Origin of the sequence: Amycolatopsis sp. w19, from assembly GCF_051373225.1 — a bacterium.
Lineage (GTDB): Bacteria > Actinomycetota > Actinomycetes > Mycobacteriales > Pseudonocardiaceae > Amycolatopsis > Amycolatopsis japonica.
In genome coordinates this window covers 1-57671 of the sequence record NZ_JBPQFM010000029.1, presented here as the reverse complement: position 1 = coordinate 57671, position 57671 = coordinate 1, and the positions used below count along the sequence as shown (strand labels likewise).

Annotated in this window: 25 protein-coding genes (1 of these 25 running past the window's edge); 16 read left to right on the top strand and 9 right to left on the bottom strand. The window is 70.6% G+C overall.

Going from position 1 to position 57671, the window contains the following annotated elements; genetic code table 11:
- The 5 genes from ACSMFO_RS35990 to ACSMFO_RS35970 all read right to left on the bottom strand — a co-directional run.
- Positions 1 to 2126: the 5' portion of an ATP-binding protein gene (locus ACSMFO_RS35990; RefSeq protein WP_436462068.1), read on the bottom strand. Its footprint begins 322 nt before the window's first position; only the first 2126 of its 2448 coding nucleotides appear in the window; the start codon lies at positions 2124 to 2126; its stop codon lies beyond the left edge, outside the window.
- Between the two features lie 84 nt (positions 2127 to 2210).
- The gene (locus ACSMFO_RS35985; RefSeq protein WP_436462067.1) at positions 2211 to 2549 is read right to left on the bottom strand and encodes a helix-turn-helix domain-containing protein; all 339 of its coding nucleotides are present in this window, start codon (positions 2547 to 2549) and stop codon (positions 2211 to 2213) included.
- Between the two features lie 193 nt (positions 2550 to 2742).
- Positions 2743 to 3573 (bottom strand): peptidase inhibitor family I36 protein, encoded by an 831-nt coding sequence (locus ACSMFO_RS35980; protein WP_436462066.1) that lies wholly within the window; start codon positions 3571 to 3573, stop codon positions 2743 to 2745.
- 158 nt (positions 3574 to 3731) lie between these two features.
- The gene (locus tag ACSMFO_RS35975) at positions 3732 to 5006 is read right to left on the bottom strand and encodes a threonine/serine exporter family protein (RefSeq protein ID WP_436462065.1); all 1275 of its coding nucleotides are present in this window, start codon (positions 5004 to 5006) and stop codon (positions 3732 to 3734) included.
- Between the two features lie 101 nt (positions 5007 to 5107).
- Complete coding sequence (locus ACSMFO_RS35970) at positions 5108 to 5578, bottom strand: hypothetical protein (RefSeq protein WP_436462064.1); 471 nt, start codon at positions 5576 to 5578, stop codon at positions 5108 to 5110.
- A 434-nt stretch (positions 5579 to 6012) separates the two neighbouring features.
- On the opposite strand from ACSMFO_RS35970, the gene ACSMFO_RS35965 reads away from it, so the two are divergent.
- From ACSMFO_RS35965 to ACSMFO_RS35950, 4 genes are all read left to right on the top strand, one after another.
- The gene (locus ACSMFO_RS35965) at positions 6013 to 6660 is read left to right on the top strand and encodes a hypothetical protein (RefSeq protein WP_436462063.1); all 648 of its coding nucleotides are present in this window, start codon (positions 6013 to 6015) and stop codon (positions 6658 to 6660) included.
- The gene (locus ACSMFO_RS35960; protein WP_436462062.1) at positions 6657 to 7766 is read left to right on the top strand and encodes an MAB_1171c family putative transporter; all 1110 of its coding nucleotides are present in this window, start codon (positions 6657 to 6659) and stop codon (positions 7764 to 7766) included. The genes ACSMFO_RS35965 and ACSMFO_RS35960 overlap by 4 nt, the downstream gene beginning before the upstream one ends.
- A gap of 165 nt (positions 7767 to 7931) precedes the next feature.
- The gene (locus ACSMFO_RS35955) at positions 7932 to 8393 is read left to right on the top strand and encodes a helix-turn-helix domain-containing protein (protein ID WP_037345104.1); all 462 of its coding nucleotides are present in this window, start codon (positions 7932 to 7934) and stop codon (positions 8391 to 8393) included.
- Between the two features lie 237 nt (positions 8394 to 8630).
- Positions 8631 to 11426: an ATP-binding protein gene (locus tag ACSMFO_RS35950; protein WP_436462061.1), complete on the top strand. Its 2796-nt coding sequence runs from the start codon at positions 8631 to 8633 to the stop codon at positions 11424 to 11426.
- A gap of 306 nt (positions 11427 to 11732) precedes the next feature.
- Here the strand turns inward: ACSMFO_RS35950 and ACSMFO_RS35945 are convergent, their stop codons facing one another.
- Positions 11733 to 12515: a class I SAM-dependent methyltransferase gene (locus tag ACSMFO_RS35945; protein ID WP_360121203.1), complete on the bottom strand. Its 783-nt coding sequence runs from the start codon at positions 12513 to 12515 to the stop codon at positions 11733 to 11735.
- 215 nt (positions 12516 to 12730) lie between these two features.
- On the opposite strand from ACSMFO_RS35945, the gene ACSMFO_RS35940 reads away from it, so the two are divergent.
- Positions 12731 to 13420: a VC0807 family protein gene (locus ACSMFO_RS35940; protein ID WP_436462060.1), complete on the top strand. Its 690-nt coding sequence runs from the start codon at positions 12731 to 12733 to the stop codon at positions 13418 to 13420.
- Between the two features lie 108 nt (positions 13421 to 13528).
- The gene (locus ACSMFO_RS35935) at positions 13529 to 15190 is read left to right on the top strand and encodes a flavin monoamine oxidase family protein (RefSeq protein ID WP_436462059.1); all 1662 of its coding nucleotides are present in this window, start codon (positions 13529 to 13531) and stop codon (positions 15188 to 15190) included.
- Positions 15191 to 15253: 63 nt separating this feature from the next.
- Here ACSMFO_RS35935 and ACSMFO_RS35930 read toward each other — a convergent pair whose 3' ends face one another.
- A complete protein-coding gene (locus ACSMFO_RS35930) occupies positions 15254 to 15793 on the bottom strand; it encodes a DUF1453 family protein (protein WP_038510786.1) in 540 nt (179 codons plus the stop codon).
- A 177-nt stretch (positions 15794 to 15970) separates the two neighbouring features.
- On the opposite strand from ACSMFO_RS35930, the gene ACSMFO_RS35925 reads away from it, so the two are divergent.
- Positions 15971 to 16639 (top strand): response regulator, encoded by a 669-nt coding sequence (locus ACSMFO_RS35925; RefSeq protein WP_436462058.1) that lies wholly within the window; start codon positions 15971 to 15973, stop codon positions 16637 to 16639.
- A gap of 75 nt (positions 16640 to 16714) precedes the next feature.
- Here ACSMFO_RS35925 and ACSMFO_RS35920 read toward each other — a convergent pair whose 3' ends face one another.
- Positions 16715 to 17854 (bottom strand): sensor histidine kinase, encoded by a 1140-nt coding sequence (locus ACSMFO_RS35920; RefSeq protein WP_051972420.1) that lies wholly within the window; start codon positions 17852 to 17854, stop codon positions 16715 to 16717.
- A 200-nt stretch (positions 17855 to 18054) separates the two neighbouring features.
- Between ACSMFO_RS35920 and ACSMFO_RS35915 the strand changes: the two genes are divergently transcribed.
- Complete coding sequence (locus ACSMFO_RS35915) at positions 18055 to 18810, top strand: thioesterase II family protein (RefSeq protein WP_436462057.1); 756 nt, start codon at positions 18055 to 18057, stop codon at positions 18808 to 18810.
- 314 nt (positions 18811 to 19124) lie between these two features.
- On the opposite strand, the gene ACSMFO_RS35910 is transcribed toward ACSMFO_RS35915, so the two are convergent.
- Positions 19125 to 19613: a DUF1453 family protein gene (locus tag ACSMFO_RS35910; RefSeq protein ID WP_037345115.1), complete on the bottom strand. Its 489-nt coding sequence runs from the start codon at positions 19611 to 19613 to the stop codon at positions 19125 to 19127.
- Between the two features lie 304 nt (positions 19614 to 19917).
- Here ACSMFO_RS35910 and ACSMFO_RS35905 point away from each other — a divergent pair, with 304 nt between their 5' ends.
- The 8 genes from ACSMFO_RS35905 to ACSMFO_RS35870 all read left to right on the top strand — a co-directional run.
- Positions 19918 to 21258, top strand: coding sequence for a UDP-glucose dehydrogenase family protein (locus tag ACSMFO_RS35905; protein WP_436462056.1), 1341 nt, complete (start codon positions 19918 to 19920; stop codon positions 21256 to 21258).
- 35 nt (positions 21259 to 21293) lie between these two features.
- Positions 21294 to 22517, top strand: coding sequence for a glycosyltransferase (locus ACSMFO_RS35900; protein WP_436462055.1), 1224 nt, complete (start codon positions 21294 to 21296; stop codon positions 22515 to 22517).
- 4 nt (positions 22518 to 22521) lie between these two features.
- Positions 22522 to 24087, top strand: coding sequence for an AMP-binding protein (locus tag ACSMFO_RS35895; RefSeq protein ID WP_436462054.1), 1566 nt, complete (start codon positions 22522 to 22524; stop codon positions 24085 to 24087).
- Positions 24084 to 25292, top strand: a complete 1209-nt coding sequence (hemA, locus tag ACSMFO_RS35890) for a 5-aminolevulinate synthase (protein ID WP_378426122.1) — start codon at positions 24084 to 24086, stop codon at positions 25290 to 25292. Before ACSMFO_RS35895 ends, hemA begins: the two co-directional genes overlap by 4 nt.
- Before the next feature lie 12 nt (positions 25293 to 25304).
- Positions 25305 to 26840, top strand: coding sequence for a long-chain-fatty-acid--CoA ligase (locus tag ACSMFO_RS35885; RefSeq protein ID WP_436462053.1), 1536 nt, complete (start codon positions 25305 to 25307; stop codon positions 26838 to 26840).
- Between the two features lie 400 nt (positions 26841 to 27240).
- Positions 27241 to 38712: an SDR family NAD(P)-dependent oxidoreductase gene (locus ACSMFO_RS35880; protein WP_436462074.1), complete on the top strand. Its 11472-nt coding sequence runs from the start codon at positions 27241 to 27243 to the stop codon at positions 38710 to 38712.
- Between the two features lie 22 nt (positions 38713 to 38734).
- A complete protein-coding gene (locus ACSMFO_RS35875; RefSeq protein WP_436462052.1) occupies positions 38735 to 55888 on the top strand; it encodes an SDR family NAD(P)-dependent oxidoreductase in 17154 nt (5717 codons plus the stop codon).
- A 3-nt stretch (positions 55889 to 55891) separates the two neighbouring features.
- Positions 55892 to 57671: type I polyketide synthase (locus tag ACSMFO_RS35870; protein WP_436462051.1), on the top strand; the 1780-nt coding region annotated here is incomplete at its 3' end.

Below are 57671 nucleotides of genomic sequence, written 5' to 3'. Positions count from 1 at the left end.
CCCTGCCGGAGGTGCACGAGCCCGAGATAGGCCAGTGCGTACCCTTCGGCCTCCCGATGACCCTCGGCCCTGCTGACCGTCAGCGATCGGCCGAGGTGGTCGTGAGCCTCCGGCCACCGGCCCAGCGCGCGGTACACGTCTCCGAGGTTGTGCAGCGCGATCGCTTCGCTCAGCCGGTCACCGATGCTCTGGGCGTTGGTCAGGCATTGCCGATAGCAGTCGAGAGCGGCGTCCAGTTCGCCCCGGCGTTCGTGGACGAAGCCGAGGTTGGACAGCGCGCGCCCCTCGTTGAGGCGGTCGCCGTTGTCCCGGGAAACCGTGACCGCCCTGCTCAAGTGGTCCGCCGCGTCGGCGTAGCGGCCCAGTTGCCCGTACACGGTGCCGAGGATGTTCAGGGCGCGACCGGTGACGACCGGGCTCGCGTCGACGTCGAGGCAGCGGGTCAGATGTGTCACCGCCTCGTCGAAATGGCCGAGCCTGGCGCAGATCGCGGCCAGGTCGACGAGCGCCTGCTGGATGCCGATGGCGTCGCCCGCCCGCTGTGCCTCGCTGAGCGCGAGACGGTGCAGTGTGCGCAGCGCGCCGTAATGACCGTGAACCCGCAACACCTGCCACAGCACGGTCGAGAGGTCGCGGGCGTAGGTGTCGCCGGTGGCCGACGACTGTTCCGCGATGGCGATCAAGGTGGGCATCTCCGCCGCCAGCCAGGTCGCCGCGTCATCGGCGCCGGTGAACCTGACGTTCTCGGCGATCGGGGTGAGCAAGGGTCTTCGGTTGGGGTCGCCCGCCCCCATCGACCCGGCCGCGTCGGCCGCCCCGGCCACACAGTGCTCGGCGAGACGACGCAGGGCCGCCGATCGCCGCCGCGCCGGTTCCTCGTCGGCGCGGCCGCGCGCGTAGTCACGCACCAGATCGTGGAATTCGAACCGGCCGTCCGCGCGGTGCGCGAGCAGCAGGTGGCTGTCGACCAGCGCGTCGAGGAGCCGGCGGGTCTCCGGCGGATCGGTGCCCAGCAGAGCCGCCGCGGCGGCGGTGTCCCAGTGCGGGCCGGGGTGGAGCCCGAGCAGACGCAGGCCCGAGGCGACGTCGCCGGGCAACGCGTCGTAGGACCAGGACAGCACGGAGGGCAGGGAGGTGGTCTTCTCTTCGGTGGTCAGTGCGGCGAGACGGCCGCCGGCCGAACGCATCGAGGACGCCACGTTCGCCAGGTTGCGGTGGTGCGCGAGCCGTTCACCGACGATGCGCAGGGCGAGTGGCAGGCCGCTGCACCCCGACACCATGTCGGCGAGCGCGGTGCGGTCGGTGAATCTTCGTCCGTCGCCCGCCAACCGGTCGAGCAAGGAGAACGACTCCCGCTCGGTCAGCAGCGGCACCGGCACCCGGTGCGCGTCGGCGCTGATCGACAGCCCGTGCAGGGTCGCGCGGCTCGTCACCACCACCGTGCAGCCCGCGTGTCCGGGCAGCAGCGGCCGGACCTGGTCCGCCGAGCGGGCGTTGTCCAGCACGATGAGCACCGAACGGCCGGCGAGCACACTGCGCAGCGACGCGGCCCGGTCGTCGAGGTCGGCGGGCACATCCGCCACGGGCACGCCGAGCGCCCGCAGGAACGACCGCAGCACCTCGGCCGGATCGGCGGGCGCACCGGGTCCGTACCCACGCAGGTTCGCGAACAACTGCCCGTCGGGGAAGTCCTGCTTGACGCGGTGTGCCCATTGCACGGCCAACGACGTCTTGCCGACCCCGGCCATGCCCTCCAGCACCGCCACGACGACCCCTGCGCCGGCCTTCTCGCCATGGAGGGCGTCGAGCGCGTCGATCTCCCGCCGCCGCCCGATGAACGACGTGATCCCCGAAGGCAGTTGCGCGGGCACCGCAACGACCGGCGTTCTCGCAGGTGACACCGCGTCCGGGCAGTAGTGCCGCACGAACCGGCTCGCCTGCTCGCCCTGGAGACCCAGCCCCAGCGCCAGCGCCTCCACCGAATGGCGCCGTGGCCGGGCGACCCGGCCGCGTTCGATGTTGCTGATGCTCCGCACCGTCAACCCGGTGCGTTCCGCCAGCTCCTCTTGCGTCAGCCCGGCATCCCGCCGTGCCTCACCCAGCAGCGAACTCGGCCCACGGTCCATTTCGCGGATGCTAGAGCGGGTGCGACACCGAAAAACGGTGGTTCGGTGAAGATTTTGATCGAAATTGGTCGAAAACGCCGGAGGTCAGGGGGTGAAGAGGCGGTGTGTTCCCGGCGCTGACGTGCCGGTGGGCGGTCGAGACGAGGCCGTGGCGGATCGCTCCGCCGCTCGTTCGAAGTCGGCGCGAGCCTGGCCGGACAGGCCGAGCCCGGCCGCGATGAGCCGGACGGTGTCGCGGCGGGGCCTGTCGACGCGGCCGTGTTCGAGATCCCTGATCGCTCGGACGCTGACCGTCGAGCGGGCGGCGAGAAGCCGCTGGGTCGCGCCGAGGCTGGTCCGGTGGCTGCGCAGCAACCTGCCGAAACGGGCCGGACCCTCGTCCGCCGGGTTCGTCGTTTCCGGCGCGGGGGCGGCGCCGGTCACTTGTCCGAGGTATCGGGGCAGGGCCGGTCCCGTGTGCACGACTTGAGTCACTGGCGTCCTCCGCTTCGCTCAGCGATGCCGCATCATGGTCGGCAGGCGGCAGGCGGAGGGACAACCGGAAACTTCACCGAAGAAGTGCCGGTCCACCGGGGAAGCCCGTTCGGCTCGGGTGAGCCGAACGGGCCCGACGGCGTTATCCGCAGCAGATGTTGTAGCCGTGGTTCCGCCAGAACAACGAGGGACTCGGGTTGTCGAGAACCGGATCGCCGGTGCTGTCCGACGCGCTCTCGTGCCTGCCCGGCCGGTACTCGACATGCGTGTGCGCGGAGCTCGCGCCGCGATACTCCTCGGTGCCGATCTGCCGGCCACGGCTGACGAATTCACCGACCGCGAGCCCGTTCGACGGGTTGAGATGCAGGTAGATGATGGTGAAGTCCTGATCCCGGTTGTAGATCGCCAACGTGGACAGGCCGCCGCTGCCGTTGCTGCCTTCGGTCTTCCTGATGACCTGGCCCTGGGTCATCGAATACACGGAAACGCCGAAGCCCCGGGCGAAGTCGATGCCCTCGTGCCTTCCCGACGTACTCACGTAGCCGTCGAAATAAGAGCTGATACGGCCGGATTCACTGTGGTAAAGCCCGGTCTCCAGCCATTCGTTTCCCGGTAGACCGAGCAGATGACCGACGTTTTCGTTGTACGTCGAGGTCAGGTTTCCTTTGGCGCCGTGCGGAAACGAGTCGATCGGGCCCGTCCAGCCGTTCTTGAAGAAAACGGTGACCACCGCGTCCCGCCGGTTCCACACCGAGGCCGCGTTGTTCCTCACGCACAGGCCCTTTCCCGCCCCCGCGCCGAGGAAGTGATAACAGTCGGCGCCCGTGCCGTAGTTGCCGACCGACGCGTCGAAATCGCTGACCGATCCCTGTTGGTTGCTGTTGTAGTACAAACAGAATTCGCCGTCTTCGCAGACGCCGTTCCGTGCCGTCGCGGCTTGCGCCGCCGGGGTGATCAGGAGAGTGCCACTCAACGCCAATACCATGCCGAACAGTGCGACCATCGCTCTTCTCAACGACGTTCCCTTTCCCTTTGAACGCGGCGAATCAGCCAATGCGCGACGGTACGTACGCGATGGGGGTCAGGGAAGTCGTGAAGGGAAAACTGCCGCTCATTCGGCGGTCTTGATCCTCAGTTCAGTTCGGGGGCACGGCTTTCGGTGCGACGTAGTGCCGCGAGTTGCAGGCCGAGCACGACACCGACGCCGATGGCCGCGGTGGACACGATCGCTTCGGCCACGGCGGTCCACGATCCGGGGACTTGGGCGAAGACCTGCGACAGGCTCAGGTACATCGCGGGTCCCGGCAGGACGGCGCCGGTCAGTCCGGGGATGGTGACGACGGCGGTGGGGACGCGCAGTGTCCTGGCCGCGGTGCCGGCGAGGATGCCGAGCACCGTGGTCGCGAGAAAGATCGCCAGCGGGGTGGCCAGACCGAGCGCCGAATGCCCCGCCCAGTTCACCAGGGAGGTGGCGACCCCGGCGCCGCAGGCGAGCGGCCACCACCGGGCGGGCGTGCCCATCAGGATCGCGTTCCCCAGCGACCCGACCAGCGCCGTCACCGGCACCAGGGCGAGCGGCAGCGCGGCGAGCTGGACCCGGCCTGCCTCGCCGAGGATGTCGAGACCGTTGGCCACCGACACCACGACCATGACCCCGGAGAGGATCGCGCCGGTGAGCAGCAGGACCGTGACCATGCGCGCGGCCGCCATCAGGTGGAAATCGCCGACGGCGTCTTCGACCAGCGACACCAGGGACAGGATCGGCAGGAGTAGCACGAGGTTGGCCGCGGAGAGGCTCGCGGCTTCGTGTCCGTCGAGCAAACCGAGTGACAGCAACGCAATCGCGGCCACGAGGACGGTGCCCGCCTTGGCGGCGACCTGAAAGAACTCCGCGATGCCGATCAGCCCCAGTGCCCAGCCGACGCGGTTGGCGAGCACGAACAACGCCGCCGCGGCCAGCGCGGCGAGGACGGTGCCGTTCGCCTGCAGGCAGATCATCGCCGCGAGCAGGCAGCCGCCGAGCAAGCTGACGTACCACGGCCAGGTCGGGCCCGCCGCGGAGAGTTTCTCGACCGACCGCTCGGCTTCCTCCGGTGAGATCTCGCCTGTGCCCGCGCGGACGGCGAGCGTTTCCAGATCTCCCATCCGGCCGATGTCGCGGGTGTCGTTCGCCTCGATGCTGCCCAGCAGCACCACCGGCTCGCCGCCGTCGCTCGGGCAGTACTGCACGTGGATGGCCCGTACCGCGACCGAGATCCGCGGATCCTCGATGCCGCCCGCGTTCGCCAGCCGTCGAACCGTGCGGACGACGACCGCGGTCTCGATGCCCTGACGGAACATCTGCATCGCCACGTCGAGAGCGAAGGTCAGCACACGTCGCGCCCGTGCGCGCTCGTCCTCCGGCATGGCCGGAACTGTAAAGGGCCGACCCGCTCAGACGAGTGATCGCGAGCGGGACGGCCACCCGGCTTGACCCGATCGTGGCACGATTCCGCGTGGCCGGTGTCTCACCGCGGAGGCTGCCGGTACTTCCGCGTGAACCGGACACCGTTGAAGGTGTGGGTGCAGCAAGGGCACGTCGGCTCCAGGTCGTCGACACCCAGTTCGGGGGCGACGACCTGCAACCGGTTGTCGTCGTCCACGTAGAGGCCGCTGTAGTAACTGGCCTCGCCGATCCGCACGCGGTCGCGTCGTTCGTGCGGCTGCCGGGCGACCAGCCAGTGGATCGGGTCGGGGGAGTCGAGCCGGGCGGCGGCCTCGTCGTACACCTCGTCCCACTCCGCGCCGATCTTGCCGAGCAGGAACCGGAACAGCGGCGTGTAGTCCAGGCCCCGGCGCGCCCGCGGCCCCATGGATCCGCGTGTCCGATCGGAGGCGAGTTCTCTCTTCGTGTTGCGCTGGTGCCGGTGATCCCCGCCGTGATCGTGGTGGACGAGTCTGGCGCGAGTGTTCACACGACGGTACAGCGGTTCCTTCATCGCACCTGCTTTCTTTGCCTCGGCCAGAGTTCCCCGGCGCCTTCGAGACTATCGTCAAGAAAGGGACTCCTGGCGAATTTTCGATTATCGAGGCCGACCCGAAGAATTGACGTCTCCATGCGATCGAGTGAAGCCGTGGTGTGATTGGCCCTTGTGTTCGGCTGGTGGGATCTCGACGTCAAAGGGTGGATCTGACGCTTCGCAATCGATCGATTACCTAGTGCCAATAGGGACAATGGTGTCCGGACAACGGACACCGAGTAAGGGGTGGCGGCCCTGTTCCCGCTTTGGAGACGGAGGCTCTTCCTCCTGTTCGCCGGGCGTTCGGCGGCGAATATTTTCCGGAGTTGATCCGTTCAGGTGATGCGCTGACGCGAACTGATCACTCGTGTTAGCCTGCCGCTGGTTGCTCGCGAGGGTCTGGCGTTTCGGATGTGAAGTCCGCGTCATCTGGGGATGCGAAACAACTGTGGTGCAGCATTTCCTTCTTCGCCACGGGTCTGTTCGGACCCGTGGGTTCGAGTGGTCCTGGGGGTCGGGTGAAAGCGATTCATGGTTTCGTCGAGACCATTGCCGCTGAGCGGAAACTTCGTCGTGGCCTGCGTAAAGAATTTGTCAAGTTCGGGATCGACGGGCCGGTCGAAATGTCCGAACTCTGCCGCCGTATCGGGGAAAGCCGAGGTCGGCCGATCAAACTCATCGCGTTCCCGATGGAGGTTCCCGGCCCGTGTGGAGCGTGGCTGAGCGCGTCTTCGAGCGACTACATCGTCTTCCAGTCGGAGACCACCCGAATTCACCAAGAGCACATCATCGCGCATGAGCTGGGTCATATCCTGGCCGGCCACCAGGCCGAACCGGATGAAGAGGAAATTTGGTCCCGGTTCATGCCCGACCTCGACCCTGGGGTAATTCGCAGGCTGTTGAAAAGAACGCGGTACGACTCGGCCAGGGAGCGGGAGGCCGAGACGATCGCCACCCTCCTGCTCGAACGGTCCGTGGTCGTCCGGCAGCTCGCCGGGCAGGGTTCGTCGCGGACGAGGCGGATGCGGCACGCCCTCGGCGAGGCGCGGGGCTGGCTGTGAGCCTGGCCAAGGAGTTCGTGATCGCGGCGCTGGCGTGGTTCTCCTTCCGGCTGGCGCGATCGCCGCGCGACCCGGCGATCTGGGCGCTGGTCGGCTGCCTGGTGCTGCGGTTGCTGACCGCGCCGTCGAGCATGGTGGCGCTGCACGAGTTCACCGGCGGGGCGCTCGACGTCGCCACCTTCCGCCTGGTCCAGACCGTCGCGCTCGACGCCAGCCTGTTCTGCCTGCTGGTCTTCTTCCTGCTCTCCGCCGGCGGCTCACGGCGGCGGGTGACCCTCGATGCCGGGCTGCTGATGCTGGTCTGCGCGGCCCTGGCGGTGGCGATGTTCGTGGTCCCGGCCGCGTCGCGCGAGCAGGCCTTCGGCGTCGGCGCGGCGTTGCCGTCGGTGGTGACGGAACCGGGGGTGGCGTTCTTCTACCTGGTCGACGCGGCCTACGGCACCTATACGACGGTGCAGGCGGCGAGCTGGGCCCTGCGTGACGCCGCCGAAACCCCGCTCCGTGTCCGCTGGGGACTGCGGATCGCCGCCTGCGGCCTGATCGTGCTCGCGCTGACCTCGGTCGCGCGGTTCGGCACGATTCTCGTGCGCTGGGCCGGCGGCGACGTGCCGTCGGCCGTCCCGGACGTGACGGCCGTGCTGGTCCACTTGGGAATCATCCTGTTCATGGCCGGGATCACCCTGGTCGGGCTGCTCGCCGTGCTCGCCGCGGTCCGGCTGTGGCTGCGGCACCGGCGGCGGTACGAGGATCTGCGTCCACTGTGGGGGCAGCTCCACGACGTCTTCCCTGGTGACGCGCTGTACGCCGGGCAGCGGCACGGATGGCTGGAGGAGCTCGCGTTCTGGCGGTTGCACCGCAGGTACTGGCGAAGAGTCGTCGAGATCCGCGACGGGCTGGTCCGGCTGAGCCCGTACCTGGCCGACAGTGGTTTCGTCGAAGGCCGGGAACGGGTGTCGCCCGAGGTCTTTCGTGAGGCGCTGACCCGGTTGCGTTCGGGGGAGCGGCCGACCTCGCGCACCGCGGTGGCGGTGGCGCGCCCGGAAGGGCCGGACATCGAGGCCGATGTCGGAGCGCTCGTCACGCTGTCGAAGACCCTGCGCGCCTGATCGTCCGTTTTTTCCTCAGTTGTACGGAACCGGGAGCGATTCATTCACGTCAGTTGATGAAAGGGAGGTGGCCGCCTATACTCCGGTACTCGGGGGGACCTGCACCGCCATACGGCAGCGCGGCACGGGTTCGTGAGGAACTCGGCGGTGTTCTTGGGAGGCAGCATGTCCCGGCAGGACGAACCAGGCCGGAGCCTGGCCGAAAAACTCGATCATCTGTTCGCGCACGTCACCCGGCGCAACGGCAGCGAATTCACCTACGAAGAGGTCGCGTCCGCGATCACCGCCGAGGGTGTGACGATCTCCCAGAGCTACGTTTGGCAGCTGCGCAAGGGAAAGAAGGACAACCCGACGCTCAAGCACCTGCAAGGGCTGGCGGATTTCTTCGGCGTGCCGGTCACGTACTTCTTCAACGAGGGCGTGAGCGATCGGGTGGACCGGCAGCTGGAGTACCTGCGCGCGGAGCAGGCACGGTTGCGTGAGCTGGCCGACACCGACGAGGTGCGGCTGATGGCCATGCGTGCGGGCGAGCTCACGACCGACCGCCGCGAGCTGGTGAAGAACCTGCTGGACGTCGTCTGGCGGGATCAGCAGGCCATGCGAGAGCGTGGGTCCAAACAGGACTGACGCGTCCGGCGTCGCCGGTTGTGCTTGTCGTGTCTGGGTTTTCCACTTCGTCCACAGTGGCCGTCCACTGAGAAAAACGGACGAACCTCTCATTTGTTCTCTTGGGTCGACACGATAGGGTGACGTCCTCTAGGCTCCTCGGCAAGAGTTCCTGTGTGGAACGGACGATGTCGGTTCGCCACCGGACTCCACATTGCGGGTTTGCCATGGGGGCGACGAAGAATGCACGTGAAATCAGTGAGCAGAGCGGACGGCGACGTCCGTGCGGGGGCGTACCCCCGTGCGGAGTTGCTGGTCCTGCGAGACTTCTTGAAGGAAACCGAACAGGGAAACGCCGTCGCGGCGGTGGTCACCGGAACCGCCGCGAGCGGGAAAAGTGAACTCCTGCACGCATTCGGGCAACAATGCGGTGAAGCGGAAGCAACGGTACTGAGCGCGCTTTGCGTGGAAGCGGAGAAGGATCTTCCGTTGACCGCGCTGTTCCAGCTTTTCCGCGGTCCGGCACTGTCCGAAGACCTGCGCGCGAAGGCCGCGGACCTGCTCACCCGAGCGGAGCGGACCGGGCTGACCGGGCGGCCCAGTACGCACCTGATGCTCGACCTGCTGGAGCTCGTACGCGAGCTCGCCGCGCACCGCCCGGTCGTGGTGCTGGTCGACGACTTCCACCATGTGGACACACCGTCGTTGCACTGGCTGATGTTCCTCATGCGCCGCATGCGCACGATGAACGTGCTCATAGTGTTGACGGAGTCGTTGTCCGCCAAGCAGACGTTGCCCTTGCTGGGCGCCGAGTACCTCCGGCTCCCGCACTGCCGCCGGATCCGGCTGAAGCCGCTGGGCCGCGACGAAGTGGCCCGGTTCGTCCCACCCGGACAGGACGACACCCTGGTACAGGGCCTGCACGAGCTCAGCGGCGGGAATCCGTTGCTGGCACAGGCACTCCTCGAAGATCTCCGTGCCTCGGGCGTACCCCTCGCGCCCGAGACCCGGCCGATCCCCGGGGATCACTACTGCCAGGCGGTGGCGGCGTGTCTCCAGCGCGGCGACCAGGACACCCGGACCCTCGCCGGGGTCCTCGCGGTGCTGGGCAAGGGAGAAACGGTCTGCCTCGCCGTCCGGGTGGCCGGGATGGACCAGCGCACCGCCGGCCGCGCGATCACCCTCCTGCACCAGGTCGGCCTGCTCGACGCCGGCCGGTTCCGGCATCCGATGACGGTGACCGCGGTACTGGCCGACGTCCCGGTCCCGGAACGCGCGCGGCTGCACGAACGTGCCGCCGTGCTCCTGCACCACGACGGCGCCAGTGCGCTCGAAGTCGCCCGCCACCTCGTCGCGGCCGACCGGGCCGAGCGGCCGTGGGCGGTGCCCGTGCTGCGCACCGCGGCCGAACTGGCCAAAGTGGACAACCAGACGTCGTTCGCGGTCCAATGCCTGAAACTGGCCTGCCGGTCGTGCGGGGACGAAGCGCTCGAGGTCGAGATGGTGACCCAGCTCGCCGGTCTGGAATGGCGGAACAACCCGGCCATCGGCGCCGTGCACACCGACCACCTCTACGAGATCTTCCTCGCCGGGCAGCTCCCGGTGCGGGCCGCCGCCATCCTGGTGCGGTTCCTGCTGTGGCACGGCCGCACCGGGGAAGCGGGCGAGGTGCTCGACAGACTCGCCACCATGGAGCCTTCGGCCGACGATCGCACCGAAGCGGAACTGCGCATCACCCGCCTGTTCATTCTCTGTTCGTATCCCGTCCTGCGCGACAAGCTGCCCGCCCCGGCCGCGAAGGACCGCGTTCCCGCGCAATCCTTCGACCCCAACGTCCAGGCCGCGATGGCGTTGAGCCGGATCGTCACCAACGGACCGGACGACGACGCCATCGCGTCGGCCGAGAACGTGCTGAAGAGCATCCAACTCGGCGACACGATGGTCGAATCCGTGCGCAGCGCGCTGTTCGCGCTCATCTATGCCGACCGTCTCGACAAGGCGGTGCCGTGGTGCGAGCTGCTGCAGCAGGAGGCTGCCGACTGCGACGCTCCGAGCTGGCAAGCCGTGTTCGCGGCCGCGAGGGCGGAAATGGCGCTGCGCCAGGGAGATCTGGTGACGGCGGAGAAGCAGGCCAAGGCGGCCTTGACGTTCATCACGCCGCAAAGCTGGGGTGTGGCCGTCGGAGTCCCGCTGGCGACGCTGTGCCTCGCCGCCGTCGGGATGGGCAAATTCGAGGAGGCGGCCGCGCATATCAACCAGCCGGTGCCCGCCTCGATGCTGCAGACCCGGTTCGGCCTGCACTACCTGCGCGCCCGCGGCAGGCTCTACCTGGAGACCGACCGGGTGCACGCGGCGCTCGGCGACTTCGTCCTCTGCGGGGAACTCAGCAAGAGCTGGGATTTCGACCTGCCGGTGCTGGTGCCCTGGCGCGGCGACACGGCCGAGGCGTACCTCCGGCTCGGCATGCCGGAGAAGGCCAAGTCCCTTTTGGACGAACAACTCGCGAAGCTCGCCGGGTCGACGTCGCATGTGCGGGGAATCTCGTTGCGGCTCAAGGCCAAGATCGCCGAACCGCAGAAGCGGCCTGAATTGCTGCGTGAAGCGGTGAAGATCTTCCAGGCGGGCGGTATCCGCCTGGAACTCGCCCGCGCGCTCGGCGATCTGAGCCGCGCGCACTACACCCTCGCCGAATCGGGCCGTGCGCGCACGGTGGCCCGCCAGGCGTGGCACATCGCGAAGGGCTGCCACGCCGAGGTGATCTGCCGCGATCTGCGTCTCGATGGAACGGCCGACGAGGGAAAGCCGGTCGCCACCACGGCGGACATCGCCGCGTCGGGCGTCGAACGCGAGCTCATCGAATCGTTGAGCGAGGCCGAACGACGGGTCGCCGGGCTGGCTTCACTCGGCCACACGAACCGGGCGATCGCGAGCAAGCTCTACATCACGGTGAGCACGGTCGAGCAACATCTGACCCGTGTCTATCGCAAGCTGGACGTCAACCGGCGCCGGGATCTCCCGTCTTGGCTCCAGGTCTCGGTCGTCAACAGCGCCTGAACGTAAGGAACCCGGCAAGCTGTGTCGTACCTGTCCAGTCACGCGTGTCGTCCATCGGATCACGCGCGCCGTCCGTTCGGTCACGTGACGAGATGGGGTGGCGTGGTTCCGGACCGGCTGTCGGCCTGGCCCGGCGCAAGGGGTCGTGAGTGGTAAAGAGGGTTAGAACGATCATTGCCACTCACGACCCCCGCAAAGTGCTCAAATCGGGCATTTGGCGAGAACGGCTCTGCAGGTCGACCTCTGGCTCGCGAAACGACGAAGGTCTCCTTACCCCGCAAGGTAAGGAGACCTTCGTCGTTTCGTCTACTTGACGGCGGTGACGGCCGCCATCGTGCCCGCCCACCAGTAGGTGCAGTCGGCCGGCGGCTTCAGGTCGCGGACGACCTCCACCCGGAACGAGCTGAAATGGTCGAGCAGGGCACGCTGGTGCGCCCGGCTCAGTGAGTCGATTTCGTTGGTGTAGTAGGAGAAGACGCCGCCGGGGCGAAGATGGGCGGCGGCGTGCTCGAAGAATTCGGCGGCCAGCACGATGGCCTTCGGGCCCAGGGTCCTGGCGAATTCCCGTTCATCGGTCGGATAGGTGTCGTAAAGGATCGCGTCGTACTGGCCGAGGCCGCCGAGGACGTCCTGCCAGGCGCCGAGTTCCAGCCGGATATCGCGATCCGGCCACTGGGAGCGCCATTTCTCGAACTCGGCCTTCACCTCGGAGTTGATTTCGATCAGGGTGTGCGACCGGACGCCCGCGTCCTGGACGTAGGTGGCCGAAATACCCATCCCGAAACCGACTTCGAGCAGATCGCCGCCGTTCGCCGCGGCGTTTTCCGCCAGCACCTTCATCAGCGGCCGCTCCCAGTTCTGCATCACCTGCTGGCCCTGGATGAGCAGCTGCGTCGGATCGCTGTAGTCCGCCGTGCTGTCCTGCCAGTTCCGGCGGATCAGCGGCCGGTGCGAGCCCTCGACGAATTCCTGCTGGATGGTGTCGAGGTGTTCCAGATCGCTCGCGAACTCGAACACCGCGCGGCCGAGAAGGAGGTTGCGCTGGCCGGGCCCCTTGGCCCGGAGGAAGTCGTCCCTGACCGGGTCCACCGTTATCTTGAATTCCTTGAAGTTCCGTTGCATTCTGGTATATCTCCTACGGTCACGCGAGTTCCTTTCCCCCTCACGGTATCGGTGATCTTGGTGTCGTGCCGAAATGCAGGGGGTGACTTGACCACTGAACGGCACTGACGTCGGGAATAGGGGTTCACGAATAGGGGGTGAACTTCTCCGCACGGGCGGTTTCCCCGTGATAGGAACTTCACATGCCGGGGGAAACGAAGAACCAGGAAACCGACGGACGCGGCGCGCGCACGCGCTCCCTCGTCTCGTTGATCGCCGACGTCACCGTGCCGGTCGTCGTCTACTACGTACTGCTCACCTTCGGGTGGAGCAGCGGCTCCGCCTTGGTGGCGGCCACGATCGCCATCGGCGTCCTCGTGCTCGCCGTCGCGGTGAAGGAACGCAAGGTCGACGGCTTCGGGGTGTTCGTCCTCGTCGTCTGCGGGGTGACCCTGCTGGTCTCCCTGGTGAGCGGGGACGAACGCCTGCTGCTGGCCAAGGATCCCTTCACCAGCGGCCTGGCCGGGATCGCCTTCCTCGGCAGCCTCGCCTTCGGGAAACCGGTGACCTTCTTCATCTCCCGGCGGATCCGGGCGCTCACCCCGGCTCGCCGCGCGGGCTGGGACCGGCTGTACGACACGGAACCCGAGTTCCGCAAACTGCACCGGATCTCGACCGCGGGCTGGGGCGTGGTCCTGGTCGCCGAGTCCGCCGCGCGGCTCGTCCTGATCTACCTGCTGCCCGCGTCGGTGATGGTCGGCCTGTCCACCGCGATCGAACTGACCGCGATCACCGGTGTGGTCGCCTGGACCGTCTGGTACCGGCGGCGCTCCGCCGGCCGGGGCCTGGAAAAGGCGCTTCACAAGGCGGATACCGCGCCCGCGGCTGTCTAAAATGGACTAGGGGCGAGTAGGGGAAAGTGAGGGGTTGGTCCCCGCCGGACCCCGTCGTACGTTTCGGTCGAGACAGTGTGGCCCCGATGACCAGGGAGATCCGCCACGATGACCGCAGCCGATTTCGCGCCCCCGCTGACCACTCTCTGCCCTGATTTCCCGTTCGCCTACGACGATTGGCTCGCGCATCCGGCCGGGCTCGGCGAACTGCCGCCGGACCGTCTCGGCCAGGAGGTCGCCGTCGTCGGCGGCGGGATAGCGGGTGTGGTCGCGGCCTACGAACTGCTGCGTCTCGGCTTGAAACCGGTGGTCTACGAAGCGGGCCAGATCGGCGGCCGGATGCGCTCGATCCCGTTGGCGGGTGAGTACGGCGCGGTCGCGGAGATGGGCGCGATGCGGTTCCCGCCCTCGGCCACCACCCTGTACCGGTACATCGACGAGGTCGGCCTGGAGACCAAGCCGTTCGCGAACCCGTTGTCCCGCAGTACTTCCACCACGGTGATCAACCTCGACGGCGTGACCTACCGCGCGCGGACCCCGGCGGATCTCCCGTCGGTTTTCCACGAGGTCGACGACGCCTGGCACAAGGCACTGCAGGAACTGGCCGATCTGTCCACCATGCGCGACGCCATCCGGATGCGCGACACCGCCATGGTGAAGGCGATCTGGAACCGGCTGCTGCCCGAACTCGACGACCAGTCCTTCTACGGTTTCCTGGCGCGGTCGACGGCGTTCGCCTCGTTCCGCCATCGCGAGATCTTCGGCCAGGTCGGCTTCGGCACCGGCGGCTGGGACACCGACTTCCCCAACTCGGTACTGGAGATCCTCCGCGTCATCTACACCGGCGTCGAAGAGGGGCCGCGGCAGATCATCGGCGGTTGCCAGCAACTCCCGCGGCGGCTGTGGAACCACGCGCCCGCTTCGGCGCGCTTCTGGCCGGCCGGGACGTCGGTCGCTTCGCTGCACGATGGATCGCCGCGTCCCGCCGTCCTCGGTTTGCGCCCGGCGGCGGACGGGTTCGCCGTCGAGGACGAAAACGGTGACGTGCGGACCTATCCGGCCGTGGTCTTCACCGCGCAGCACCGGGTGCTGCTCACCAAGATCGCCGGGGTGCGCCCGCTGCTGCCCGCGAACGTGTGGACCGCACTGGAACGCACGCACTACATGGGCGCTTCGAAGTTGTTCGTCCCGGTCGACCGGCCGTTCTGGCACGACGTCGATCCGCGCACCGGCGAGGAACTGATGGGGATGACCCTGACCGATCGGACCCCGCGCAGCGTCTACCTGTTCGACGACGGACCGGATTCGCCGGCCGCGTTGTGCCTTTCCTATACCTGGAACGACGATTCGCTCAAGTTCGCGACACTCGGCCCGGCCGAGCGGCTCGAACTCGCGCTCGACGCGCTCGCCGACATCTACCCGGGTGTCGACATCCGCTCCCACATCACCGGCGACCCGGTCACCGTCACCTGGGAGAACGAGCCGAACTTCCAAGGCGCGTTCAAAGCGAACCTGCCGGGGCAGTACCGCTACCAGCGCCGCCTGTTCACCCATTTCCGGCAAGACGACCTTCCCGCCGCCCAGCGAGGCCTGTTCCTCGCCGGTGACGACATCTCGTGGATGGGCGGGTTCGCCGAAGGGGCGGTCACCAGCGCGCTCAACGCGGTGTGGGGGACGCTGCGCCATCTCGGCGGGGCCACCGACCCGCGCAATCCCGGGCCCGGCGACGTCTTCGAGCACATCGCGCCGATCGAACTGCCCGAGTCCTGAACGGGTCGAGGCCCGGTCCGGCGACTGGGGGATAGTCGACGGACCGGGCAGGCGAGACAGTGCTCAGCTCGCGTAACTGGGGGTTCGCTGAGCCTGCCTGAGTACCTTGGCCCGGTACACCCAGACCCCGGCGGTGCGGAAGATGACCATCGTCAGAGCCATGGTGACGAAGAAGGCGGAGACGCCGCCGGCGTCGATCCCGGTGTCCATCAGGAACTTGCCGAAGTCGGCCGCGAACGAGTGGCTGTGCTCCAGCGTGTAGACGAAGATGAGCCGTCCCACCAGGACGAACAACCACAGTCCCAAGTAGACCCAGCCCGCCCTGGTGTAGACGGCGGATTTCTCCTGGTCCCACTCGACCTTCGTGCCCTTCAGCAATCCCCAGCCGATCAGGACACCCGCCGCGATGCCGACCAGGCCGGCCAGTGAGTTCGGCGTGGTCAGCTTGAGGTCGTAGAGGACCGCCCAGCCCACCAGCGCGCACGTGAAGAACGGCAGGATCAGGATGACCAGGTGGGCCTTGTGGCGACCGATGTGCGTGAACAGCACCAGCGCCAGCAGTACGCCGCTCAGGATGAGGGCGTTTCGCATGGCTTCACTCATCAAAACTCCTTCGAAAGACTCCCCATCCGGCAGTTCGATGCCGGTTGTCCCGAAATCTAGGGCGAACGGCCGCGCCGATCATCGGCGCGCGGGTGGGAATCCGGTTGGAGATCGGCGTCCACCTCGAGGTGGAGTGCCGTGTGGCGCGGACCGGTGAGGGCAGGCCATGATGCAGGCATGGTCGAAGAAGTGCCCCCGGTCCGGATCGTGATCGCCGAAGACCAGGCGGCGGTACGCGAAGGGCTGGCCCTGCTGGTGGGGACGGTCGCGGGGATCACCGTGGTCGGCCAGGCGCCCGATGGCGAGGTCGCCGTGCGGCTGGCCGGGGAACTGAGCCCGGACGTCGTGCTGATGGACCTCTCCATGCCCCGGTGCGACGGCGTCGAGGCGACCCGGCGGATCAAGGAACACCATCCGGAGATCGAGGTCGTCGTGCTCACCACCTACGCCGACGACGACTGGGTGCTGCGCGCCTTGGAGGCCGGAGCGCTGGGATACCTGACGAAATCGGCGAACAAGCACGAAATCGGGCGCGCGGTGCACGCGGCCGCGGCGGGACAGGCCCTGCTCGACCCGCGGGTGCAGCGGCGAGTGCTCGGCGCCGCCCTGGCGCCCGCGCCCGCTTCGGCGCCGCCGCCCGAGGACGACGCGAAGCTCACCAAGCGGGAAGCCCATGTGCTGACGCTGATCGCGGCGGGGCGCAGCAACAAGGAGATCGCCGCGGAACTGTTCGTCAGCGAGACGACGGTCAAGAGCCACATCAACCGGATCTTCGCCAAGACGGGGAGCCGGGATCGGGCGCAGGCGGTTCGGTATGCGTACCAAGCGGGTTACGTGCGGGACTGAATCACGCGAGTTCCGTGCCTGATCACGCGAGATCCGTCTTCAAACACGCGAGATCCGCTTGGCGGCACGTTCGCCTCAGCCCGGAACCCGCGCGGTGACGTCCCAGAACCGGCCGTCCGGACCGGTGACCAGGGTGCCGTCGACGAGTTCGATCCGTTCGCGCATCCCGGTCAGGCCGTAGCCCGGCGTGTGACCGGGGTCCGGTGCGGCGGCGAGAGGATTGCGGACGTGCAGCCGGACCTCGTCCGGCGGGTACTCCAGTTCGACGCTCACCGCCTCGCCCGCCGCGTGCTTGGCCGCGTTCGTCAGCGCTTCCCGGCAGATCCGGAGCAGCGCGATCGTCTGCGCCGACGGGAGGTCGCGGTGCTCGCCCAGCATGGTGAACTCCGCCGGGGTGTCGTGTTCCCGGCCGAAGGTCCGCACCAGTTCGTTCAGCGCGTCCGGCAGGGCGCGGACGTCCTCGCGCAGCGCCGCCACGGCGTCCCGGACGTCGCTGAGCCCTTGGTCGGCGAGACTTCGCGAAAGCGCGAGCGAACGCAGGGCGCCTTCGGTGTCGTCCTCCTCCACCAGCAGCGTGTGCATCACCTCCAGCTGGACCCGCAGCGCGCCGAGGGAATGGGCGACGACGTCGTGGATCTCGCGGGCGATACGAGTGCGCTCGTCGAGTGTCGCGGCGCGCACGCCCCGGGTGTGCGCCAGCCGTTCCTGGTGCAGCAACCGTTCCGCCTGCGCGACCCTGGTCAGATGACCGCGGCGGGTGAATCCGACGAGGACCACGATGACGACCGCGCCGAGCGCACCCAGCCACGCCTCCGAAGGGCGGTGGCCGAGCAGGCTGGAGGCCACGATGGCGGCGGCGTCGAAGACCATCAGCGCGATGATCGCGACGGTGCCCGGTTCCAGCCGTGAGGCGAACGCGGCGAGGGTGATGCAGGTCATGATCACGGCGGTGCCGTCGGTGGCGGCACCGGTACCGAAGGCCGGGACCGCGCTCGCCGCGGCCAGCGGGAGCAGGGCGGCGCGGGGGAAGCGCTCGCTGATCCCGATCCACAGCAGCCAGCTCGCCGACGACACGGCGTAGAGCACCCACAGCCAGCCGGCGCCGGCCGGGACGGTCGCCGTCATCTGGGTGACGGCCAGCAGCGCCGTCCCGGCGGCGGGCGCGGCCCAGCGCCAGCGACGTTCCTCGGCCTCTTCGGACGCTGCTTCGGTCATACGACGATCGTAGGGCCACCACGACTTTTCGCTCGCGGGCGATCATTCCGAGGGTGGAAATACCGTCACCGTTGGTAGGAGGTCGCTCTCTCGCGGTTGTTTCCGCAGGAAGCGTCCGGCTAGTGTTCGCCGAGGCGAAAGAAAGCGGTCTCTCCGACCCTCCGCCGAACAATTCCCATCCCTTTCGGAGGAATCCTGCGATGACCGCTCCAAGCGGCGATGCCGGGGACTGGGTCCGTGTTTTCCGGCCCGGAGGACCGTCGGTACCGCGTCTGATCTGCCTGCCCGACGCCGGTGCGGCCGCGAATGCGTTCTTCCCGCTTTCCGCCGCGCTCGCGCCGGGGATCGAGGTGCACGCGGTGCAATATCCGGGACGTCAGGATCGGGTCGCGGAACCGTGTGCCGAAGACATCGGGGAATTGGCCGACCGGGTCACCGGGGCGCTCGCGCTCTGGGAGGGCGCGCCGTTCGCGGTGTGCGGCCACGGAATGGGCGCGGTCGTCGGTTTCGAGGTGGCGAGGCGGCTGGAGCAGGTGCTGACCGGGAGCCCGGTCGCGCTGATCGTGTCCGGCTGCCCGGCCCCGTCCCGGTCCGGCTCCGTCGGGCTCCACCTGCTGCCGGATCAGGACCTCGTGACCGAGCTGTACTCGCTTCGCGACGCCGGCTCGCCTGGCGCGCGGGACGCGGAACTGCTCAAGGCCGCTTTCCCGGCCATCCGGGCCGATTTCCGGGCGCTGGCCGCCTACCGGCCCGAACCCGGGCCGGCGCTGCGCTGTCCGGTCACGGTGCTCGTCGGCGACAGCGACCCGGCGGTGTCCCTCGACGAGGCGCGCGCCTGGCACGAGTACACCACCGGCCCGTTCGACCTCCAGGTCTTCCCTGGCGGGCACGGTTTCCCGGAGGCTCGGCCCGAGGAGTTCGCCGAGGTGGTGACCGCCGCGGTCCTGCGGCGGTGAAGCGGCCAAGACGTCGCGAAAGCCACTTTCGCAACCTTCAAGGTTGCGAAAGTGGCTTTCGCGGCACCGGCCACCGGCCACCGGCCACCGGCCACCGGCCACCGGCCACCGGCCACCGGACCCGGACCGGTTCGGTTGCGTGACTGAGCGGACGGCACGTGTGATTCGACGGACGACACGCGTGACTGGGTGGACGGCACTCGGACGCGATCGGTCCTGCCTTGAGTCGTCCGGCTGGACACGCGTGTCGTCCACTCAGTCACCTGTGTCGTCCGTGGGATCACACGTGCTCGCCGGCGGTAGTGACGTCCGGGTCAGCGTTGCGGGCTGCCGCCCGGGATCTTGGCGCCGCCGAGGCGGGCGGACAGCACGAGCGTCATCGCCATCAGGTTCGCGCCCAGCGAGAGCAGGATGGTGCCGCCGCCGGAGGTCAGCGTCGCGCCGGCGAAATGCCCGATCACGCCGAGCACGCCGCGGACGAGCAGCAGGCCCACCCAGACGGCGAGACCGAGCGCGCCGATCCGCTGGTAGACCTTGTCGCCGCGCCGCTGCAGCTGCGTCATCGCGCCCATCGCGGCGCCGCCCAGGAGCGAGACCAGCAGGCCCACGCCGAGGAAGACGATGTCGGTCACACTGATGGTGGTGTCCAGATGCCGCATCTGGATGACCCCGATGGCGACCAGGGTGAGCGGCCCGCCCCAGATTTCCACGTTCTCCAGCGGTTTCCAGCTCATGCGCTGGTAGATCACGTAGACGACGACGGCGATGGCGACCGCGATGTTGATCAGCGTGCTGGTGTCCACTGCGCACTCTCCTCGGCTGTGGGCGACCTGTTCGTTCGGTATCGATCACGAGCGTAGGAGCAGGCACCCGTCCCGGCGACCAACCACGGGTTGACGTCCGGGTGGAATTCCCCGATCCACCCGAACCGGGGAACCGGCGATTAGGGGTGGGCACCGGTCGCTAGGGGTTGTTGGCGCTTCGAGGCCGATCCTACTGTCGGGTTCATCGGCCGGACCGCCAATTCCCGGCCCGATCGGCTCTCGCTTCCGAATCCCCTTTCCCGGAATTCGGAGCCGGATTTCGCCGACTGAAAGGTGTCTCACGTTGCATTCCTACCAAGTGGCCGTCGTCGGCGCCGGATACGTCGGGCTGACCACCGCGGCGTGTCTCGCCTCGCTCGGACACCGGGTCCGGTGCACCGATTCCGATCGCGGCAAATTGGCCCGGCTCCAGCGCGGTGAGGTCGACATCCTGGAAAAGGGCCTGCCCGGTCTGGTCGCCGAGGGAATCGCCGCCGGACGGCTCGGTTTCGTCGAATCGGCCGCGGAGGCCGTCGAGACCGCGGAAGCCGTCTTCCTTTGTGTACCCACCCCGATGGGCGAGGGCGGGATGGCCGATCTGTCGGCCGTCGTCGACGTCGCGACCAAGGTCCGTGACGTGCTTTCGCCGGGTTGCGTGCTGGTGAACAAGTCGACCGTGCCGGTCGGGACCGCGGCCAGGGTCGCCGCGCTGCTCGGCCGGGACGACGTCGCGGTGGTGAGCAATCCGGAGTTCCTCCGCGAGGGCACCGCCGTCCACGACTTCCTCAACCCGGACCGGATCGTCGTCGGTTCCGACACCCGCGGCCCGGCGGAACGCGTCGCGGCGCTCTACGCCCGGCTCGGCGCCCCGACGGTGCTGACCGACGCGGCGAGCGCGGAGATGGTCAAGTACGCCGCCAACTGTTTCCTCGCCACGAAACTGTCCTATGTGAACGCCATCGCCGAACTGTGCGAGCGGCTCGACGCCGACATCGGCGACGTCACCGAAGGCATGGGTTACGACCGCCGGATCGGCCCGACGTTCCTCTCGCCGGGGCCGGGCTGGGGTGGTTCCTGCCTGCCCAAGGACACCATGGCGCTCAAACAGGTCGCCGAGGTCGCGGGTTTCGAGTTCGGCCTGCTCGACGAGGTCATCTCCGGGAACGCGAAACAGGCGTCCAGGGTGGTCGAACGGATCGCCGTCGCCTGTGGACTCGACGCGGACGCGGATCTCACCGGCCTGCGGATCGGCCTGCTCGGGCTGACCTTCAAGGCGGGCACCAACGATCTCCGGGATTCCCCGGCGCTCAGCGTCGCCCGGCTGCTGGCCGAGCGCGGCGCGGAGCTGACCGGGTACGACCCCGGCCTCACCGGCGCCGAACCGCCGATCCCCGGCGTCCGGGTCGTCGACGACCCCTACTACATCGCCAAGGACGCGCACGCACTGGTCCTGCTGACCGATTGGCCGCAGTTCCGTGCCCTCGACTGGCCGCGGATCGCCGGCCTGCTCGAAGGACCGGTCGTCGTCGACACCCGCAACCACCTCGACCCCGACGCGCTCAGCCGGTCCGGCATCGCCTGGCGCGGCTTCGGCAGGCCCCCGGTCGACCCGGTGCGCACGCCGTCCTTCGACCCCGTTCCCTGACCGTCCTCAAAGGACAGAAACGAAAGGTGGACCCCATGCGGGTTTTGTGCACCGTGACCGGCTCGCAGGGCCACGCACGGGCGGTGCTGCCCTTGGCCAGGGCGGCGGCGAAGGCGGGCCACGACGTGCTCGTCGTGACCCCGCCGGAACTGGCCGACGTCTTCGAGCCAGGGCTGATGCGGATCGAGCCGGTGCTTCCGGGCATGGTCGAGGCCATCGGGCGGATGGTGCAGGAACGTCAGGAGGCCGAAGCCGCCGGGACCCCGCGCCGGGTGCTCGACACGCGTGATCAGCTGATCGCCACCGCGAGCGGCCCGCACGTCACCACCGCCTACCAGAAGCTTTACCCGCTGGCCAAGGAGTTCCAGCCCGACATCGTGGTGCGTGACGGCGCGGAGCTTTCCGGCGCACTGGTCGCCGAGCAGCTCGGCGTCCCGTACATCAGCGCGCCGTCGGGTGCGGGCAACCTGATCGACCCGGCGGGCCTGGTGGAGCCGCTGAACGAGCGCCGCCAGGAGCTGGGGCTCGCCGCCGAACCCGACGCCGGGATGGTGCACCGCTACGGCCGTTTCGACTGCCTGCCCGCCGACACCTCGTTCGCCGCCTTCGATCTGCCGACGCCGTTCACCTACCGCCAGCCGTCGGAGGTGGCCACCGGCGAGGTCCTGCCGCCGGAGATCGCCGTGATGCCCGCGGACCGGCCGCTGGTGCTCGCCTCGGTCGGCACCGCGCTGCCCATGCTCGGCGCGTTCAAGGCGTTCGGCATCGACCCGCCGGAGGAGATGGAAGACCCCGACGTCACGGTGCGTGCCCTGATCGAAGGACTGTCCAGTGTGGACTGTTCGGCGGTGGTGGCGACGGCCGGGTTCCCGATCGGCGACGTCGAGGTCGGCGACAACGTGCTCGTCGTCGAACGGATGCCGCAGCCGCTGCTGCTCGAATGCGCGCAGCTGTTCCTGACCCACGCCGGGTACAACAGCATCCGCGAGTCGCTGCGCGCCGGAGTGCCGATGGCGACGCTGCCTCAGTTCGGCGACCAGCCGCACAACGCCCGCCGCATCGAGGAACTCGGGTTCGGCAAGCAGATCCCCGCCACCACACCGGAAGCGGTCGCCGAGACCTGCCGCGCGGTGCTGGCCGACACCCGGATCGCGGCCACCGTCGCGCGGGCCCAGCGGCGGAGCCTGACCATGCCGGGCGTGGAGTCCGCCGTGGCCCACCTCGAAGAGCTCGCCGGCCGGGCCGCGGGAACGGAGTAGCGCGGTGCAGATCGACCACTACGTCAGCCAGCTGCTGGACGTGCTTTCCACGCGGCCGGACGAGATCGCGTTGCGTCACGGCGACGAAGCGCTGACCTCGGCGGAACTCGCGGCGGCCGTCACCGGTGCCGCCGCCGCGCTGCGCGACCGCGGGACCGGCGAGGGCGGGGTGGTGGCCCTGCTGACCGTGGGGAACAGCCCGGCGACGCTGATCGGCCGGTACGCCGCCAACCTGATCGGTGCCACCGTGGTGCACCTGCGCGGGATCAACGCCGCCGATCCGCTCGACGAACTCCCGATCGCCACGCAGGTCGAGATCGTCGACGACACCGGCACCACCGTCCTGCTCACCGACGCGGCGAACCTCGACCGGGCCAGGAAGATCCGCGACGCCATGGCGGAACCGGCGGCGCTGGCGGCTTTCGGGGACTTCGGTGACGACGTCGCCGACATCACCGGGACCGCGAGCGAGGTCGAGCCACGAGCCGAGGGCACCGCGGTGCTGACCTACACCAGCGGGACCACCGGCAGGCCCAAGGGCATCGGCCGCGGGTTCGGCGGACTGGGCGCGGTGGTCACCAAGGCCCGGCACATGACCGAACGCTGCACGATGCTGGTCACCACGCCGCTGAGTCATTCCGTCTCGTCCACAGTGGACGACGCGGTCGCCTCCGGCGGGATGATCGTCCTGCACGAGGGTTTCGACGCCGGCGCCGTGCTCGAAGCCGTGGAACGCCACCGGGTCAACCGGGTCTACCTGGCCACCCCGCAGCTCTACGACCTGCTCGACCATCCGGCACTGGGCACCACCGACCATTCCAGCCTGCGCGAGCTCTACTACGGCGGGAGCCCGGCCTCCCCGGTGCGGCTCTCCCGGGCCGCGGAGGTGTTCGGCGCGAAGCTGATCCAGATCTACGGCACCACCGAAAGCTGGGTGATCGCCGCGCTTTCGCCGGAAGAGCACCTGAAACCGGAACTGCTCACCACGGTCGGCAAGGCGGTCCCGTTCGTCCAGGTCGGCATCCGCGACCCGTACGTGCGGCACGAGCTGCCCGCCGGGAAGACCGGGGAGATCTGCGTCCGGTCGCCGATGATGATGGACGGCTACTGGAAGCGGCCCGACCTGACCTCGCGGGTCCTCATCGACGGCTGGCTGCACACCGGCGACGTCGGCTACCTCGACGAGAACGGCTACCTGTACCTGGTCGACCGGCTCGCCGACATGATCAAGACCAACGGCATCAAGGTGTACCCGGCCGAGGTCGAGAACGCGCTGCTGGCCCATCCGGACGTCGCGCAGGCCGCGGTGTTCGGGGTCGCCGACGAGGACAACGTCGAGTACATGCACGCGATCGCGGTGCCGCGCCGGGGCAGGGACGTGGATCCCGCCGACCTGGCCGCGCACGTCGCGCGGGCGCTGTCCCCGAGCCACGTACCGGCGGAGATCCGGCTCCGCGCCGAGCTTCCGCTGACCGACGCGGGGAAGCCGGACAAGCTCCGCCTCCGCGAGGAGGCGAAACCCGCCACCAAGTCCAGCCACGCCAAGCCAGAGAGCGAGTTGACGTCATGACCACCTATCTGGAGTCCTTCCAGCGCACCCTGCAGGGCGAAGTGCTGCAGAAACGCGACTTCCTGGAGATCGGGCGGCAGGCGGGCCGGTTCCCGACGGCCAGCCGGTACGAGGAGGCCGAAGCGGTCGCCGAGATCAACGTCTGGTGCAGCAACGACTACCTCGGCATGGGCCAGCACCCGGACGTGCTCTCCGCGATGAAGGAGGCCGTCGAGCGGTTCGGCGCCGGGGCGGGCGGTTCGCGCAACATCGCGGGCACCAACCACTACCACGTGGCGCTGGAACGCGAACTGGCCGAACTGCACGGCAAAGAGGACGCGCTGCTGTTCACCTCCGGCTACACCGCCAACGACGGTTCGCTGACCGTGCTGGCGGGCCGCCCCGAGGACTGCATCGTGTTCTCCGACGAGAAGAACCACGCCTCCATCATCGACGGGCTGCGGCACAGCGGCGCGGAGAAGAAGATCTTCCGCCACAACGACGTCGCGCATCTGGCCGAGCTGCTCGCCGCCGCTCCGGCCGACCGGCCGAAGATGATCGTGTTCGAATCGGTCTACTCGATGAACGGCGACGTCGCGCCGCTGGCGGAATTCGCCGCGCTGGCGAAGCAGTACGACGCGATGACCTATGTGGACGAAGTGCACGCCGTCGGGATGTACGGCCCCGAAGGCGCCGGGATCGCCGCGCGCGAGGGGATCGCCGACGAATTCACCGTCGTGATGGGCACGCTGGCCAAGGGCTTCGGCACCACCGGCGGGTACATCGCCGGGCCCGCCGCGCTGATCGACGCCGTGCGCACCCACTCGCGTTCGTTCATCTTCACCACCGCGCTGCCGCCCGCCGTGGCCGCCGGAGCGCTCGCCGCGGTCCGGCATCTGCGTTCGTCGGAGCGGGAGCGCGAGATCCTCGCGGACAACGCGCAGCTGCTGCACAAACTGCTCGCCGAACGCGGGATCCCGTTCCTCTCGGACGAGTCGCATATCGTGTCGATCCTGGTCGGCGACGACGCGCTCTGCAAGAAGGTGCACGAACTCCTGTTGCAGCGGCACGGGATCTACATCCAGTCGATCAACGCGCCGAGTGTCCCGTTCGGACAGGAGATCCTGCGCACGGCCCCGTCGGCGGTGCACACCGGCAGCGACGTGCAGAAGATGGTCGAGGCGCTGGACCAGATCTGGCTGGATCTCGGTCTGCCCCGCGGTTGAGAGGGGAGTCCGGTGTCCTTGTCCCTCGCGGCCGTCCTCGCCGATTCGGCGGGCAGGCGGCCGGATCACCCCGCGCTCGTGTTCGACGGGGAACCGTTCTCCTACCGGGAACTCTGGGCCGGGGCGAAGAGGTACGCCTGCGCGCTCCGGGACCAGGGGGTCGCCGCCGGCGACCGGGTCGTGCTGCTCCTGCCGAACACGCCGGAGTTCCCGATGGTCTACTTCGGTGCGCTGGCGCTCGGCGCGGTCGTCGTGCCGGTGCACACGTTGCTCGTCGCGGAGGAGATCCACTACATCCTCACCGACTGCGACGCCCGGGTGCTGATCTGCGGAGCCGCCCTGCTGGAGCAGGGCGGCGAGGCCGCCGACACGGCCGGTGTCGAAGTCCTGACGATGCTGGAGGACTTCGACACCGGCCGCGTCCGCCTCGACGTCCTCGCCGGGGCCGCGGCCGAGATCGAGCGGTACGAACCGCGCGAACCCTCGGACCTCGCGCTGATCCTCTACACCTCGGGGACGACCGGGAAACCCAAGGGCGCGATGCTGACCCATCTGAGCATCGTGCTGAACGTGGCCACCACGATGCTGTCGCCGTTCGACTTCCATGCCGACGACGTGCTGCTCGGCTGCCTGCCGCTGTTCCACACCTTCGGCCAGATCTGCGGGATGGCGACCTGTTTCCGCGCCGGCGCGACGATGGTGCTGATGTCGCGGTTCGACGCGCGTGCCGCGCTGGAACTGATGGTGGAGCAGAACTGCTCGCTGTTCATGGGCGTGCCGACGATGTACGTCGCGTTGCTGGAGGCCGCCGAGGACGAACCGAGGCGACCCAAACTCGACCGGGCCTTCTCCGGTGGTTCGTCGCTGCCCGTCGCGCTCTTGGAGCGGTTCGAGGCCGTGTTCGACTGCCCGATCTACGAGGGGTACGGCCTCACCGAGACCTCTCCCGTGGTGGCCTACAACCAGCGCGCGTGGCCGACCCGCGCGGGCACCGTCGGCAAACCGATCTGGGGTGTGGACGTCGCCATCGCGCGTGCCGAGACCGAAGACCGGATCGAACTCGTGCCGCCGGGCGAGGTCGGCGAGATCGTCGTCCGGGGGCACAACGTGATGGCGGGCTACCTGAACCGCCCCGAGGCGACGGCCGCCGCGATCGTGGACGGCTGGTTCCGCAGCGGCGATCTCGGGTTCCTCGACGACGACGGCTATCTGTCCATTGTGGATCGCAAAAAGGACATGATCCTTCGCGGCGGCTACAACGTGTATCCGCGTGAGATCGAGGAAGTGCTGGCCAGGCATCCCGCGATCGCCCAGGTCGCGGTCGTCGGCGTGCCGGACGACCGGTACGGCGAGGAGGTCTGCGCCGTCGTCGTGGCCGCTTCCGATCGGGAACCCGGGCCGGAACTGGCGGCGGAGCTTGTGCTGTGGAGCAAGAAGCGCGTCGCGGCCTACAAGTATCCGCGCCGGGTGGAGTTCCTGGACGCGATGCCGCTCGGGCCCAGCGGCAAGATCCTCAAGCGGGAGCTGGCGGACCGGCTCGGGCGCTGACCTTTGTGCGACGGTGATGGGCTGAAGGCTCCGTTCGCCGCATGTGATGCGGCGAAGGGAGCCTTCGGCCCAAGCCGGATACGGGCGCGTGTCGCGAAAGCCACTTTCGGGACATCACACGTCGCGAAAGTGGCTTTCGCGACGTGCGCCCAGACCGCTCGCTGACGTTGCGAAAGCCACTTTCGCAACCTTCAACGTTGCGAAAGTGGCTTTCGCAACACGCCGCCGCCCGCCGACCCCTGCCCGCACCCCGCGCACGACGGTGAACAGGGGCACGTAGGGGTGCGAAAGGGGTCCGTTCCCGCACTAGCTTCGGAATCCCATCCTCGAACCCGAAATGCGGACCATGCGAGACGAACTGATTCTGCGAACTCGACGTGTTCGGCCGGACTGGGCCACGGTGCTGGCCGCTTTCGACGAAACCCCGGACGGGGAGCGACGGCGGGCGCTCGCCGCGTTGGTCGTCGCCGAGACCGAAGCGGTGCTGGAGGCGAAGCCGGGCGCGGGGACCGCGGCTCCCGGCACGCCCTTCGCCGAACTCGGGTTCGATTCCCTCGCGGCCGTGGAGCTGCACCGGCGGATCTCGGCGGCCACCGCGCTGGAACTGCCGGTGACGCTCGTCTTCGACCACCCGACGCCGTCGGCGCTCGCCGGTCACCTGCGGGATCTGCTCGCCGGGGAGGCCGTGGCCGAGGTCGAGGACTATCAGGCGATCGCCGACGACGAACCGATCGCGATCGTCGGCATGGCCTGCCGTTATCCCGGCGGGATCGGTTCGCCGGAAGACCTCTGGCGGCTGGTCACCGAGGGTGGGGACGCGACGTCGGACTTCCCGGCCGACCGCGGCTGGGACGTGGAATCGCTGTACGACCCCGACCCGGGGGTGCCCGGCAAGACCTACACCCGGCGAGGCGGTTTCCTCGACGGCGCAGGGGATTTCGACGCGGGGTTCTTCGGGATCTCGCCGCGTGAGGCGCTGGCGATGGATCCCCAGCAGCGGCTCCTGCTGGAGACGTCGTGGGAGGCCATCGAGCGGGCGGGCATCGATCCCGCCACCTTGCGGGGGAGCGCGACCGGCGTCTTCGTCGGCGCGGAGACCCAGGAATACGGACCGCGTCTCGGTGGCGCGGAAGAAGGCCTCGAAGGCTATCTGCTGACCGGTAACGCGGCGAGTGTCGCGTCCGGCCGCGTCTCGTACGCCTTCGGGTTCGAGGGCCCGACGGTCACGGTGGACACCGCGTGCTCGTCGTCGCTGGTCGCCCTGCACCTGGCCGGGCAGGCACTGCGGCTGGGGGAGTGCCCGATCGCGGTGGCCGGCGGCGTCGCGGTGATGTCGAGCCCCGGCGGTTTCCTCGCCTTCAGCCGTCAGCGCGGGCTCGCGCCGGACGGACGCTGCAAGCCGTTCTCCGCCGCGGCGGACGGCACCGGCTGGTCCGAAGGTGTCGGGATGCTGGTGCTGGAAAGGCTTTCCGACGCCCGGCGCAACGGGCACCGGGTGCTCGCCGTCGTCCGCGGCACCGCGATCAACTCCGACGGCGCCAGCAACGGCCTCACCGCGCCCAACGGTGCCGCGCAGCAGCGAGTGATCCGGCGCGCGCTGGCGAACGCCGGGCTCGCACCGTCCGAAGTGGACGCCGTCGAAGCGCACGGCACCGGTACCGTCCTCGGCGATCCGATCGAGGCACAGGCATTGCTGGCCACCTACGGCCGCGACCGCGAGCGCTCGCTGCTGCTCGGTTCGGTCAAGTCGAACATCGGGCACACCCAGTCGGCCGCCGGGGTGGCCGGGGTGATCAAGATGGTGCAGGCGATGCGGCACGGGGTGCTGCCCAAGACCCTGCACGCCGACGAGCCCACACCGAAGGTCGCCTGGTCGTCCGGCGCCGTCGAGTTGCTCGGCGAGACCGCGGCCTGGCCGGAGACCGGGGCGCCCCGCCGCGCGGCGGTGTCGTCGTTCGGGATGAGCGGGACCAACGCGCACGCCGTCCTCGAACAGGCCCCCGCCGAGGAAGAGACCGAGCCGGCGCCGGAAGCCTGGCCCTCCTGGCTGTTCCCCGTCAGCGGCCGCGACGAGAAGGCCTTACGCCGTCAGGCCGCCCGGCTGCGTGAAGACCTGCCGGACGGCGAGCTTCCCGCCGTCGCCTCCGCACTCGCCACCACCCGGTCCGCCCTGGAGCGGCGGGCCGTGGTGACCGCCGCCGACCACGCGGGATTGCTGGCCGGGTTGGACGCGCTGGCCGCCGGTGAAGCCCTGCCGAGCCTGGTCCGCGGGACCGCGGCCGGGACGGCGCGGATCGGGATCGTCTTCAGCGGCCAGGGCAGCCAGCGTGCCGGGATGGGCCGCGAGCTGCACCGCCGGTTCCCGGTGTTCGCGGCCGCCTTCGACGACGCCTGCGGGCATCTCGACCTGCAACTGGACCGGCCGCTGGCCGAGATCGTGTTCGCCCCCGAGGGCACCGGAGAAGCCGGGCTGCTGCATCGCACCGAATACGCGCAGTGCGCGCTGTTCGCCGTCGAGGTCGCGTTGTTCCGGCTGTACGAGCACTGGGGCCTGCGCCCCGACTACGTCGCCGGGCACTCGATCGGCGAGCTGGCCGCCGCGCACGTCTCGGGCATGCTCTCGCTCTCCGACGCCGCCGCGCTCGTCGCCGCGCGGGGACGCCTGATGCAGGACACGCGCGAGGGCGGCGCGATGCTCGCCGTGCAGGCGACGGAGGACGAGATCCTGCCGCTGCTGGGCGACCGCCTCGCGATCGCGGCCGTCAACGGCCCGCGGTCGGTGGTCGTCTCCGGCGACGAGGCCGCGGTCGAGGAGATCGCCGCCGCGTTCGCCGGGCGCAAGACCAAACGGCTCAAGGTGAGCCACGCCTTCCACTCGCACCACATGGACGCGATGCTCGACGAATTCCGCCGGTTCGCCGAGATCCTCACCTTCCGGAAGCCGGCGATCCCGCTGGTGTCCACTGTGTCCGGTGAGCTGATCACCGAGGCGACGGCGCCGGAGTACTGGGTGGAGCACGTGCGCCGCCCCGTGCGGTTCGCCGACGGGGTGCGGCGCCTGGACGAACTCGGCGTCGACGTGCTCCTGGAACTCGGCCCGGACGCGGTGCTGACCCCGATGGCCGCAGAGGTCCTCGACGGTGAGGGGCCGGCGCTGGTGCCGAGCCTGCGCGGGTCGCGGCCGGAGGCGGAGGCGCTCGCCGCGTCGCTGGCCGAGTTGTGGGTCCGCGGCGCCGAACCCGGCTGGCCCCAGGTGTTCGGCGAGCACCCGAGGGCCGATTTGCCGACTTATGCCTTCGAGCGGCAGCGGTACTGGCTGATCGACCAGGACGCCGCCGGGGATCCCGGCGCCTACGGTCTGGGCGACACCGGGCATCCGCTCCTGCGGGCCTCGGTCACCACGGCCGAAGACGGTGCCCTGCTGCTCTCCGGCCGGTTGTCCCCGCTCACCCAGCCTTGGCTCGCCGACCACGTCGTCGGTGGCGACGTGGTGCTGCCGGGTACCGCGCTGCTCGAACTGGCGTTGCGCGCCGCGGAGCTCGCGGGCTCCGGAGGCGTCGAAGAACTGACCCTCGAAGTGCCGATGGTGCTTTCCGAAGCGGGCGTTCAGGTTCAGGTGTCGGTCCGGGACGGCAGGCTTCTGATCTTCTTCCGTGACAACGAGGACGACGAGTGGGCGCGATGCGCTTCGGGCACGCTCGGTGCCGCGGCACCCGCTCCCGATTTCGGGGTGTGGCCGCCCCACGGTGAGCCTCTCGACCTTTCCGATCTCTACGACCGGCTCGCCGATTCCGGCCTCGACTACGGGCCGGCGTTCCGGTGCCTGCGCGCCGCGTGGCGGTCCGGTGACGACCTCTACGCCGAGGTCGCCGCCGTGCCGGAGACCCAGGGCGGGTTCGGCGTGCATCCGGCGCTGCTGGACGCGGCCCTGCACGTGCTCGAACTCGGTTCCGGGGGCGGTGGGGGCCCCGCGGCGCTGCCGTTCGCGTGGTCCGGCGTGACCCTGCACACGCGCGGCGCCGACGTTCTGCGCGTCAAGCTCGAGAACCACGTCGCGGGTGCCGAAGCCGGGACCTACTCGGTGTCTCTGAAGGTTGCCGACAGTGCGGGCGAACCCGTCGCGTCGGTGGAATCCCTGGCCCTGCGTCCCCTTTCCACCGCGCCCCGCGCGCAGGACGGCGCGCTGTACGGCGTCGACTGGATTCCGCTTCCCGGGACGCCGGGCGCCGCTGAGTACCGGCTCTACCCGGACCTGACCGCCGTCGACGACGTGCCACCGGTTGTCGCCGTCCGTTGCACCACTCTCGAAACCGTGCTGGATCTCGTCCAGGCCTGGCTCGCCGACGACCGATTCGCCCCGGCCCGCCTGGCGCTGCTCACCGATGGCGCCGTCGCCACCGGAAACCCCGATCCCGCCGCGGCCGCCGTCTGGGGGCTCGTGCGTTCCGCGCAGGCCGAGCACCCGGACCGGCTGGTGCTGGCCGACGTCACGGGGGAAGAGGGCCTCGCCGCCGGACTGGCTTCCGGGGAGCCCGAGTTCGCCGTCCGCGACGGCGCGGTGCTGGTCCCCAGGCTGACGCGGGTCCCGAGCCCGGCCCCGGCGTCGTTCACCACTGGCGGCACGGTGCTGGTCACCGGCGGGACCGGCGGTCTCGCCGGGCTGCTGGCCCGGCATCTGGTCGAGCGGCACGAGGTACGCCGTCTGCTCCTCGTGAGCCGTCGCGGTGCCGCGGGTCCGCTCGTCGACGACCTCACCGCGCTGGGAGCGGACGTCACCGTCGCCGCCTGCGACATCGCCGACCGCGAGGCCGTCGCGGCGCTGCTCGACGAACACCCGGTGTCGGCGGTCGTCCACGCCGCCGGCGTGCTCGACGACGCGACCGTCACCACGCTCGACCACGAGCGGCTGGCGGCCGTTCTGCGGCCGAAGGTCACCGGCGCGCTCGTCCTGGACGAACTCACCCGCGACCTCGACCTGTCGGCGTTCGTGCTGTTCTCTTCCTCCGCGGCCACCTTCGATGGCGCCGGACAGGCCAACTACGCGGCGGCCAACGCCTTCCTCGAAGCGCTCGCCCTCCGCCGCCGTGCGGAAGGCCGCCCCGGCGTCGCACTGGGCTGGGGCCTGTGGGCCACCGGGATGGGCGGACGGCTCGACGAGGCGGGACTGCGCCGGATCGCCCGCTCCGGTCAGCTCGCACTGTCCGAAGTGGACGGGCTCGCGCTGTTCGACGCGGCGCTGGCGGCGGACCGGCCGGTGCTGCTGCCGATGCGGATGGACCGCGCCGCGTTGCGCGCCCGCGTCTCCGCCGAAGGGCTTCCGGCGGTCCTCAATGGACTCGTCCGGGTCACCCGTCCGGCGCCGTCGGCCGCGCCGCGCGGCGGACTGGACGAAGCGGCCCTGCTCGACCTCGTCCGGACGACGGTCGCGGCCGTCCTGGGGCACCCGGACGCCCACGCGATCGACCCGGATCGCGCGTTCACCGAGGTCGGTTTCGACTCGCTCGCCGCCGTGGAACTGCGCAACCGGCTGATCGCGGCCACCGGGCTGAAGATCGCGCCGACGCTGGTGTTCGACCACCCGAACCCGCGCGCGGTCGCGACGTTCCTCGCCGCCGGATCCGCTCCGGTCCGGGACGACGTGTCCGCTCCGGCCGAGGCCGACGAGCCGATCGCGATCATCGGCATGGCCTGCCGTTATCCGGGCGGGGTGAGCACACCCGACGATCTGTGGCGTCTGGTCGCCGACGGGAACGACGGCATCACCCGGTTCCCTGACAACCGCGGCTGGGACACCGACGGCGTCTACCACCCCGACGCCGACCACCGCGGCACGACCTACGTGCGCGAGGGCGGTTTCCTGCACGAAGCCGGGCAGTTCGATCCGGGCTTCTTCGGGATCTCGCCGCGTGAGGCGCTGGCGATGGATCCGCAGCAGCGGCTGCTGCTGGAGATCTCCCACGAAGCCGTCGAACGGGCCGGGATCGACCCGAAATCCTTGCGCGGCAGTGGGACCGGTGTGTTCGCCGGGGTGATGTACCACGACTACGCGACGGGGTTGAACCGCGTGCCCGACGACGTCGAGGGCTACCTCGGCAACGGGACCTCGGCCAGCATCCACTCCGGCCGGGTCGCCTACACCTTCGGGCTGGAAGGCCCGGCGGTCACGATCGACACGGCCTGTTCGTCGTCGCTGGTGGCGCTGCATCTGGCCGCGCAGGCGTTGCGGCGCGGTGAATGCTCGATGGCGCTGGCGGGCGGGGTGACCGTGATGGCCACGCCCGAGGTCTTCGTGGACTTCAGCCGTCAGCGCGGCCTCGCGCCCGACGGCCGCTGCAAGTCCTTTTCGGACGATGCCGATGGCACGGTGTGGAGCGAAGGTGTCGGGATGCTCCTGGTGGAGCGCCTTTCCGACGCACGCCGCAACGGTCACCGCGTCCTCGCGATCATGCGGGGGAGCGCGGTCAACCAGGACGGCGCGTCCAACGGGCTCACCGCTCCGAGCGGTCCGTCGCAGCAACGGGTGATCCGCCGGGCGCTGGCGGATGCCGGCCTTGAACCGTCCGAAGTGGACGCCGTTGAGGCGCACGGCACCGGGACCCCGCTGGGGGATCCCATCGAGGCGCAGGCGGTGCTCGCGACCTACGGCCAGGACCGGGACCGGCCGTTGTGGCTGGGATCGCTGAAGTCCAACCTCGGCCACACCCAGGCCGCGGCCGGTGTCGGCGGGATCATCAAGATGGTGCAGGCGATGCGCCACGGTGTGCTGCCCCGCACGCTCAACCTCGGCACGCCGTCGACCAAGGTCGACTGGACGGCCGGGAACGTGTCCCTGCTGGCCGAGCCCGTTGCCTGGCCGGAAAACGGCGGACCCCGGCGCGCGGCGGTCTCGTCGTTCGGGATCAGCGGGACCAACGCGCACGTCGTCCTGGAGCAGGCGGAGCCGGTCGAACAGTCCACTTCGGACACGTCGCCGCTCGGTGGTGACGTGCTGCCGTTCGTCCTGTCCGGGAAGACTTCCGCCGCCTTGGCCGCGCAAGCGGACCGGCTCGCCGGTCACCTCGCCGACGACGTCTCCCTGCCCGCGGTGGCCCGGGCGCTCGCGGTGACCAGGTCCGCGCTGGACCACCGTGCCGTGGTGGTGGCTGGTGACCGCGCCGGGTTGACCGCCGGGCTGCGCGCGCTGGCCGACGCCGCCCCCGCGCCCCACGTGGTCGGTGGCGTCGCCGAGAACGGCAAGGCCGTCTTCGTCTTCCCCGGCCAGGGTTCGCAGTGGACCGGGATGGCGGTGGACCTGCTCGGCTCGTCGGCCGTCTTCGCCGAAGCGATGGCCGACTGCGAGACCGCTCTGCTGTCCCATGTGGACTGGAAGCTGACGCACGTCCTGTCCGACGCGGCGGCGCTGGAACGCGTCGACGTCGTCCAGCCGGTGCTGTTCGCGGTGATGGTGTCGCTGGCCCGGCTCTGGCGGGCGTGCGGGATCGAACCCGCCGCCGTGGTCGGGCACTCACAGGGCGAGATCGCGGCCGCGTGTGTCGCGGGTGCGCTGTCGCTGGAAGACGCCGCGCGCGTGGTTTGCCTGCGCAGCAAGGCGATTCTGGCACTGTCCGGTCTGGGTGGGATGGTGTCGGTCGCGGCATCGGAGGACCGGGTCCGGGAGCTGCTGCCCGACGGCGTTTCCGTGGCCGCGGTGAACGGCCCGGCCTCCGTCGTCGTATCCGGTGACGTCGCGGGGCTGGAGGCGCTGCTCAAGCGGTGCGAACTGCTCGACGTGCGGGCGAAGCGGGTCCCGGTGGACTACGCGTCGCACTCGGCTCACGTCGACGCGATCGAACACGAGGTCGTGACGGCGCTGAGCGGAATCACACCGCGCGAAGCCGAACTTCCGATGTACTCGACCGTCACCGGTGAGCCGATCGACACGACCACCCTCGACGCCGCCTACTGGTTCCGCAATCTCCGGGCCACCGTCCGGTTCGACCAGGCGGTGCGGCGGCTGATCGCGGACGGGTTCCGGTTCTTCGTCGAGACGAGCCCGCATCCGGTGCTGGTCGCCGGGCTGACCGAACTCGTCGAAGAGGCCGCCGTGCCCGCCGTCGCGCTCGCGAGCCTGCGCCGTGACGAGGGCGGACCGACCCGGTTCGTCACCTCCCTGGCGGAGGCGCACGCCCACGGCCTGAGCCCCGGCTGGGCCGCGCTGCTGCCCGAGGCGGGCTGGGTCGATCTGCCGCCCTATGCCTTCCAGCATCAGGAGTTCTGGCTCACCGACGCCGGGGAACCGGGCGACGCCGCCGGATTCGGACTCGGCGCCACCGGACATCCGCTGCTCACCGCCGCGACCGCGCTGCCGGGTTCCGGCGGGCTCCTGCTCACCGGCCGGATTTCGGCGGCCGCGCAGCCGTGGCTGGCCGACCACGCGGTGCAGGGCACCGTGCTGCTGCCGGGTACCGCGTTCGTGGAACTCGCGCTGCAGGCCGGGACCCACGCGGGCTGCGGCCGGATCGACGAGCTGACCCTCGAAGCCCCGTTGCCGCTTCCCGAGCAGGGCGGCGTCCGCGTCCAGGTCGCCCTGGGGTCCGAAGTGGACGGACGCCGCGAGGTCACCGTGCACTCCCAGGCCGAATCCGGTGACGACACCTGGGTGCGGCACGCGTCCGGCTTCCTGACTTCGGAGGAGAACCCGGGAGAGGGCCTGACCGAATGGCCGCCCGCCGGCGCGACGAGCGTCGACCTCGACGGCTTCTACGCCGACGCCGAGGACCAGGGGTACGGCTACGGCCCCGCGTTCCAGGGGCTGCGAGCGGCCTGGACCCTGGGTTCCGACGTCTTCGCCGAGGTCGTCCTGCCCGACGCCGAGGGCGCGGACCGGTTCGGCCTGCATCCGGCACTGCTCGACGCCGCGCTCCACGCCCTCGGCACCGTCCGGTCCGGCGACGGCGCGGAACTGCCGTTCGCGTGGACCGGGGTCACAGTGCACGCAGTAGGCGCCACGGCGCTGCGGGTCCGGCTCGCCGTGGGCGCGGACACCGTCGCGGTGACGGTGGCCGACCCGGCGGGCGCGCCGGTCGCGACCGTCGAAGGCCTGGTCACGCGGCCCGCCGCCCAGCCCAGCTCCCGACGTCCGGACTCGCTGTTCCGCGTCGGCTGGACGCCGGTGACCACGTCGGAAGCCATCGGGACGCCGATCGTCACGGTCCTGCCCGACGGCGATCTGACCGCCCTCGCCGAAGTTCCCGACGTGGTGCTGGTGCCGGTGGGATCCGAGGCGGGCGACCTCACCGAGAGCGTCCATCGCACGACCGCCCGGGTGCTGGATCTGATCCGGACCTGGCTGGACGACGAGCGGTTCGCCGACGCGCGGCTGGTGCTGCACACCCGCGGCGCGGTCGGCGACGAGGACGTCCGCGATCTCGGGGCCGCGGCGGCCTGGGGACTGGTCCGGTCCGCGCAGGCCGAGAATCCCGATCGGATCGTCCTGCTCGACACCGATGCCGACCTTCCGCCGGCGTTGCCCGCCGAGGCGCTGGCCACCGGTGAGGCGCAGCTCGCGTGGCGGGATGGGGAACTGCTCGTGCCGAGGCTCGCCAAGGTCTCCGCCGACGGAACGCTGACTCCGCCTGAAAGCCCCTGGGTGCTGGACGCACCCCGCCGCGGCACGCTGGAAGAGCTCGCGCTCGTCCCGGCGCCCGCCGCCGCCCGGCCGCTCGCCGACGGCGAGGTCCGGATCCAGGTCCGGGCCGCCGGCATCAACTTCCGCGACGTGCTCATCACGCTCGACATGTATCCCGAGGACAACGCGGTGATGGGCAGCGAGGGCGCGGGCATCGTCACCGAAATCGGTTCCGGCGTCACCGGCCTGAAGCCCGGCGACCGGGTCTTCGGCCTGTTCGACGGCGCGTTCGGTCCGGTCGCGATCGCCGACCGGCGGACGGTCACGGAGATGCCCGTGGACTGGACGTTCGCCGAAGCGGCGGCTCTGCCGGTCGTCTTCCTCACCGCCTACTACGGGCTGGTCGACCTCGGCGGGCTCCGGCAGGGGGAGAAGGTGCTGATCCACGGGGCGACCGGCGGTGTCGGTATGGCCGCGGTCCAGCTGGCCCGCCACCTCGGCGCCGAGGTGTTCGCCACGGCGAGCCCCGGCAAGTGGGAAGTGCTGCGGAGCCTCGGGTTCGACGACGAGCACATCGCCTCCTCCCGCACGCTGGACTTCGAGGACCGGTTCGGCCGGATGGACGTCGTCCTGGACTCGCTCGCCAAGGAGTTCGTCGACGCGTCGCTGCGGCTGCTGGGCGAGGGCGGGCGGTTCGTCGAGATGGGCAAGACCGACATCCGTGACGCGGACGAGGTCGCGGCCGCCCATCCCGGCGTCACCTATCGCGCGTTCGACCTGCTCGACGCCGGACGGCCGAGGATCGGCGAGATCCTGGCCGAGCTGCTGGAGCTGTTCGGCGCCGGGTCGCTCACCGTGCCCCGGCCGACGGTGTGGGACGCGCGCCGCGCGCCCGAGGTCTTCCGGTTCATGAGCCAGGCCAAGCACATCGGCAAGAACGTGCTCACCATCCCGTCCACATTGGACGAGAGCGGGACCGTGCTGATCACCGGTGCCACCGGGACACTCGGCGCTCTGGTCGCCCGGCATCTGGTCACCGCGCGTGGCGTCCGGCACTTGCTGCTCGTCGGCCGCCGGGGCCGCGCCGCGGCCGGTATGGCGGAACTCGAAGCGGAACTGACCGCAGCCGGGGCGTCGGTCACCATCGCCGCCTGTGACGCGGCGGACCGGACGGCGCTGGCGGAGCTGCTCGCCACCGTCCCGCCCGAACATCCGCTGACCGGGGTGGTGCACGCCGCCGGTGTCCTGGACGACGGCCTCGTCGCCACACTGACCCCCGAGCGGCTGGCGAAGGTGCTGCGGCCGAAGGTCGACGCCGCGGTCAACCTGCACGAACTGACCCGCGACGCGGACCTCGCCGAATTCGTCCTGTTCTCCTCGGCCGCCGGCGCGTTCGGCGACGCCGGGCAGGGAAACTACGCCGCCGCCAACAGTTTCCTCGACTCCCTCGCCCGGCACCGTCGGGCGCAGGGGTTGCCCGCGGTCTCGCTCGCATGGGGTTTCTGGGCCCAGTTGAGCGGGATGACCGGCCACCTCGGCGAAGCGGATCTCGCCCGGCTCAAGCGGTCCGGGATGAGCCCGCTGTCCACTGAGGACGGACTATTGTTGCTGGACGCCGCCCGTGCCGGGTACGAACCGGCGCCGCTGCCGATGCACATCGACCTCGCCGCCTTGCGGGGCACGGAGGTGCACCCCCTGCTGCGGGGGCTGGTGAAGGCACCGGTCCGCCGGGCGGCCGCGGCCACCGGAGCACAGACCGCCGGATTCGCCGACCGGCTGGCCGGGCTCGCCCCGGCGGCCCGTGGCCGGGCCCTGCTGGACCTGATCCGCGCGAACGTCGCCGCGGTACTCGGCTTCGGCTCACCGGAGCAGGTCGGCGTCCGGCAGGCCTTCCGGGAACTGGGGTTCGATTCGCTCAGCGCGGTCGAACTCCGCAACCGGCTCAACGCGGCGACCGGCCTCCGGCTGCCCGCCACCGTCGTGTTCGACCATCCGACCCCCACCGCGCTCGCCGAAATCCTCGGCGACCGGCTGGCACCCGCCGACAGCGCCGACAGCGTCGTTGACGACGAGGTCGCCCGTATCGGCGCGGTCCTCGCCTCGGTGCCCGCCGACCGGCTCCGCGAAGCCGGCGTGCTGGACCTGCTGACCCGGCTGGCCGATCCCGGCTACCGCCCCACCGAGTCGCCCGGCGGCGCGGACATCGACGAGATGGACGCCGACCGTCTGATCGCACTCGCTTTCGACGCTTCCGACCCCGCCTGACGTGAAACACCCTGGAGCTGCGATGTCCACATCCGAGAACAAGGTCGTCGAGGCCCTGCGGGCGGCGCTGAAGGAAGCCGACCGCCTGCGCGGGGAGAACCGGCGCCTGACCGGCGAGCCCATCGCGATCATCGGCATGGCCTGCCGTTACCCGGGCGGGGTTCGCTCGCCGGAGGAACTGTGGGACCTGGTCGCCGGGGAACGCACGGGCCTCACCGGATTCCCGGCCGACCGCGGCTGGGACCTCGACGGACTCTACGACCCCGAGCAGGGCAAACCGGGTAAGAGCTACGTCCGGGAAGGCGGTTTCCTGCACGACGCCGCCCGATTCGACCCGGCGTTCTTCGGGATCTCGCCGCGCGAGGCGCTGGCGATGGACCCGCAGCAGCGGTTGCTCCTGGAGATCTCCTGGGAGGCGATCGAACGCGCGGGGATCGCCCCGGATTCCCTGCGGGGCAGCCGGACCGGCGTGTTCGCGGGGGTCATCCACAACGAGTACTCGGCCATCGCGGGCACGCCGCCCGCGGACCTCGAGCCGTATCTCGGCAACGGGAGTTTCGCGAGCATCGCCTCCGGGCGCGTTTCCTACACCTTCGGGCTCGAAGGCCCGGCGGTCACGGTCGACACGGCGTGTTCGTCGTCGCTGGTGGCGCTGCATCTGGCGGCACAGGCGTTGCGGCAGGGTGAATGCTCGTTGGCGTTGGCCGGCGGGGTGACCGTGATGGCCAACCCGGCGGCGTTCGTGGACTTCAGCCGTCAGCGCGGGCTCGCGGCGGACGGGCGGATCAAGGCGTTCGCCGAGGCCGCCGACGGCACCGCCTGGGGTGAAGGCGCGGGCATGCTGCTCGTCGAGCGGCTCTCCGACGCCCGGCGCAACGGGCACCGCGTCCTCGCCGTCGTCCGCGGATCCGCGGTGAACCAGGACGGCGCCTCGAACGGGCTCACCGCGCCCAACGGTCTTTCCCAGCAACGGGTCATCCGGCAGGCGCTGGCGAACGCACGGCTCACACCGTCCGATGTGGACGCCATGGAGGCGCACGGCACGGGCACCCGGCTCGGCGACCCGATCGAGGCCCAGGCTTTGCTGGCCACCTACGGCCAGGACCGGAACACCCCGCTCTGGCTCGGCTCGGTGAAGTCCAACATCGGGCACAGCCAGGCCGCGGCCGGGGTCGCGTCGATCATCAAACTCGTCGAGGCGATGCGGCACGGTGTGCTGCCGAAGACCCTGCACGTCGACACGCCGACGTCCCATGTGGACTGGTCCGAGGGCGCGGTCTCGCTGCTGACCGAGTCCGAGCCGTGGCCGAAGACGGATCGCCCCCGGCGCGCCGCGGTGTCCTCGTTCGGGATCAGCGGGACGAACGCGCACGTCGTCCTCGAACAGCCCGCAGCGGAAGAAGAACCGCCGTCCACGCTCGCGGAGCCGGTGCCGTTCGTGCTGTCCGGCAAGACCGAAGCCGCCCTGCGCGAGCAGCTGGCACGCGTGCGGGAACTCGCGCGGGATTCGGACGTCACGGCGGCGGACCTCGCGTTCTCGCTGGCCACCACGCGGACGGCGCTGGAGCATCGGGCCGCCGTCGTCGGCACGCTGGACGACTTGCTCACCGCTACTTTGGTGGAAGGGCGGGCGACGGACGGCGGGACGGCGTTCCTGTTCACCGGTCAGGGCAGTCAGCGGCTCGGGATGGGTCGTGAGCTGGCCGAGCGTTTCCCGGTGTTCGCCGAGGCCTTCGACGACGTCTCCTCGCGATTCGAGCGACCGATCGCGGAGCTGTCCGCCGAGGAACTGAACCAGACGGCGAACACGCAGTGCGCGTTGTTCGCGTACGAGGTGGCGCTGTTCCGTTTGGTGGAGAGCTGGGGCATCCGGCCGGACTTCCTGGCGGGGCATTCCGTCGGGGAGATCGCGGCGGCCCACGTCGCGGGTGTGCTGTCGCTGGACGACGCGGTGACGTTGGTGTCGGCTCGTGGTCGTCTGATGCAGGCGTTGCCGAGCGGTGGCGCGATGGTGGCTCTTCAGGCGACTGAGGCCGAAGTGACCCCGTTGCTGACGGAGCGGGTGTCGCTGGCCGCGATCAACGGTCCGGAGTCGGTGGTCGTCTCGGGTGACGAAGACGCTGTCGCCGCGGTGGTTTCCCAGTTCGAGGGACGCAAGAGCAAGCGCCTCACGGTGAGTCACGCGTTCCACTCCCCGTTGATGGAGCCGATGCTCGACGACTTCCGCGCGGTGGTGGAGCGGCTGACCTTCGCCGAGCCGCGGATCCCGATCGTGTCCGGCGGCTTGGCTGAAGTGTCCACTTCGGACTATTGGGTCCGTCATGTCCGTGACGCGGTGCGGTTCCACGAGTCGGTCGAATTCCTGAAAGCCGAGGGCGTCACGCGGTTCCTGGAGATCGGGCCCGACACCGTCCTGACCGCCATGGCCAAGGAAAGCGCCGAGGACGCGGCCGTCCTCCCGGCTTCGCGACGGGATCGCCCCGAGGTGACGACCCTGCTGACGGCGGTCGCCGGACTGCACGTCCATGGGGCCGAGGTCGACTGGGCGCCGCTGTTCGCCGGTGCCCGGCGCGTCGATCTGCCCACGTATCCGTTCCAGTACGAGCACTTCTGGCTCGAATCCGGTGCCGCTCACCGCGACGTCTCCGCCGCCGGGCTGGACGCGTCGCCGCACGCCCTGCTCGCCGCAGCCGTCCGGCCGGCGGGCGAGGACGAGATCCTCCTGACGGGCAGGATCTCGCTGAGCACACTGCCGTGGCTGGCCGACCACGTCGTCGGCGGAAACGTCCTTCTGCCCGGCACCGCGTTCGCGGAACTCGCGCTCGCGGCCGCCGACGAGGCCGGGTGCGAAGCCGTCGAGGAACTGAATCTGGAAGCGCCGCTGGTGTTGTCCGAGAAGGGCGGCGTCCAGCTGCAGGTCGCGGTCGGCGCCGCGGACGACCAGGGCAGGCGCTCGGTCACCGTGCACGCCCGGCCGGAGGACGACGACGTCTGGGTGCGGCACGCGTCCGGCGTCCTCGGTGCTGCATTGTCCACACAGGACGAAATGACCGAGTGGCCGCCCACGGGCGCGGAGCCGGTCGCCCTCGAAGGCTTCTACCCGAACCTGGCGGCCGAAGGGCTCGGCTACGGTCCTGCCTTCCAGGGTGTCCGTGCCGTCTGGACCCGCGACGGCGACGTGTTCGCCGAGGTCGAGGTGGACGACACCCCTGGCACCTTCGGTATCCATCCCGCGTTGTTCGACTCCGCGCTGCACGCCATCGGCATCGGCGAGTCGCGGGGACTGGAGATCCCCTTCGCCTGGTCGGATCTCCGCCTGCACGCCGACGGCGCGACGGTGCTCCGGGTCCGTCTCAGCCCGGCGGGTGACGGCGCCGTCTCCGTTTTCGCGACCGATCCCGCCGGAGCTCCGGTGCTGTCGGTCGGCTCGCTCAGCCTGCGGGCTCCGGTCGCCGCGGCCGCGTCGCTTCCCCGAGACTCGCTGTTCCGCGTCACCTGGACGCCGGTGACGGTGCCCGCCGGGGCAGGGGAGCCGGCCGTGGAGTCCTTCGTGGACTTCGCCGACGTCCGGCACGCGACGGCGCACGCCTGGGAGATCGCCGTGGAGCCGGGCGAGGATCCCGTGGTGTTCCTGACCAGCGGCGCGTTCATCGATCCGGCGCAGGCGGCGGTCTGGGGGCTGGTGCGTTCGGCGCGGGAGGAGTACCCCGGCCGGTTCGTGCTCGTCGACGCCGACGACCCCACCACGCTCACGGACGGCCTGCTGGCCGGGATCGTGGCCTCCGGCGAGACCGAAGCCGTCGTGCGCGAGGGCGAGGTCCGTGTCCCGCGGCTCACCCCGGTGCGCGGTGGTGAAACCGGACCGGGCTGGGATCCGGACGGAACGGTCCTGATCACCGGCGGCACCGGCGCGCTCGCCGCCGAACTCGCCCGTCACCTCGTCACGCGACGCGGTGTGCGGAACCTGATCCTCGCCGGCCGCCGCGGTCCCACCGCGGAAGGCGCGAGCGAGCTGGCCGCCGAACTGGCGGACCTCGGCGCCCAGGCCCGGATCGTCGCCTGTGACGTGGCGGACCGCGACCAGCTGACGGCGTTGCTCGACGGTGTTCCGCTGGCCGCCGTCGTCCATGCCGCGGGTGTCCTCGACGACGGCCTGCTCGCCGACCTGACACCGGACCGGTTCGAAGCCGTGTTCAGGTCCAAAGTGGACTCTGCGCTCCTGCTGGACGAGCTGGCCGGTGACGCCCACCTCGTGTTCTTCTCCTCCGCGGCCGGTGTGCTCGGCAGCGCGGGACAGGCCAACTACGCCGCCGCCAACGCCGCCCTCGACGCGGTCGCCGCGCGCCGCCGTGAACGCGGACTGCCCGCGACCTCGCTCGCGTGGGGGCTCTGGGAGACCGGCGACGGGATGGCAGGCGCGCTCGCCGGGACCGATCGCGCGCGGATGGCCGGTTCCGGCCTGCTTCCGCTCCCGGTCGCCGACGCCTTGACCCTCTTCGAGTTCGCCGTGGGAGCGGAGGAAGCGCTGTTCGTGCCGATGCGGCTCGACGTGCCCGCCCTGCGCACGAGTGCCACGGACGTCCCGCTCCTGCGGGCCTTCGCCGGGAAATCCCGGCGAACCGCGTCGGCCGCCCCCGCCGCGCGGGAACTGCGTGACCGGCTGGCGTCGCTGCCCGCCGAGGAACGGGACCGGGAACTGCTCGCGCTGGTGCGCGGCCAGGTCGCCGACGTGCTCGGCCACCGGGACGCCGGAGCCGTCGAACCGGCCCGCCCGTTCCGGGAGCTGGGTTTCGACTCGCTGACCGCGGTGGAGCTGCGTAACGGCCTCAACGCCGTTTCCGGGCTCCGGCTGCCCGCGACCGCGGTGTTCGACCACCCCACTCCGAAGGCGCTCGCGGAGCTGCTCGCCGCCGAACTGTTCGGTGCCGCGCCCGACGTCCCGGTTCAGCGGCCCGCGACCGTGGCCGACGAGCCGATCGCCATCATCGGCATGGCATGCCGTTACCCGGGCGGGGTCGCCTCGCCGGAGGACCTCTGGCGGCTGGTCGCGGAGGGCCGAGACGGCATCTCGCTCTTCCCGGCCGACCGCGGCTGGGACGTGGACGGCCTCTACGACCCGGACCCCGGCAAGGCGGGGAAGACCTACGTGCGCGAGGGCGGATTCCTCCACGAGGCAGGCGATTTCGACGCCGGTTTCTTCGGGATCTCGCCGCGTGAGGCACTGGGCATGGACCCACAGCAGCGGCTGCTGCTGGAGGTCTCGTGGGAGGCCTTCGAGCGGGCCGGGATCGACCCCGGAACGCTGCGGGGCAGCGACACCGGCGTCTTCGCCGGGCAGATGTACCACGACTACCTCACCGGTGCCACGGTTCCCGACGACGTCGAGGGTTACCTCGGCACCGGCAACTCCGGAAGTGTGCTGTCCGGGCGGGTTTCCTACACCTTCGGTCTCGAAGGCCCGGCCGTCACCGTCGACACCGCATGCTCGTCGTCGCTGGTGGCCCTGCATCTGGCGGCTCAGGCGTTGCGGCGCGGCGAATGTTCGCTCGCGCTGGCCGGCGGGGTGACCGTGATGGCCACTCCGGAGACGTTCGTCGACTTCAGCCGTCAGCGAGGCTTGGCGCCGGACGGCCGCTCGAAGTCCTTTTCGGACGGTGCGGACGGCACATCCTGGTCCGAAGGTGTCGGCATGCTGCTGGTGGAGCGGCTCTCGGACGCCGAGCGCAACGGGCACCGGATCCTGGCCGTCGTCCGGGGTTCCGCGGTGAACCAGGACGGCGCGTCCAACGGGCTCACCGCGCCGAACGGTCCTTCGCAACAGCGGGTGATCCGGCGGGCCTTGGCCGACGCGCGTATGGAACCGTCCGAAGTGGACGCCGTCGAGGCGCACGGGACCGGCACCACGCTGGGCGACCCGATCGAGGCGCAGGCGTTGCTGGCGACCTACGGCCAGGGCCGGGAGGACGCCGCGTTGTGGCTCGGGTCGATCAAGTCGAACATCGGGCACAGCCAGGCGGCCGCCGGGGTGGCGGGCGTGATCAAGATGGTCGAGGCGATGCGCCACGGGGTGCTGCCGAAGACGTTGCACGTCACCGAACCGTCGTCTCATGTGGACTGGACGGCGGGCGCGGTCTCCCTGCTGACCGAGTCGCGGCCCTGGCCGGAGGCCGGACGGCCCCGCCGCGCGGCGGTGTCGTCGTTCGGGATCAGCGGGACCAACGCGCATATCGTCTTGGAGCAGGGGCCCGCTCCGGTAGAGGTCGCCGAAGCCGGTGAGGGCCCGGCTTCGGCGCCGTTCGTCCTGTCCGCCGGGAGTGAAGCGGCCCTGCACGACCAAGCGCTGCGGTTGCGGGACTTCCTGGCCGAGACGCCTGCCGCCTTGGCCGATGTCGCGTTCTCGCTGGCCACCACCCGCGCGGCTCTGGAGCACCGGGCCGCAGTCGTGGCCGGAGACCGGGAAACCTTGCTGGCCGGGCTGGAGAACCTCTCCGTCACCGGCCGCGCGGCGGAGGGCCGGACGGCGTTTCTGTTCACGGGCCAGGGCAGTCAGCGGCTCGGGATGGGGCGTGAGCTGGCCGAGCGTTTCCCGATGTTCGCCGCGGCCTATGACGAGGTGTGTTCCCGCTTCGAGCAGCCGCTCAGGGACTTGTCGGCTGAGGAACTGAACCAGACGGCGAACACGCAGTGTGCGTTGTTCGCGCTTGAGGTGGCGCTGTTCCGGTTGGTGGAGAGCTGGGGTGTTCGTCCGGACTTCCTGGCGGGGCATTCGGTCGGGGAGATCGCGGCCGCCCACGTCGCGGGCGTGCTTTCCCTCGACGATGCCGCGAAGCTGGTGTCGGCGCGAGGCAGGTTGATGCAGGCCTTGCCGACTGGTGGCGCGATGGTGGCGTTGCAGGCGACGGAAGCCGAAGTGACGCCGCTGCTGACCGAGCGGGTTTCGCTGGCGGCGATCAACGGCCCGGAGTCGGTGGTCGTCTCGGGTGACGAGGACGCCGTTGTCGCGGTGGTCTCTCAGTTCGAGGGACGCAAGAGCAAGCGCCTCATGGTGAGTCACGCGTTCCATTCGCCGTTGATGGAACCGATGCTGGACGAGTTCCGCGCCGTCACCGACAGCCTGACATTTGCGGTGCCGAGGATTCCGATCGTGTCGGGTGGGTTGACGGAAGTGTCCACTTCGGACTATTGGGTCCGGCACGTCCGTGATGCGGTGCGGTTCCACGAGTCGGTCAAGTTCCTGGAAGCCGAGGGCGTCACGCGGTTCCTGGAGATCGGCCCGGACGGTGTCCTGACCGCCATGGCCAAGGAAAGCGCCGAGGACGCGGTCGTCGTTCCGGCACTCCGGCGCGACCGGCCGGAGGTGGAGACGCTGCTGACGGCGGTCGCGGGCCTGCACGCCCACGGCGTGGACGTCGATCTGGCGGCGCTGCTCGGCGGCGGGAAGCCCGTCGACCTGCCCACGTATGCCTTCCAGCACCGCCGTTTCTGGCTGTCCTCGGCAGGCGGCGCGGCGGGTGACGTCACCGCCGCCGGGCTCGGCACGACCGATCACCCGCTGCTCGGCGCGGCCGCGGCCCTGCCGGGTGACGGCGGATTCCTGCTCACCGGCCGATTGTCCGGGCACGCCCAGCCATGGCTGGCCGAACACCGGGTCGGCGGTGTGGTCCTGCTGCCGGGCACCGCGTTCGTCGAGATCGCCCTGCGCGCAGGAGACGAGGCAGGCTGCGGCCACCTCGAAGATTTGACCCTCGAAGCGCCGCTCGTCCTGCCCGAACGCGGCGCGACCCAGCTGTCCGTACTGGTCGGCACGGCCGACGACACCGGTCGCCGGACCATCGAGATCCACTCACGCGAGGAAGGCGAAGACGGCTGGCAGCGGCACGCGACCGGTCTGCTTTCGGCCGCCGGAGCCGTCGAACCGGCCGGGTTGACGACTTGGCCGCCGCAGAACGCCGAAGCCGTCCAGGTGGGTGACGTCTACGAGCGGCTCGCCGCCACCGGTCTCGAGTACGGTCCCGTGTTCCGTGGCCTCCGGGCGGCGTGGCGAGCGGGTGAAGACCTGTTCGCGGAGGTCGAACTCCCGGAGGAACAGCACGCCGACGCCGCGCGGTTCGGTGTCCATCCGGCGCTGCTCGACGCCGCGCTCCACACTCTCGGCCTCGCGGGCGGCGACGACGGCACGCGGCTCCCGTTCGCCTGGTCCGGCGTACGCCTGCATGCCGCGAGTGCGACCCGGCTCCGTGTCCGGCTGCGGCCGTCCGGTCCCGACGGGTTCGCGGTCCTGGTCGCCGACGGCACCGGTCGCCCGGTCGTCTCGGCGGAGGAACTGACGCTGCGCGAGATCTCGGGCGACGCCTTGGCGCGCAAGGGACACGACTCGCTCTACCGGGTCGGCTGGCGTCCGGTCCCGCTCCCGGAGACCGGCGAAGCCCTGCCCGCGGAGTCCGTCTTCTCCGTGCCGCGCGGTGGTGACACGGCTGAGAGTGTCCACGAGACGACGGCCGCCGTCCTCGGAATCGTCCAGCGATGGCTCGAAGACGAGCCGGACCGTCCGCTCGTCGTCCACACCCGGGGCGCGGTCGCCGCGGGTGACGGCGAAGCGGTGACCGACCTCGCGCACGCCGCGGTCTGGGGACTGGTGCGTGCCGCGCAGTCGGAGAACCCCGGGCGGTTCGTGCTGGTCGACGCCGAGACCTTGCCCGACGGCCGGATCCTGGCCGTCGACGAGCCGCAGCTCGCTCTGCGCGACGGCCGGGCTCTCGCGCCGCGGCTGGCCACCACGGCCTCGTCCACGGAACTGACGCCGCCCGAGGGCGCCTGGCGGCTGGACACCACCGGCCGCGGCACCCTGGAGAACCTCGCCCTGGTGCCGTCGCCCGAAGCGGTCGCGCCGCTGGCCGAGGGTGAGGTCCGGATCGCGGTGCGGGCCGCCGGCCTCAACTTCCGCGACGTCCTGATCGCGCTGGGCATGTACCCGGGTGCGGCCACGCTCGGCAGTGAAGGCGCGGGCGTGATCACCGAGATCGGGCCCGGTGTCACCGGGCTCTGCGTCGGCGACCGCGTGTTCGGCCTGATGTCGAACGGTTTCGGGCCGCAGGTCGTCACCGATCACCGGACGCTGGCGAAGATGCCGGCCGACTGGTCGTTCGCCACGGCGGCCTCGGTCCCGATCGTGTTCCTCACCGCCTACTACGGCCTGTTCGACCTCGCGCGGCTCGAAGCGGGGGAGTCGATCCTGGTGCACGCGGCGGCGGGCGGCGTCGGCATGGCCGCGACCCAGCTGGCCCGTCACACCGGGGCCGAGGTGTTCGGCACCGCCGGTCCGGGCAAGTGGGACACCTTGCGTGCCAACGGTTTCGACGACACTCACCTCTCCTCTTCCCGTGACCTCGGTTTCGAGGAGAAGTTCCGCGCCGCCACCGCCGGACGCGGTGTCGACGTCGTCCTGAACTCGCTGGCCGGCGAGTACGTCGACGCGTCCCTGCGGCTGCTGGCCCCGGGCGGGCGGTTCGCCGAGATGGGCAAGACCGACATCCGCGAACCGGGGGAGACCGGGGTGGAGTACCACCCCTTCGACGTGATCGACGCCGGACCCGAACGCATCCACGAGATGCTCGCCGCGCTGCTGGAGCTGTTCGTGGCCGGGGCCCTGACGCCGTTGCCGGTCACCGCCTGGGATGTCCGGCGCGGCCCCGACGCGTTCCGTTTCCTCAGCCAGGCCAAGCATGTCGGCAAGAACGTGCTGACCATGCCCGTCGCCCTCGATCCCGGCGGCACCGTGCTCGTCACCGGGGGAACGGGCGCCCTCGGCGCGCTCTTCGCCCGGCATCTGGTGCGCGAACGCGGCGTCCGGCGGCTGCTGCTGACCAGCAGGCGCGGGCACGACGCCCCGGGCGTCTCCGGGTTGGTCGCCGAACTCACCGAGGCGGGCGCGTCGGTGACGGTCGAGGCGTGCGACGCGGCGGATCGCGACGCGCTCGCCGCCGTCCTCGCCGGGATCCCGGCCGGGCATCCGCTGACCGGCGTGGTGCACACGGCGGGTGTCCTCGACGACGGTCTCGTCGGCTCGCTGACCCCGGAGCGGCTGGCGAAGGTGCTGCGGCCGAAGGTCGACGCGGCGCTGAACCTGCACGAACTGACCCGCGACGCGGATCTCGCCGAGTTCGTCGTCTTCTCTTCGGCGGCCGGAGTCTTCGGCAACGCCGGACAGGCGAACTACGCCGCCGCGAACGGCTTCCTGGACGCGCTCAGCGTCCGGCGTGCCGTGCACGGGCTGCCCGCGCGATCGCTGGCGTGGGGTCTGTGGGCCGAAACGGGCGGGATGGGCGGGACGCTCGGCGAGGCCGAGCTGGCCAGGATGGCCCAGAGCGGTACCGCCGCACTGTCCACACAGGACGGGCTGGAGCTCTTCGACGCCGCGGGTGCGCTGGCGGAACCGGTGCTGGTGCCGATGCGCCTGGACGTCGCCGCGATGGGCGCGGACGGGCTTCCGCCGTTGCTGCGCGGCCTCGCCCGCGGCCCGGTCCGCCGCGCCGCGTCCGCCGGGACCACCGGCGACGCGGACTCGTTGCGGGACCGGCTCCTCGCCGTGCCCGCCGCCGACCGGGCGACCCTGCTGGTCGACCTCGTGCGCACCCATTCCGCGACCGTGCTCGGGCACACCGCGGCGGACGCGGTCGAGGCCACACGGTCCTTCCAGGAGATCGGGTTCGACTCCCTGACCGCCGTCGAACTGCGCAACCGGCTCACCGCCGCCACCGGGCTGCGGCTGCCGGCGACGCTGATCTTCGACTATCCGACCCCGGAAGCACTCGCCACCCACATCGGCGAGGGCGTCCTGGGTGCGCAGGGCGGGCCCGAGACCGGGCAGGCGGCCGTGACGGCCGACGAGCCGATCGCGATCGTCGCGATGAGCTGCCGGTTCCCCGGCCACGCCGACACCCCCGAACGGCTGTGGGCGCTGCTGGCCGAGGGCCGGGACGCGCTGGGCGAATTCCCCGCCGACCGTGGCTGGGACCTGGAGCGGCTGTTCGACACCGACCCGGACCGCCGGGGCACCTCCTACACCCGCCAAGGCGCTTTCCTGGAAACCGCCGGGGAGTTCGACGCGGGCTTCTTCGGGATCTCGCCGCGTGAGGCGCTGGCGATGGATCCGCAGCAGCGGTTGCTGCTGGAGACGTCGTGGGAGGCGTTCGAACGCGCCGGGATCGATCCGGCCACGCTGCGCGGCAGCCGTACCGGCGTGTTCGCCGGGGTGATGGACAACGAATACGTGTCCGGTTCGGCGGAGGTCCCCGACGGGGTCGAGGGCTACCTGGCCACCGGCACCTCGGCGAGTGTCGCCTCGGGCCGCGTTTCGTACACCTTCGGGCTCGAAGGCCCCGCGGTCACCGTCGATACGGCGTGCTCGTCGTCGCTGGTCGCGCTGCATCTGGCGGCACAGGCACTGCGGCAGGGCGAATGTTCGTTGGCCTTGGCCGGTGGGGTGACCGTGATGGCCACGCCGGGCACGTTCGTCGAGTTCAGCCGTCAGCGCGGGTTGGCCGCGGACGGTCGCTGCAAGGCGTTCGCCGACGGCGCCGATGGAACGGGCTGGGGTGAAGGCGCCGGAATGCTGCTCGTGGAACGGCTTTCCGACGCTCGCCGCAACGGGCATCCGGTGCTCGCGGTGCTGCGGGGCAGCGCGGTCAACCAGGACGGCGCGTCGAACGGCCTCACCGCGCCGAACGGTCCTTCGCAGCAGCGGGTGATCCGGCAGGCTCTCGCGAACGCGCGGCTCGAACCGTCCGAAGTGGACGCCGTCGAAGCGCACGGAACCGGGACCACGCTGGGCGACCCGATCGAGGCGCAGGCGCTCCTGGCGACCTACGGCCAGGACCGGGAACGGCCGCTGCTCCTCGGTTCGGTCAAGTCGAACATCGGGCACACGCAAGCGGCGGCGGGCGTGGCCGGGGTGATCAAGATGGTGCTCGCGATGCGCCATGGGACGTTGCCGCGCACCCTGCACGTCGACACGCCGACTTCGCGGGTCGACTGGGCGGCCGGCCGGGTCGCGCTCGCGACCGAGCCGACCCCGTGGCCGGAGACCGGTGGCCCGCGCCGGGCGGCGGTGTCGTCGTTCGGGATGAGCGGTACCAACGCGCACGTCGTCCTCGAACAGGCCGAAGCGGCCGAGACACGGGACGAACCGGCATCGGGGCTGCTCGGTGACGTCGTCGCCTGGCCGCTGTCGGCCAAGGAACCCGAGGCCGTGGCCGCGCAGGCGGCACGGCTGAAGTCCTTCTTGGCCGGTGAACGTCCGGTGGATGTGGCGTATTCGCTGGCGACCGCGCGGACCACCTTGGAGCATCGGGCGGTCGTCGTCGGCGAAGACCCGATCGCCGGGTTGGCCGCGCTCGCCGCGGGTGAGCCGTCTGGTTCGGTGGTGACCGGAACCGCGACCAGCGGAAAACCGGTGTTCGTCTTCCCCGGTCAGGGGTCGCAGTGGGCCGGGATGGCGGTGGAACTGCTGGGGTCCGCGCCCGTGTTCGCCGAGTCGATGGCCGAGTGCGAAACGGCCCTACTGTCCTATGTGGACTGGAAGCTCACCGAGGTGCTCTCGGACGCGACCGCGCTGGAGCGGGTCGACGTCGTGCAGCCCGCCCTCTTTGCGGTGATGGTGTCGCTGGCCAGGCTGTGGCGTGCCAGTGGCATCGAGCCGGCCGCCGTTGTCGGGCACTCGCAGGGCGAGATCGCGGCGGCGTGTGTCGCCGGCGCGCTGTCGCTCGACGACGCGGCGCGGGTGATCTGCCTGCGCAGCAAGGCGATCACGGCGCTTTCGGGCCGGGGCGGCATGGTCTCCGTCGCCGCTCCCGAAGACCGGGTCCGCGAGCTGCTGCCCGAGGGTGTCTCGCTCGCCGCGGTGAACGGTCCCGCGTCGGTGGTGGTGTCGGGTGACGTCGCCGGTCTGGACGCGCTGATGGCCGCTTGCGAGGAGAACGGACTGCGTGCCAAGCGGATCCCAGTGGACTACGCGTCGCATTCGGCGCACGTCGATGCCATCGAACAGGACGTCCTGACCGCGCTCGACGGGATCGAGCCGCGTGTTCCGGAGATCCCGTTCTACTCGACGGTGGCCGGCGAGCCGCTCGATCCGGTGGTGGACGCGGCGTACTGGTTCCGGAACCTGCGCGGGACCGTCCACTTCGGACAGGCCGTCCGGCGGCTGCTCGACGACGGGTTCCGGTTCTTCGTCGAGGCGAGCCCGCATCCGGTCCTGGTCACCGGGATCGCCGACACCGCCGAGGACGCGGGAGAACGCGCCGTCGCGGTCGGCAGCCTGCGCCGGGACGAGGGAGGGCCGCACCGGTTCCTCACCTCGCTGGCGGAAGCCCATGTCCACGGCCTCAGCCCGGATTGGGCGGCGCTGGCCCCCGGAACTCGCATCGACCTGCCGACCTACGCCTTCCAGCACGAGCACTACTGGCTGCGGACGCGGTCTTCCGCCGACCCCGGACAGGCCGGTCTGGACGACGGCGGGCATCCGCTGCTCGGGGCCGTCGTCCCGCTGGCCGGCAGCGACGGCCTGGTGGCCACCGGCCGGATCTCGGCGCGGAACCAGACCTGGCTGCTCGACCACGCCGTCGGAGGCGCGCTGCTACTGCCCGGCGCGGCGCTCGTGGACCTGGCGCTCACGGTGGGGGAGCGCACCGGCTGTGGCCGGATCGCCGAACTGACCATCGAGGCGCCGCTCGTCCTCGGGGAGTCCGGGAGCGCGCGGCTGCAGGTGACCGTCGGAGCGTCCGCTGACGACGGCACCCGCGAGGTCTCCGTGTACTCCCGGGACGAAACCGGTGGCACGGACTGGATCCGGCACGCGACCGGCCTGCTCGCCGGGGACGGGGAAACGTCCATGGCGGATCTGACCCAGTGGCCGCCCGCGGGTGCCGAACCGATCTCCCTCGACGGCCATTACGAAGGCCTCGCGGAACTGGGCTACGGCTACGGTCCGGCGTTCCGCGGGCTGCGTGCCGCGTGGCGCCGGGGCGACGACGTGTTCGCCGAGATCGCGCTCCCGGAGGACCGGGTCGCCGAGGCCGCCGCGTTCGGCCTGCACCCCGCGCTCCTCGACGCCGCCCTGCACGCGCTGGGCTTCGGGCTGCTCCCCGACGACGGGCAACTGCGGCTTCCGTTCGCGTGGAACGAGGTCTCGCTGTCGGCCGTCGGCGCGCCGAGCCTGCGCGTCCGGCTTTCCCGCGCCGGGGAGGACGCGGTGACGGTGGACCTCGCCGACACAGCCGGAGCACCGGTCGCCTCGATCGGTTCCGTGGTGTTCCGGCCGGTCGCCGAGGCGCAGCTCGCCGGTGCCCGGCGGGATCCGGCGGATTCGCTGTTCCAGGTCCAATGGACGGATCTGTCCACAAAGGACGTCGTCGCGCCGTCGATCGTCGTGCTCGGTGAAGACTGCGCGGACCTGGCGGAGCTCGCGGCGGATCTCGACGCGGGCCGGCCGGAACCCGATGTGGTCGTCACGACCTGCGCACCCGTCACCGGCGACCTCGCCGAGGGCGCGCACGCCGCCGCGAGGGAAGCGTTGGCGCTCGTCCAAAACTGGCTGGCGGACGACCGGTTCTCCGGCGCCAGGCTGGTGTTCCGGACTTCGGGCGCGGTCTCGGTGACCGCGGACGAACCGGTGTCCGAGCCGGCCACCGCGACGGTCTGGGGTCTCGTGCGCACGGCGCAGGAGGAGAATCCCGGCCGGTTCGGTCTTCTCGACACCGACGGCTCCGAGGCTGGGTTGGCTGAGGCGCTCGCGCTCGACGAGCCCCAGCTCGCGGTGCGGGCCGGAACGGTGCTCGGCGCCCGGCTGGTCAAGGCGTCCGCCGACACCGCGCTCGTCCCTCCCTCGGGCAGCCGCGCGTGGACCGTCGACACCCTCGGCGGCGGCACCCTGGAGAACCTGGTGCTGCGGGACCGGCCCGATCTGCTGGCCCCGCTCGCCGAGGGGCAGGTCCGTATCGCCGTGCGGTCGGCCGGGCTCAACTTCCGGGACGTCGTGGTGGCCCTCGGGCTCGTCCCCGGGCAGGAAGGCATCGGCGGGGAAGGCGCGGGCGTGGTCACCGAGACCGGACCCGGCGTCACCGACCTGGCGCCGGGCGACCGCGTGCTGGGCATGTTCGACGCGTCGTTCGGCCCGGTCGCCGTCGCCGACCGGAAGCTGATCGCGCCCGTCCCGGACGACTGGTCGTTCACCGAGGCCGCGTCGGCCCCGGTCGCGTTTCTGACCGCCTACGTCGGCCTGGCCGACCTCGGTGAGCTGCGGCCGGGGCAGACCGTGCTGATCCATGCCGCCGCCGGTGGCGTGGGGATGGCCGCGGTCCAGCTGGCCCGGCACTTCGGCGCCGAGATCTACGTGACCGCCAGCCCCGCCAAATGGGACACGCTGCGGGCGATGGGCTTCGACGACGACCACATCGCTTCCAGCCGGACCCTCGATTTCGAGGACAAGATCCGCGAGGCCACCGGCGGCCGAGGGGTCGACCTGGTACTGGACTCGCTGGCCAGGGAGTTCGTCGACGCGTCGCTGCGGCTGGTGCGCGAAGGCGGCCGGTTCGTCGAGATGGGCAAGACCGACATCCGCGACGCGGACGAGGTCGCGGCCGCCCATCCCGGTGTCACCTACCGCGCGTTCGACCTGATCGACTCCGGGCACGACCGGATCCAGGAGATCCTCGGCGAACTCCTGGCCCTGGCGGACAAGGACGTGGTGCGGCCGCTGCCGACCACCGCGTGGGACGTCCGGCGCGCCCCCGAGGCGTTCCGGTTCCTCAGCCAGGCCAAGCACACCGGCAAGATCGTGCTGGAACCGCCCGCCGTCCTCGACCCCGAGGGCACGGTGCTGATCACCGGCGGCACCGGCGTGCTGGGCGGCCTGTTCGCCCGGCATCTGGTGACCACGCGCGGCGTCCGGCGGCTGCTGCTCACGAGCAGGCGCGGGCTCGACGCCGAGGGCGCGCGGGAGCTGGTCGCGGACCTGACCGGGCTCGGGGCCACGGTGACCGTCGTGGCCTGCGACGTCGCCGATCGCGCCGCCGTCGCCGGACTGCTCGGCTCGGTACCGCCGGAGCATCCGCTGACCGCCGTGCTGCACACCGCCGGTGTGCTCGACGACGGGCTGATCCCGGCGCTGACCCCGGACCGGCTCGACACCGTGTTCCGTCCGAAGGTCGACGCCGCGGTCCACCTGCACGAACTGACCCGCGACCTCGGACTGGCCGCGTTCGTGCTGTTCTCCTCGTCCGCGGCGACGTTCGGTGCCGCCGGACAGGGGAACTACGCGGCGGCCAACGCCTTCCTCGACGCACTGGCCCAGCACCGCCGGGCAGACGGGCTCGCCGGACAGGCGCTGGCGTGGGGCTTCTGGGCCGAGCGAAGCGCGATGACCGGCCACCTCGACGAGGCGGACGTGGCCAGGATGAAGCGATCCGGGGTCAGCCCACTGTCCTCTGTGGATGGTCTGGCGCTGTTCGACGCGGCGGGGGAACGGGACGTCGCGGCGCTGGTGCCCGTGCATCTGGACACCGCCGCGCTTCGAGGGCAGACCGAAGTGTCCGCCCTGCTGCGTGTTCTCGCGGGCGCTCCGGCCAAACGGGTCGCGGGAGCGGCCGCCACGAGCGGGCCGTCGCTCGCCCAGCGGCTGGCGGCATTGCCCGCCGCGGACCGGGAGCCGTTCCTGCTGGATCTGGTGCGCTCGCACGCCGCGGCCGCGCTCGGCCACGCGTCGGTCGCCAAGGTCGGCCCGGAGCTGGCCTTCCGCGACCTCGGCTTCGACTCGCTGACCGCGGTCGAGCTGCGCAACCGGCTCGGCGCGGCGACCGGGCTGCGGCTGCCGTCCACGCTGGTCTTCGATCAGCCGAGCCCGGCCGCGCTGGCCCGGCATCTGCTGGCGGAACTGGGCGAACCGGCGGGCGCAGAGCCCGAGGTGGCGGTGCTGGCCGACCTCGACCGGCTGGAGACCGCGCTGGCCGCGGCGGTCACCGACGACGAGACCGCGGACCGGATCACTGACCGGCTGCGCGCGGTACTCGCCCGGTGGACCGAATCCCGCGGCCCGGCCGGGGACGAGGGCGACGGCGACCTGGCCGACGCCAGCGCCGACGAGCTGTTCGACATCTTGCACAAGGAATTCGGAAGGTCGTGACCCGTGTCGGGCGATGAGAAACTGCTGGAGAACCTGAAGTGGGCGACCGGTGAGCTGCGGCGCGCGCGGCGCAGGCTGGTCGAGCTGGAAGAGGCCGGGCACGAGCCGATCGCCGTCGTCGGGATGAGCTGCCGCTTCCCCGGCGGGGTCCGCTCGCCCGAACAGCTGTGGGACCTGGTCGCCTCCGGGACCGACGCGTTGTCAGGGTTCCCCGGCGACCGGGGCTGGGATCTGGGCGGGCTCTTCGATCCCGACCCCGACACCCCGGGCAAGACCTACGTCTCCGAAGGCGGATTCCTCTACGACGCCGGGGATTTCGACGCCGCGTTCTTCGGGATCTCGCCGCGTGAGGCCCAGGCGATGGATCCGCAGCAGCGGCTGCTGCTGGAAGCGGCTTGGGAGGTGCTGGAACGCGCCGGGATCGACCCGGCGACCCTGCGCGGCAGCCGCACCGGCGTCTTCGCCGGCGTCATCCACAACGACTACACCGGCGTGCTCACCGACATCCCGCCGGAGCTGGAGCCCTATCTCGGCAACGGGAACTTCAGCAGCGTCGCCTCCGGCCGCATCGCCTACACGCTCGGTCTCGAGGGACCGGCGGTCTCGGTCGACACGGCGTGCTCGTCGTCGCTGGTCGCGCTGCACCTCGCCGCGCAGTCCCTGCGTCGGGAGGAATGCACCCTCGCCCTCGTCGGCGGGGTGAACGTGATGACCCATCCCGCCGCGTTCGTCGACTTCAGCCGTCAGCGCGGACTGGCCGCCGACGGCCGCTGCAAGGCCTTCGCCGACGCGGCCGACGGCACCGGGTGGGGAGAAGGTGTCGGAATGCTGCTGGTGGAAAGGCTTTCCGACGCCCAGCGCAACGGCCACCAGATCCTCGCCGTGCTGCGGGGCAGCGCCATCAACCAGGACGGCGCGTCGAACGGGCTCACCGCGCCGAACGGTCCCGCTCAGCAACGGGTCATCCGCCAGGCGCTCGCCGACGCCCGGCTCGCGCCGGGGCAGGTGGACGTCGTCGAGGGACACGGCACCGGCACCACCCTCGGCGACCCGATCGAGGCGCAGGCGCTGCTGGCGACCTACGGTCAGGATCGGAAACGCCCGCTGCTGCTGGGTTCCCTCAAATCGAACCTCGGGCACACGCAGGCCGCGGCCGGGGTCGGCGGGGTGATCAAGATGGTGCAGGCCATCCGGCACGGGATCGCACCGCGCACGCTGCACGTCGATGCCCCTTCGTCGCATGTGGACTGGTCGGCGGGCGAGGTTTCGCTGCTGACCGGGGAACAGTCATGGCCGGAGACCGGGGAACCACGCCGGGCCGGGGTCTCGTCGTTCGGGATCAGCGGTACCAACGCGCACGTGATCCTGGAGCAGGCGCCACCCGGCGAAGCAGAGTCTCTTGTGGACACTCGGGTGCTCGATTCCGCGGTCTTGCCGTTCGTGCTTTCCGGTCGCAGTGAAGAGGCTTTGGCCGCCCAGGCTTCGAAGCTGGCTGGATATCTGACAGGCGAGGCCTCGCCGAAGGCCATCGCGCGAGCCCTCGCCGACACACGGTCGGCGTTGCCGCATCGGGCGGTCGTGCTCGCCGAAGATCTCGGCGAACTGCTCGGCGGCCTGCGTTCCCTCGCCGAGGGCGAACCCGCCGCGCGGGTCCTGACCGGTACCGCCGAGGCGGGTAAGGCTGTTTTCGTGTTCCCGGGGCAGGGTTCGCAGTGGGTGGGGATGGCGGAGGAGTTGTTGTTGGCTGCTCCGGTGTTCGCTGAGTCGATGGCTGAGTGTGAGG

Excerpts from the sequence above, each read along its gene's own strand:
- ACSMFO_RS35975 (WP_436462065.1), bottom strand. The coding sequence starts at position 5,006 with ATGCCGGAGGACGAGCGCGCACGGGCGCGACGTGTGCTGACCTTCGCT.
- ACSMFO_RS35970 (WP_436462064.1), bottom strand. The coding sequence starts at position 5,578 with ATGAAGGAACCGCTGTACCGTCGTGTGAACACTCGCGCCAGACTCGTC.
- ACSMFO_RS35955 (WP_037345104.1), top strand. The coding sequence starts at position 7,932 with ATGTCCCGGCAGGACGAACCAGGCCGGAGCCTGGCCGAAAAACTCGAT.
- ACSMFO_RS35940 (WP_436462060.1), top strand. The coding sequence starts at position 12,731 with ATGCCGGGGGAAACGAAGAACCAGGAAACCGACGGACGCGGCGCGCGC.
- ACSMFO_RS35935 (WP_436462059.1), top strand. The coding sequence starts at position 13,529 with ATGACCGCAGCCGATTTCGCGCCCCCGCTGACCACTCTCTGCCCTGAT.
- ACSMFO_RS35930 (WP_038510786.1), bottom strand. The coding sequence starts at position 15,793 with ATGAGTGAAGCCATGCGAAACGCCCTCATCCTGAGCGGCGTACTGCTG.
- ACSMFO_RS35925 (WP_436462058.1), top strand. The coding sequence starts at position 15,971 with ATGGTCGAAGAAGTGCCCCCGGTCCGGATCGTGATCGCCGAAGACCAG.
- ACSMFO_RS35920 (WP_051972420.1), bottom strand. The coding sequence starts at position 17,854 with ATGACCGAAGCAGCGTCCGAAGAGGCCGAGGAACGTCGCTGGCGCTGG.
- ACSMFO_RS35915 (WP_436462057.1), top strand. The coding sequence starts at position 18,055 with ATGACCGCTCCAAGCGGCGATGCCGGGGACTGGGTCCGTGTTTTCCGG.
- ACSMFO_RS35900 (WP_436462055.1), top strand. The coding sequence starts at position 21,294 with ATGCGGGTTTTGTGCACCGTGACCGGCTCGCAGGGCCACGCACGGGCG.
- hemA (WP_378426122.1), top strand. The coding sequence starts at position 24,084 with ATGACCACCTATCTGGAGTCCTTCCAGCGCACCCTGCAGGGCGAAGTG.
- ACSMFO_RS35875 (WP_436462052.1), top strand. The coding sequence starts at position 38,735 with ATGTCCACATCCGAGAACAAGGTCGTCGAGGCCCTGCGGGCGGCGCTG.